This window comes from Neorhizobium sp. 05N33 (assembly GCF_056397445.1).
Genome location: NZ_JBFTNK010000004.1, coordinates 166798 through 224468 on the forward strand (window position 1 = coordinate 166798; position 57671 = coordinate 224468).

Below are 57671 nucleotides of genomic sequence, written 5' to 3' on the forward strand. Positions count from 1 at the left end.
CTTGAGACCGGCACGGTCGATGGGCAGGAAAATCCGTTCGCCAACATCATCAACGCCAAGTTCTACGAAGTGCAGAAGTACCTGACCGTCACCCGTCATCAGTACAATCCGCAGATCGTGCTGATCAGCAAGAAGTTCTGGGACGGCCTCAACGATGAGGAGAAGGGCATTCTGCAGTCGGCTGCGACGGAAGCACGCGATTTCCAACGCAAGGTTTCCCGCGAAGCGGATGCCAAAGCGCTCGACGAGATCAAGAAGACCGGCATGCAGGTCACCGAGCTCAATGCCGCTGAAACCCAGAAGATCCGCGATGCCGTGAAGCCGCTGATCGACAAGTTCAGCGCCGACGTGGGTGCCGATACCGTGTCGCTGCTCTTCAAGGAACTGGACGCCGCCCGCAAGAAGTAACATGCCTGCCGGTCCGTCTTTCAGGCGGACCGGCTTTTCCATCCAATGAGGCGCTACACCCATGGCCGAGACATTGCTGAAACCCTTGAAGGCCGGGCTGATCGGCGCCGGCATCCAGGCCTCGCTGACGCCGGCCATGCATATGAAGGAAGGTGCAGCTCAAGGCTTCCGCTACGAGTATGAGCTGATCGATCTCAATCTGCTCGGCCTGACGCCCAGCAGCCTGCCTGATCTCCTGGACGATGCGGAAGCGCGCGGGCTGATTGGTCTGAACATCACCCATCCCTGCAAGCAGGTGGTCATTCCCTATCTCGACGAACTCTCCGACGAGGCGCGGGCGCTCGGCGCCGTCAACACGGTGGTGCTGAAGGACGGCAAGCGTTTTGGCCACAATACCGACTGGTGGGGATTTGCGGAAAGTTTCCGGCGCGGCCTGCCGGGCGCCGATCTGAGTGCGGCGGTTCAGATCGGCGCCGGGGGCGCGGGCGTTGCGACGGCTTATGCGATCCTGTCGCTTGGCCTCACGGCGCTCACGGTGTTCGACCGCGAGCCCGATCGGGCGGAGCAGCTTGTGCAAACGATGTCGGTTCTTTTTCCGGAGGCATCCATAACGGCGTCACCGGATATTGCTTCGGCGATGCAGGACGTCTCGGGCATCATCCATGCGACGCCGACTGGAATGGCCAAATATCCAGGTGTGCCGCTGCCGCCGGAGCTTCTCCAGCCGCATCACTGGGTCGCGGAGATTGTCTATTTCCCGCTTGAGACCGAGCTTTTGAAAGCGGCCAGAGAGCGGGGCTGCCAGGTGCTGAACGGCGGCGGCATGGCCGTATTCCAGGCGGTCGGCGCTTTTCAGTTGTTCACCGGCCGGGAGCCGGATGCGGCCCGCATGCTCCAGCATTTCAAGGCGCTGACGGCCTAAGGGAAATCCTCGAAGCCTGCTCGTCACATAGTTGCGCACGACAATACGCCGTTCGGTCCCGGATTTGGGATCGAGGTGCCTCTTTTTAGGCGCCTGCGATTTTTGCCGGTTATCCCGGCAGCGGGTCTGGCGATCCTGGCTTGGCCGACTATAGTGGCCGGGCCGCACCTTCTGCGGCATCACCTCCGCCTGCCGAAGAACGCCCAAGGTAATTTCTCATGACGCATGCCATTTTCGCCAAAGACATCGACGACAAGGCTCTTACCGACGAGTTGAAGCAGTGGGTCGAGATCGAGACACCGACGCTCGAAGCGGTTGCGGTCAATGTATTGGCGGATCGGGTCGAGGCAATCGGCAAGGCGGCTGGTCTGGAGACGGAGCGGCTGCCGGGCACGCTCGGTTTCGGCGATATCCTCGCGGTCCGCACGCCACGTCCGGCCGGCAGCAACGAGAAGACCGTCCTGGTCCTGGCGCATCTCGACACCGTGCATGCGGTCGGGGTGATCAACAACCAGCTTCCGCTGCGGCAGGAAGGCGACAAGCTTTACGGCCCCGGCATCTACGACATGAAATCCGGAGCGCTGATGGCGCTCGAGGCGATGAAGCTTGCCGTCAGGCATGGCAGCAAGATGCCGATCGACCTGATCTTCGTGCCCGACGAAGAGATGGGAAGCCTGTCGTCGCGCGCGTTCATGGAAGAGGCGGCGAAAAGCGCCGGTTACACGCTGGTGGTCGAGCCCGCCCGCGACGGCGGCAAGATCGTCGTCGCCCGCAAAGGGGTCGCCATGTACGATGTCACCGTGCGGGGGCATGCCTCGCACGCCGGAACGAGGCCGCAGGATGGCCGCAGTGCCATTCGCGCCGCAGCCCGGCTGGTTCTGGAGCTTGAGGCGCTCAACGATACCGAACGCGGCGTCACCGTCACGGTCGGGACGATAGCGGGTGGAACAGGCCGCAACACGGTGCCGGCGGAATGCCGTCTGCAGGTTGACGTTCGTGTTCCCGACGATGCGATCGCTAGCGAGATCACCGGCAAGATCGAGGCGATGAAGCCTGTCGATCCGGATATCTCCTTCGAAATCGATGGCCAGATGAACCGTCCGCCCTTCGCGCAGTCGGATGAAAGCAGGCGCCTTTTCGATGTTGCCGCCGAGATCGCCGACGGCCTCGGCATCAAGCTCGAAGGAATGGCGACGGGCGGCGGCTCGGACGGCAATTTCACCGCAGCGCTCGGCGTGCCGACGCTCGACGGGCTCGGTGCAGACGGTGCCGGCGCCCATACGTTCAACGAGCATATCTTCGTCAGCAGCGTTGCGCCGCGCACCGCCCTGCTCGCCAACCTGATGATCTCGCTCGAAGCGAGATAACCTATCTCAGGCCGGCAAGGTCACTTCGAACGAGTTGGCGATGCGGACCTTGCCGACCTCGATGACGTGCCGCATGGCGGAGATCGCCCTGTCAGGATCACGCGAGGCGACCGCATGGGCGATCCGCAGGTGGTTGGTGGCGACCTCATCGATCTTTTCCGGCGAGGCGGCGGGCGAGGAGAGCTGGAAGGAGATGGCAAGCGCCGCCTCGATCAGCGCGCTTGCCGAGCGCATGAACGGATTGCCCGACATCCGGGCGATAGCAAGGTGGAATTCCAGGTCCACCTTGGCGATGGTTTCCGGCGTGTGGGACAGGTCGTCGAATTTCGCGGCGATCGCGTAGAGCGCAACGATATCATCGCTGGAGGCGCGTAACGCGGCCGCTGCCGCTGCTGCCGGTTCCAACGCCATGCGCATTTCCGCCAGATGCTCGATGAATTCGTAATCCAGCCCGGATTCGAAGCGCCAGCCGAGCACGTCCGAATCGAAGAAGTTCCAGCTGGCCTTGTCGAGCACGCGGGTGCCGACCTTGGCCTTGGCTTCGACCAGTCTCTTGGCCGAGAGCGTCTTCATGGATTCGCGCAACACCGTGCGGGAGACGCCGAAACGGGCGGAAAGCTCGGTATCGCCAGGCAGCAGGGAACCTTCCGGGATCTTGCCGGAAACGATCCCCCGGCCGAGCTCCGCCACCACATGCGCGTGGTTGCTGCGGCGCTTTCGCCCACTGATCGTCGTTTCCAGAAGTCCCACTCAGATCTCCTTCAGCCGGCTCTCGGCTAGTCGCCGGTTTGAATACCAGATGATTCCGCGCTGCAATACAATGAAGACGAAGAGCAGGATGCCGATGACGATTTTCGTCCACCAGGACGACAGCGTGCCGTCGAAGACGATGTAGGTCTGGATCAACCCCTGGATCAAAATGCCGATGAAAGTTCCCGCGACCAGGCCGACGCCGCCGGTGAGCAGCGTGCCGCCGATGACGACGGCTGCGATCGCATCGAGCTCGACGCCGACCGTCGCCAGCGAATAACCGGACGAAGTGTAGAGCGTGTAGGCGATGCCGGCGAGGCCCGAGAGGAAGCCGGACAGCGCATAGATGCCGACCGTCGTGGAGCCGACCGGAACCCCCATCAGCTCGGCTGATTGCTGGCTGCCGCCGATGGCATAGACATTGGCGCCGAAGCGGGTGCGGCCGGCGATGAAAGCTCCGACGATGAATACCAGCAGCATCAGCAGGGCAAGCGCGGTCAGCCTGCCGCCACCCGGGAAGCGGAAATAGAAGCCCTGGATCGCGTCGATCATCTCGTGGCTGATCGGCACGGATTCCGTCGAGATCAGGTAGGCAGCGCCTCGGGCCAGGAACATGCCGGCAAGCGTCACCACGAAGGGCGGTATGCCCAGATAGCGGATCATGGCGCCCATCAGACTACCGAACAATGTCGAGACGACCAGCACTGCAGCGAAGGCGACGAGCGGGTGGACACCGAGCGAGCCGACCAGGACGGCGACGAAGACGCTGGTAAAGGCGATCACCGAGCCGATCGACAGATCGATACCACCCGACAGGATGACGAAGGTCATGCCGACCGCGGCGATGCCGAGAAAGGCGTTGTCGGTCAAAAGGTTGCCGATCACCCGTGTCGACAGCATGTTCGGGAACTGCAGAACGCAGAGGGCATAGGCGATGACGAAGATGCCGAGCGTGGTGACGAAGGGCAGGTTGCGGGTGTGGATCACCGGACCGTTCCCTCCGCCTTGTGGGATGTCTCGCGGGATGCAGTTTCGGCGCGGCGCCGTGGAGCCTTGACGAAGCCGAGCAGCGCCATGATCGCCGGCGACTGCAGGGTCAGAACGATCATGATGATGCCGGCCTTGATGATCAGGTTGAATTCGGGCGGGAAGCCGGAAACGAGGATGCCGGTGTTGATCGACTGGATGATTAGCGCGCCGATCAGCGATGCGGTGATCGAGAAACGTCCGCCGTTCAGCGAGGTGCCGCCGATGACGACAGCGAGGATGGCGTCGAGTTCAAGCCAGAGGCCGGCATTGTTGGCATCTGCGCCGCGGATATCGGCGGTGACGATCAGGCCGGCGATGGCGGCGCAGAGGCCGGAGATCGCATAGACGAAGAACAGCAGGAAGCGGGCGCGCACGCCGGCAAGGGTCGCAGCGCGGCGGTTGATGCCGGTTGCCTCGATCAGGAAGCCGAGCGCCGAGCGGCGGACCAGCAGGCCGATGATCAGAGCGGCGCAGACCCAGATAAGGATCGGGATCGGAATGCCGCCCAGCGAACCGGAACCGAGCGCTGCAAAGCTGTCATTGTTGAAGGTGAGGATGACGCCTTCGGTGATCAGCTGGGCGATGCCGCGGCCGGCGACCATCAGGATCAGCGTGGCGATGATCGGCTGGATGTCGAGCAGGGCGACCAGCACGCCGTTCCAGAGGCCGCAGGCGAGGCCGACGCCGAGCGAGATCAGGATCACGACCGGCAGCGGATAATCGTGTGCGATCAGCGTCGCGGCGACTGCACCGCAGATGGCGATCACCGCACCGATCGAGAGATCGATGCCGCGAGTGGCGATAACCAGCGTCATGCCGATCGTCAGCAGCGCGACGGGGGCGGCGCGCACCAGGATATCGATCAAACTGCCGTAGAGCCGGCCGTTCTGGAACGAAACGTTGAGGAAGCCGGGCGCGACTGCCGTGATAAGGGCAAGGATGACTGCAAGCGCGACGATCTGGGGTGCCAGCCGTTTCAGCCGGCGGGTGAAGCGGTCCATCATGCGGCCTCCGTGTGGGCCGGCGCTGCGATCGCCTGCATAATGTTGTCGGCGGTCACCCGATCGCCCCTGAGTTCGGCAATATGCTTGCGGTCGGACAGCACGATGACGCGATGGGCGATGGCGGTCAGTTCCTCCAGTTCCGAGGAGATGACCACCAGCGACATGCCGTCGGCGCAGAGTTTTTCGATCATTTTCAGGATTTCCGCATGCGCGCCGATATCGATGCCGCGCGTCGGTTCGTCTAATATCAGCAGACGGGGTTCGGTCGCCAGCCAGCGGGCGAGAATCGCCTTCTGCTGATTGCCGCCGGAGAGGAATTTCATCTGCCTGTTGGGGTCGGCTGGCCGGATATCCAGCGACTTGATGAAGTTTTCCGCGAGCGCTGCCTTTTCCCGCGAGGAGATCGGCTTTGCCCAGCCCTGCCGGGCCTGGACGGCGAGCGCGATGTTATCGGCAACCGAAAAATCGCCGATAATGCCGTCGGTCTTGCGTTCTTCCGGGCAGAAGCCGAAGCCGCTGGCAATCGCCGCTTCCGGGGAGGAGAGGGCGACCTGCTGGTTGTCGACGGTCGCGGTGCCGCTGTCGGCACGGTCGATGCCGAAAAGCAGGAAGGCGGTCTCGGTGCGGCCGGAGCCGAGCAGGCCCGCGACGCCGACCACTTCGCCGGGTCGGATGTCCAGATCGAAAGGTGCGACGCTGCCGCGCTTGCCGTAGCCCGAGAAGCGGATCGGCGCTTCGGCCGTCGAGGCGACGGTTTCTTCCTGCGCCTGATGTTCGCGGGTGATGTGCTGCAACTCGCGGCCGAGCATCATCGAGATCAGCTCCAGCCGCGGCAATTCGTGGAGCTTACGGGTGCCGACGAGCCGGCCGTTGCGCAAGACCGTGACACGGTCGGCGACCGCATAAACCTGATTGAGAAAATGGGTGATGATGATGATGCCGAGGCCTTCCTCGCGCAGCCGGCGAAGGACGGTAAACAGCATCTCCACTTCGTGGCCATCGAGGCTGGCGGTCGGCTCATCGAGCACCAGAACCTTGCCGGACAGGTCGACGGCGCGGGCGATGGCGACCAGCTGGCGGATTGCTACGGAATAGGACGAGAGCAGGGCGTCGACATCGATGTCGAGGCCGTAACGCTCCAGAAGCGCCTTCGACCGGCGGCGCATTTCGCGGCGGTCGATCAGACCGAACCGGCGTGGCTGGCGGCCCAGGAAAAGGTTCTCCGCGACCGTCAGGTTTTCGAGGAGGTTGACCTCCTGATAAACGGTGCCGATACCGAGGCCTTGTGCTTCCGCGACGCTCGACGGGGTCACCTCGGCGCCATCGAGGCGCATGGTGCCGTGATCGCGGCTATAGACCCCGGTCAGGATCTTGATCAACGTCGATTTACCGGCGCCGTTTTCGCCGAGGAGAGCATGAATCTCGCCGCGTTCGAGGGTGAAATCCACGCCCTCGAGCGCCGTGATGCCGAGGAAGGCCTTGCCGATGCCCCGGGCTTCCAAAAGTGAATTCGTATCCGACATGCCTAAAGTCCCGCATCTATCGAAGAACCGGAGCGGCGAGGTGCACCGCTCCGGTTGCTGCAGTCGCCCGGCTCTAAGGGGTAAGGGTAGAGCCGGGCGGCGGGAGGTCAGTAACCGAGGCCCTTCTTGGCTTCGTAGACCTTCATCGGGTCATCCTTGGCGGTATAGAGTTTCGATTCCGTCTGAATCCACTTCGGCGGARCCTTCTTGTCCTTGAGATAGGCATTGAGGGCTTCGAAGGCGGGGCCGGCCATGTTCGGGGTCAGCTCGACCGTGGCATTGGCTTCGCCCTTGGCCATCGCCTGGAAGATGTCCGGCACGGCGTCGATCGAGACGACCTTGATGTCGGAACCGGGCTTCAAGCCGGCTTCCTTGATCGCCTGGATGGCGCCGACCGCCATGTCGTCGTTATGGGCATAGACCGCGCAGATATCCTTGCCGCCGCCCTCGGCCTTGATGAAGCTTTCCATGACTTCCTTGCCCTTGGTGCGGGTGAAGTCGCCGGTCTGCGAGCGGGCGATCTTGATGTTGGAATGTCCGGCGATCGCCTGTTCAAAACCCTTCTTGCGGTTGATGGCGGGCGAAGAGCCGGTCGTGCCCTGAAGTTCCACGACCTTGCAGTTCTTGGAACCGATTTCCTTGACCAGCCAATCGCCGGCGACCTTGCCTTCGAACACCTGGTCGGACGTGACGGCGGTCAGATAGAGATCCTTCGGCGATTCGATGTCGCGGTCGAGCAGGATGACCGGGATTTTCTCTTCCTTGGCTTCCTTGAGAACCGCATCCCAGCCGGTGGCGACCACCGGTGCGATGAAGATCGCGTCGACCTTTTGGGCGATGAAGCCACGGATCGCCTTGATCTGGTTTTCCTGCTTCTGCTGGGCGTCGGCGAATTTCAGGGTGACGCCGCGTTTTTCGGCTTCCTGCTTGGTGACCGTGGTTTCGGCGGCACGCCAGCCGGACTCCGAACCGATTTGCGAGAAACCGATCGTTAGAGACGCGGCGGAAACGCCGGATGCCAAAGACAGGGTGAGAGCGGCTGCAGCTGCCGCGAGAGCTCTTTTCATCTTAAATCCTCCCAGAGATGAGAAAGCGAACTGACGCTGCAAGGTTTGGCATATAATATTACTTTTTCAAGCGCTATTTTCGAACGAATTTTGAAAAGAGCGACGTCCCCTCTACCTTTGAGGGAAACAATCGTTTGAATCTGCAGGATAAATGGGGTTTCTGAAAAATATCGGAATTGGCGAAAGCGCTTTTTCTTATCCTTGACAAGCCCGCCGCCAATCCAATAGTCGTATTAATGACTACATCGGGCCAGACGGTTCTGATGGGAGGAGTGGCATGGCGACAGGAGACGCCATGTTGATATTGGAAGCATTTGGGTGATGAAATCGATGTTGCGGGTTCTTCAGGTCGTGAATGGCGCTGGTGCGTCTATTGTCGTCGCGTGGGATGGCGAAGGTGCTGCCCGTGCGGTCAACGGCGTTTCGTCAACCTATGACCTCGCCTCCCAGGCGATTGCCGCCGGCCAGACCTTGGCTCAGCGTATCGACGCAGCCGGTCTCGGCGATGTCGTCGACCTCGAAAAGGCTGCGGGCGAGGGTCGCCTTGGCCTGCCGATCACCCATCCGGACCCAGCGCATTTCATCGTTGCCGGCACCGGTTTGACCCATCTCGGCTCGGCTGATGGCCGTGACAAGATGCACAAGGCGGCGCAGTCGGCGGAAAAGCCGACTGACTCCATGCGCATGTTCCTGATGGGCGTCGAAGGCGGCAAGCCGAAACCCGGCGAGGCCGGCGTGCAGCCGGAATGGTTCTATAAGGGCAACGGCTCACAGCTTCGCGCCACCGGCAGCGATCTCGTGTCGCCGGCCTTCGCGCTCGACGGCGGCGAGGAGCCGGAACTGGCGGGCATCTATCTGATCGGCCCGGACGGCACGCCCTTCCGGCTGGGCTTCTGTCTCGCCAACGAATTTTCCGACCACGTGACGGAGAAGGGCAACTACCTCTGGCTCGCCCATTCGAAGCTGCGCCAGGCGGCCCTCGGCGCGGAACTTCTGGTCGGCGACCTGCCGGACCACGTGGAAGGCACATCACGCGTGCGGCGCGGCGACGAGGTAATCTTCGAAAAGCCGTTCCTGTCCGGCGAGGCGAACATGTCGCACACGATCGCCAACCTCGAACATCATAACTTCAAATACGACATCTTCCGTCAGCCCGGCGATCTGCATGTGCATTTCTTCGGCACGGCGACGCTGTCGTTCTCGGAAGGGATCAAGACGGAGCCCGGCGACGTTTTCGAGATTTCCGCTGCTCCCTTCAAGCTGCCGCTCGTCAACCGGCTGACCGTCGCGGTGGATGCGCCCGTGACGATCAAGAAGCTCTGAGGCGGTCATGGCTCCCATCCGCGTCGCCATTGTCGGGCTTGGAAAGATCGCAAGGGATCAGCATCTCGGCGCGATCGAAGCGACCGACGGCATCGAGCTCGTCGCCGTCGCCAGCCGTCACGCCAAGCTCGATGACATCGCCTGCTTCCACGAAATCGGCGACCTGCTCGCCTCGGACGTCGAGTTCGATGCCGTCTCTCTCTGTACGCCGCCCGTGGGCCGTTTCGAGCAGGCAAAGGCAGCACTCGATGCCGGCAAGCATGTGATGCTCGAAAAGCCGCCGGGTGCGACGCTTTCTGAGGTCTACGCGCTGGAAAAACTCGCTAAGGCGAAGGGCGTTTCGCTGTTCTCGACGTGGCATTCGCGCGCGGCCGCCGCTGTCGAGCCGGCACGGGCGCTGCTTGCCAAACGCAAGATTCGCAGCGTTGCGGTGGAATGGAAGGAAGATGTCCGCCACTGGCATCCGGGCCAGGCCTGGATCTGGGAGCCGGGTGGCCTCGGCGTCTTCGACCCCGGCATCAACGCGTTGTCGATCGTCACGCGCATCCTGCCGGAGAGCTTTCATCTCACCCGTTCCGAATTGACCTTCCCGGCCAACCGGGCGGCGCCGATTGCGGCAAGCCTGTCTTTCGAAACGGATGGCGGCGTGCCGGTTTCGGCTGAATTCGACTGGCGCCAGACCGGACCGCAGACCTGGGATATCCGTGCGGAGACCGACGAGGGTCCGATCGTTCTGACCCATGGCGGCAGTCGTCTTTTCGTCGATGGCAAAAGCGCGATCGTTGAAGAAGACCGTGAATACCGCAATCTCTATCGTGATTTCGTCGCGCTGGTGGCCGAAAGCCGCAGCGATGCCGATTTCTCGCCGCTGGTGCATGTCGCCGATGCCTTTATGCTGGGCCGGCGCATTGAAACAGACGTATTTGAGGACTGATGATGACCAATTCGGAAAACGTAACTTCGAACGAGATCGCCGAAACCGACAAGGGTCGCCAGGCGGCCAGAAAGCTCCGCTCCCGCGCGTGGTTCGACAACCCGTCGAATGTCGATATGACGGCGCTCTATCTCGAGCGCTACATGAATTTCGGTCTCAGCCAGGCGGAACTGCAGTCCGACCGGCCGATCATCGGTATCGCCCAGACGGGTTCCGATCTTTCGCCGTGCAATCGGCATCATCTGGAACTGGCGCATCGTCTGCGCGAGGGTATTCGCGAAGCAGGCGGGATTGCCATCGAATTCCCGGTCCATCCCATCCAGGAAACGGGCAAGCGCCCGACCGCCGGCCTTGACCGCAACCTTGCCTATCTTGGCCTCGTGGAAGTGCTTTACGGTTATCCGCTGGATGGCGTCGTGCTGACGATCGGCTGCGACAAGACCACGCCGGCCTGTCTCATGGCGGCGGCAACCGTCAACATTCCGGCGATCGCGCTCTCCGTCGGCCCGATGCTGAACGGCTGGTTCCGCGGTGAACGCACCGGCTCCGGTACCATCGTCTGGAAGGCACGCGAACTGCTGGCCAAGGGCGAGATCGATTATGCGGGCTTCGTGAAGCTCGTTGCCTCCTCGGCGCCGTCCACCGGCTATTGCAACACGATGGGCACGGCGACGACGATGAATTCGCTCGCCGAAGCGCTCGGCATGCAGCTTCCGGGCTCTGCCGCGATCCCGGCGCCTTATCGCGACCGGCAGGAAGTCTCCTATCTGACCGGGCTTCGCATCGTCGAGATGGTCAAGGAAGACCTGAAGCCTTCCGAAATCCTGACCAAGGAAGCCTTCATCAACGCCATTCGCGTCAATTCGGCGATCGGCGGTTCGACCAACGCGCCGATCCATCTGAACGCGCTCGCCCGGCATATTGGCGTGGAGCTCACCGTCGACGACTGGCAGACCTATGGCGAGGAAGTGCCGCTGCTCGTCAACCTGCAGCCGGCCGGCGAATATCTCGGCGAGGACTATTACCATGCAGGTGGCGTGCCGGCCGTTGTCAACCAGCTGATGACCCAGGGCCTCATCCATGAGGATGCCATGACGGTCAACGGCAAGACGATCGGCGAGAACTGCCGTGGCGCGATCATCGAGGACGAGAAGGTCATCCGCCGCTATGACGAGCCTTTGAAGCCCCATGCCGGTTTCCGGGTGCTGCGCGGCAATCTGTTCTCTTCGGCGATCATGAAGACCAGCGTCATCTCGCCGGAATTCCGTCAGCGTTATCTCTCCAACCCGAACGATCCGGAAGCCTTCGAAGGCAGGGCGGTCGTGTTCGACGGGCCGGAGGATTATCATCACCGGATCGACGATCCGTCCCTCAAAATCGACGCGCATACGGTCCTGTTCATGCGCGGCGCCGGCCCGATCGGGTATCCGGGTGCGGCGGAAGTCGTCAACATGCGCGCTCCGGATTATCTTCTGAAGCAGGGCATCTCGTCGCTTGCCTGCATCGGCGACGGCCGCCAGTCGGGAACCTCGGGCAGCCCGTCGATCCTCAATGCTTCGCCGGAAGCCGCCGCCGGTGGTGGTCTCGCGATCCTGCGGACCGGCGATCGGGTGCGCATCGACGTCGGTCGCGGCACCGCGGACATTCTGATCTCCGACGAGGAGATGGCAGAGCGCCGCAAAGCTTTGGAAGCCGACGGGGGATACCGTTATCCGGAGCATCAGACGCCCTGGCAGGAAATCCAGCGCCACTATGTCGGCCAGCTCGAAACCGGCGCAGTGCTGGAGCCGGCCGTCAAATACCAGCGGATTGCCCAGACCAATGGCATTCCGCGCGACAATCACTGACCGTTTCGGTTCTCAGGGCGGCGAGGGGTCGCCCTTCAACAAGATTGGCGGCTCGAAGGGAGCCGCTCCAAAGGAGGAGTAATCCATGCGAATGTTCAAATATCTCGCGACAGCGGCCATGTTGGCCGGTCTGGTCGTCGCGGCTCCGGCCAGCGCCCAGGAAAAGGGCCTCGTCGGCGTCGCCATGCCGACCAAGTCTTCCGCCCGCTGGATCGCCGACGGCGACAACATGGTCAAGGTTCTGAAAGAGCGCGGTTACAAGACCGATCTTCAGTACGCTGAAGACGATATCCCGAACCAGCTCTCGCAGATCGAGAACATGATCACCAAGGGCGCCAAGGTGCTGGTGATTGCCTCGATCGACGGCACGACGCTGACCGACGTGCTGCAGCAGGCTGCCGACAAGAAGATCAAGGTCATCGCCTATGACCGCCTGATCCGCAACAGCGCCAACGTCGACTACTACGCCACGTTCGACAACTTCCAGGTCGGCGTCCAGCAGGCTACCTCGCTGGTGAAGGGCCTCAAGGCAGACACCGAAAAGGGCCCGTTCAACATCGAGCTCTTCGGCGGCTCGCCGGACGACAACAACGCCTTCTTCTTCTACAACGGCGCGATGAGCGTTCTGCAGCCGCTGATCGACAAGGGCGTGCTGAAGGTCGGCAGCGGACAGGTCGGCATGGACAAGGTCGCAACGCTTCGCTGGGATGGCGCAACCGCCCAGGCCCGTATGGACGCGATCCTCTCCTCCACCTATTCCAACAAGAAGCTGGATGCAGTCCTGTCGCCTTATGACGGCATCTCGATCGGTATCCTTTCGTCCCTGAAGGGCGTCGGCTACGGAAGCGGCAACATGGCGATGCCGCTCGTGAGCGGCCAGGATGCCGAAGTGCCTTCGGTCAAGTCGATCCTTGCCGGCGAACAGTATTCCACCATCTTCAAGGATACTCGTGATCTTGCCAAGGTGACTGTCGATATGGTTGATGCGGCCATGAGCGGCAAGGAGCCGACCGTGAACGATACCAAGACCTATGATAACGGCAAGAAGGTCGTTCCTTCCTACCTGCTGAAGCCAGTCGTGGTTGACAAGTCCAACTGGAAACAGGTTCTGGTCGACAGCGGTTACTACAAGGAATCGCAGATCAAGTAAGTCTTTCCACCCGCGCGGCGGCAACCCCGCCGCGCGGTCCTGTTATCCGGAGTCATTATGCTCGATCCTGTCTCTCTTCCCGAAAAGCCGCCCATTCTAGAAATGCGGGGCATTTCGAAGAGCTTTGGCGCCATCAAGGCGCTTTCCGATGTCAGCTTCACCGTCAAGGAAGGTGAGATCCATGCGCTCGTCGGCGAAAACGGTGCCGGCAAGTCGACGCTGATGAAGGTCCTGTCGGGTGTGTATCCGCACGGCTCCTATGAAGGTTCGATCCTTTTCGCGGGTGAAGAACGCCACTTCCGCGACATCAACGGTTCCGAGAAGCTCGGCATCATCATCATCCATCAGGAACTGGCGCTCATTCCGCTGATGTCGATCGCGGAGAACATTTTCCTCACCAATCCGCCGGCGCGTTACGGCGTCATCGAGCGGCACGAGCGGCATGAGCGCACCAAGACGCTACTCGCGAAGGTGGGCCTTACCGAACGGCCAGATACGCTGATCACCAATATCGGCGTCGGCAAGCAGCAGCTCGTCGAGATCGCCAAGGCGCTTTCGAAGGATGTGCGGCTGCTCATTCTCGACGAGCCGACCGCGTCGCTCAACGAGACGGACAGTGCTGCGCTCCTCGAACTCCTGAAGGAGTTTCGTGCGCATGGCATCACGTCGATCCTGATTTCCCACAAGCTCAACGAAATCTCCGCCGTCGCCGACCGCATCACGGTGCTGCGCGACGGCCGTACGGTGGGCACCCTCGATTGCCATGCCGGGCCCGTCGAAGAAGACGAGATCATCCGCCGCATGGTCGATCGCGACCTTGAAAGCCGCTATCCGAAGCGCGAGCCGAAGATAGGCGAGGTGATTTTCGAGATCGACAACTGGTCGGTCTACCACCCGCTGCATTCGGATCGTCAGGTGGTCAAGAACGTGTCGCTGAAGGCCCGCGCTGGCGAGATCGTCGGCATTTCGGGCTTGATGGGCGCAGGCCGCACCGAGTTCGCGATGAGCGTTTTCGGCCGCTCCTGGGGCCGCGACATCACCGGCACCGCAAAACTGCACGGCAAGGAAGTGGACCTTTCCAACGTGCATCGCGCGATCAAGGCCAAACTTGCGTATGTCACCGAAGACCGCAAGCAGCTCGGCCTCATCCTGCCGGAGGACATCCGCAAGAACGTCTCGCTCGCCCATCTCGGCGGGGTTTCCTCGCGCGGGGTGATCGACGACATCGCCGAGATGAAGGTGGCTCAGGAATTCCGCACCCGCATGCGCATCCGCAGCCATAACGTCTATCAGGAAACCGGAAAGCTCTCGGGCGGCAACCAGCAGAAAGTGGTATTGTCGAAGTGGCTGTTCACCGAGCCTGACGTGCTGATCCTCGACGAACCGACGCGCGGCATCGATGTCGGCGCGAAATACGAAATCTATACGATCATCAACGAGCTCGCCAATGCGGGCAAGGCGGTGATCGTCATCTCGTCGGAAATGCCTGAGCTGATCGGCATTTGCGACCGTATCGTGGTCATGCACGAAGGTGCGTTCGTCGGCGAAGTCGCCGGCGAAGAGGCCACGCAGGAAAATATCATGCGCGCCATCATGCGGCGCAAAGGGAGAGAAGTATGAGCACCCCCCAGGAAACAATCGCGGTGCCGCAGAGCGCGGCCGGTTTTCTGAAGGACAACCTGCGCGATTTCGGCATGCTGATCTCGCTGGTCGTCATCGTCATCTTCTTTCAGGTCGCCACCGGCGGCGTTCTTCTGATGCCGCTCAACATCACCAACGTGGTGCTGCAGAACAGCTATATCGTCATCATGGCGCTTGGCATGCTGATGGTGATCGTCACCGGCCATATCGACCTGTCGGTCGGTTCGGTGGCCGGCTTCATCGGGGCAGTCGCCGCGGTGCTGATGGTTCAGTATGATGTCAACTTCATCGTCGCGACGATCCTGTGCCTGGCACTCGGCGGGTTGATCGGAGCCGTTCAGGGATATTGGGTCGCGTATTTCAAGATCCCGTCCTTCATCGTGACGCTTGCGGGCATGCTCGTGTTCAAGGGCCTGATGATTTCGGTGCTCGACGGGCGCTCGATCGGGCCGTTCCCGCCAATCTTCCAGAAGCTGTCGTCCGGCTATATCGTCGAGCTCATCTCTTCGGCCGGCGGTCTCTACATCACTTCGCTCCTGCTCGGCCTCGTTCTTGCAGTGATCCTCATCGTGCAGAATATTGCTAGCCGCAAGCGCCGCATTTCGCATGGTGTCGAGACGGAGCCGTTCGGCTTCTTCATCGCCAAGAACCTGCTGATCTTCGCCGGCGTCGGTTATGTCGCCTTCCTGATCTCCTCGCATCGCGGCATGCCGAATGTGCTGATCATCATGGCGGTGCTCATCGCGGCCTATGGCTTCCTGACCAACCGCACGATCATCGGCCGGCAGATCTATGCCGTCGGCGGCAATATCCGCGCCGCCGAACTTTCGGGCATCAAGACGACGCGGCTGACCTTCTGGACATTTGTCAACATGGGCGTTCTGGCGGCGCTGGGCGGTCTCATCGTCGCAGCCCGTCTCAACACGGCGCAGCCAAAGGCAGGCATCGGTTTCGAACTCGACGTCATCGCCGCATGCTTCATCGGCGGCGCATCCGCCTATGGCGGCGTCGGCAAGGTGACGGGTGCTGTCATCGGTGCTTTCATCATGGGCGTGATGAACAACGGCATGTCGATCCTCGGCATCGGCATCGACTACCAGCAGGTGATCAAGGGCCTGGTTCTGCTCGGCGCCGTCTGCGTCGACGTCTACAACCAGCGGCGCTGAGGCGCCGCTTTCCTCCAAGATTGCCTGATGAAACTTTGAAAGCCCGGAGGCGTCAGACGCCTCCGGGCTTTTTCGCGTTGACCCGGTTTAACCGCGTCGGCTTCAGGCGCGACGGGGTGAACGGGTCGAAACCGGCTTCAGGTCGCCTGCTCGGTCACCGCCTCTTCGATCACATCCTCGGGGATATCATCGAAGGACGAGTAGTTGAGGTTGTAGAGCTTCGAATAGAGCTTCTTGTTCTTCATCAGCTCGCGGTGATTGCCGCTCTCGATCAGCTCGCCGTTCTGCAGCACGATGATGCGGTCGGCCTCGCGGATGGTTGCCAGGCGATGGGCGATGACGAGGCCGGTGCGGCCTTCGAGCAGCTTGACCAGCGCCTTCTGGATCAGCATTTCGGTATAGCTGTCGATATTGGCGGTCGCTTCGTCGAGCACCAGGATTTTCGCGTCCGCCACAAGCGCGCGGGCAAAGCTCAGAAGCTGGCGCTGGCCGAGCGAGAGATTGCCGCCGCGCTGGCCAAGGATGCTTTCGTAACCATCCGGCATGCGCATGATGAACTCGTGGGCGCCGACCGCTTTGGCAGCCTCGACCACCTGTTCGCGGGTCGCGTCCGTCTTGTGGTAGCGGATGTTCTCGAACACCGTTCCGGTGAACAGGAACGGCTCCTGCAATACCATGGCGATCTGCCGGCCGAGCGATTCCTGGGTCAGGTCACGCACGTCGTGACCGCCGACCAGAACCTGGCCCTTCTGCACGTCGTAGAAACGATGGATCAGCGACATGCAGCTCGACTTGCCCGAGCCCGTCGGGCCGACCAGCGCGACCGTTTCGCCTGGGTTCACCTTGAAGCTCACATGTTTCAGCACAGGGTGCTTGGGATTGTAGCCGAACACCACGTCCTTGAATTCGACCGAGCCGTCCATGTCCGACGTGAGGACCTTGGCGTTCGGTGCATCCTGGACATCGACCGGCACGTCCAGCACTTCGGTCAGGCGCTGGCCGGATGCCATGGCGCGCTGCATAACCGAATATTGCAGCGTCAGCGACCGGATCGGGTCGAAGAAGCGCTGAATGTAGAACAGGAAGGCGACCATGACGCCGACGTCGAGCGCCTGGTTGAGCACGCGGGCGCCGCCGACCACGACGACCAGCGCCATCGCAAGGCCGGTCAGCGAGTCGACGATCGGCACCATGACCTGGGCGTATTTGGCCGCATTCAGATGAGTGTTGAGGTTGGCGCGGGCCTTGTCGTCATAGAGTGTGAAGTTGACGCTCTGGCGGTCCATGCTCTGGACGGCGCGCACGCCGTGGATGGCTTCGGCAAGCGCGCCGTTGGCGATCGAGTTGGTCTCATGCGCGGCCATGAACGATTTTCGCGCCCGTGGCAGCCAGAACAGGCGGACGACGAAGAGGACGGGCAGGGCGCAGAGCGTCAGCAGGCCGAGCTTGAAATCGAGCGTCAGCATGACGAACACGATGCCGAACAAAAGGGTGATATCGCCGACCGAGAGGACCGAGGTTTCGAGGAATTCCTGCATGGAATTGACGTCGCCTTGCAGGCGCGACATCAGGCGGCCAACCTCCGTCTTGTCCATCCAGGAGAGCGAGACGCGCTGCAGATGCGTGAACATCGCCTTGCGGATATCGAAGAGCACGTCTTCGGCGACACCGCCGACCAGCGTTTCCTGCGCATAGCTGGCCGCGAAATTGATGAGGATCGCCACAAGAAAGGCAACCATCGACCAGATCAAGATCGACTGGCTGTCGCTGCCCGCCTGCATGCCGTGGTCGATCGCGTAACGGATGATCAGCGGGATGAGGAGCTGCATCGCCGTGAAGGTCAGCACCGCAAGCACGGCCCAATAGATCTTGGTGCGATAAGGCCGCACGAAGCCCCAGATGCGCCTGACGATGTCGCTGTCGAAGACCTTGCCGAAGATTTCCTCTTCGATGCGATGCGAGCCGACCACCGCGCGGGGCGGGCGCCTGCCGTCGTCACGAACGTCGGAGCGTTCGGTTTCCAGTTCCTCGGCCATGTATCCTCCCTCAGGCGCTGAGCGCGTCGTCGCCCGGACGTACCTGCAGATCGTAAAGCGCCTTGTAGCGGCCGCCGAGCGCCAGCAGCTCGTCATGCGTTCCGCTTTCGACGATGCGGCCTTCTTCCATGAACAGGATCCGGTCGGCATGCATCAGCGAGCTCAGGCGATGGGCGACGATGATCGTCACCCGGTCGGCTGCATATCTGCGCATTGCAGTACGGATGCGCTGTTCGGTGCCGGCATCGATTGCCGCCGTCGAATCGTCGAACACCATCACCGCCGGGCGCAGCATCAGCGCGCGGGCGATCGACAGGCGCTGGCGTTGGCCGCCGGACAGCGAAACGCCGCGTTCGCCGACGACCGTGCCGTAACCGGTCGGCAGGCCGAGCACGTAGTTATGCAGCTGGGCGCTTTCGCTGGCGCGCTCGATGCGGCCTTCCTTGGCCCACGGATCGCCATAGGCGATGTTGTTTTCGATCGTCGTCGTGAACAGGAAACTGTCCTGCTGGACCACGGCCACCGACCGGCGCAGCGATTGCAGCGTGGCGCTGTGGATGTCCTGGCCGTCGATGGTGATCTTGCCGCCCGTCACATCGTAGAAACGCGGGATCAGGTGCGCCATGGTCGATTTGCCGCTGCCGGGCGGCCCGACGATGCCGATCGTCTCGCCGCGCTTCGCCTCGAAGGACACATTGGCCAGGACCTGATGTTTCTCAGCGCCAGGATAGGCGAAGTCGACATTCTCGAACCGCAGCGTGCCGTCCGTGACCTTCAGCTCCTTGGCGTCCTTCTCGTCCTTGATGGCGATATCGAGGTCGAGCAGTTCGAAGAGGCGCGCGCCGCAGGTGGAGGCGCGGGCAAAGGCGTTGACCATCAGGCCGAGCTGGCGAACCGGCATCTGCAGGATGGTCATGAAGGTGAGGAAGGAGGTGAGCGTGCCGACGGTCATCTCGCCGGCCATCACCTTGGTGCCGCCGACCCAGAGAACCAGGCCCATGGAGGCGAAGAAGGACAGCGTCATGGCGCTGGTATTGGCGACGCGGATGCCGACGCGCTGATGTGCCAGGGATACGGCGCTCTTCGACGCCACCTCGAACTTGTCGAGCTCGTGATCCTGCGCGGCAAAGGCGCGCACGACGCGGATGCCGCCGAGGTTTTCCTCCATCAGGCGGGTCAGCACCGAAAGCCGTTCCTGGAGGTCGAGCCAGGTGGCGCGCAGCCGGAGTTGGGTCACCGACGACCGCCAGCCGACGAAGGGCACGAAGCTCAGGGCCAGCAGGCCGAGCACCACGTCGGTCGACAGCAGAAGATAGGCACCGATACCGATCAGCACGGTCAGCAGAACCATGCGCACCAGAGCGGTCGAGAAATACATGCGCACGCCTTCGAGATCGAGAAGCCCGACGGTGATCAGGTCGCCCGAATGCATGCTGTCATGGAAACTGAAGGAAAGCCGCTGGATCTTCTCGTAACAGGCGAGCCTGAGGCGGTAGCCCATATGATGGCCGACCGCCTCGCTGAAATAGTTCTGGAACAGAGTAAAGATACCGCGCAGCACGCTGGCGCCGAGCAGGAGCAGTGCTGTCGTCAACAGCGCATCCTGTGCCGCCTGGCCGGCATCGCCGCCGGTCAGCGCCACCTGCGTGTGGTCCACCGCCTGACCGAGCAGCCGCGGGATCATTAGCTGGAAGCTGGAGGCGATCAGGGTCGCGCCGATCGCGAAGCTCGATTGCCACGGATGACGGAAGGCCATGACGGTAATGCGGGTCAATATGGAGAAGCCTTTGCCCCAACCTGCCGCATTCACCAGCGCCAACGAAGCCGACGGCTTCGCGACGCGAACTGTTGCATCGCTGCTCACGGGTTTATTCCAAAATGAATTACAGAGCCGGAAAAATATCCGGAAAGACGGCCATTATGAGATGAAGATTCGGGACCTTTATCTAGCCTGCATACTGACGCTGATCAGTCAACCGATTTGGACCGAAAACGGAGCCCTTGTGATGATTTTTTGACCTGTGTGTCGCCTGAATTTTCGGCAACGAGCCTGTCGGTATTCCAATGCCTGAGCATGCGGATGCGGGAGGGAGAATGCCCATCAGGATGTTGACCGCGCTTTCTTTTGTCTCCGTGCATATCGCAAGGTCAGTTCCTGCCTGATATCGTCGCGCCATAACTGACAAGAAAGGTTTGGCTTTCGCATGACCAGCGGCCTGCATCACATCACCGCCATCACCCGCAAGATCCAGGCGAATGTCGATTTCTACACGGGCTTTCTGGGCCTGCGGCTCGTCAAGCGGACGGCGGGTTTCGAGGACGCCCGCCAGCTTCACCTGTTCTACGGGGATGGTGCGGCGACACCCGGTTCGCTGGTGACCTTCCTCGCCTGGGAGGATGGCTCGCTTGGACGCGTCGGGCATGGTGCGCCGAGCGAGATCAGTTTTGCAATTGCGCCCGAGGCAATTGGTTTCTGGCTGACGCGCGCGCTGCAGTTCAACGTCAAGCTTTCCGGCCCGGCCCAGGAGTTTGGAGAACCGGTGCTGCGGCTGACCGACCCCGACGGCATCATCGTCAAGCTCGTCGGCGTCGAGGACACGACGCCCTGGGTCTGGTGGAGCGGCGGCAGTATAACCGAAGCGGATGCGATCCGAAAACTCCACGGCGCGACGATCCTTGCCGAGAAGCCGGAGCAGACGGCGGCGTTTCTGACGCGGCATATGGGCCTCGGGCTCGGGCCGAAAGAGGGCAATATCCAGCGGCTGGTGTCGGATGCGCGAGATATCGTCGATGTCCGCGATGCGGGCGGTTTCTGGACTGCCGCGCCCGGCACCGGCACGATCGACCATATCGCGTTTCGCGCCGTCGATCTGCCTCAGGTCGAGGCGGTGCATGCGAAATTGCTGGTGGAGGACGCCGGCGAGATGAACATGCATGACCGGCATTATTTCCACTCGCTTTACGTCCGCGAGCCGTCCGGCACGCTGATCGAACTGGCGACGGACGGGCCGGGTTTCATGGCGGACGAGCCGATTGAAACGCTGGGGTCCGAGTTGTTTATCCCGACGCATTTCAAGGAAGACCACGATGTCCTGCGGGTCATGCTGCCGCAATTCGGCCTGCCCGGGGAGGAGCGCATCATCTATCGCGATCTGCCTTTCGTGCACCGCATCCACATGCCGGAGAGTTGGGACGGTTCGACGCTAGTGCTGCTGCACGGCAGCGGCGGCAATGAGACGACCATGCTGCCCTTCGGACGCAAGGCCGCTCCGAACGCCATGCTGATCGGGGTGCGCGGGCGGTCCACGGACGAGGGGCATCCGCGATATTTTCGTCGTTTCACGGAGACGACGTTCGATCAGAAGGAGATCGTCTCGGAAGCGGAGGCTTTCGTCGCCTTCGTGGAGGAACTCGGTCCAGCCTATGGCGTCGATCCGGCGCGGGCGGCCTTTGCCGGCTGGTCCAACGGCGGCAACATGATCGGCGCGGTGATGCAGCTTCATCCGGACCTAATCCGCAAAGCCGTGCTGCTGCGGTCGATGAACTGCCTGGAAGCTCGGCCAGCCGTCCATCTTACGGGCGCCCAGGTCCTGTCGCTCAGCGCAACCGACGATTTTTACGGTTCGCTGGCCCAGGAACTCGAAGAGCGGCTTATCGCTGACGGAGCGGAACTTTCCGCCAGGACGCTCGATGCCAACCACGGGATCGGCACCGAGGACGAGATGATCGCCCGTGACTGGCTGATCGAAAATGGCTTCTAACTAGTCGCCGTAATGCAGAGCGATGGCATCAACCGCAGCGGATATGTCTGCCTTGAACCCACGCCTTCGAAGCGCCATGCCATAGGCCGTCAGGTTGCCGAGCACGATATCGAAACGGGCGCGCTGGCCGGTATGGTTGAGCCGGATCAGCCGTTCGGCGCCAGGGCCGACGCCGGCCGAAAGCTCGATGCCGCGCGGGGCGACGGAGAGAACGGCGGTTGGGTCGGCTGCGGCCGGAAGCCTGGCCGCCGTCACCAGGTTCGAACCATGCAAGGCATCGATCCAGAGTTCGCCGCCCATCGCGGCAAGTGCCGCGCGGGTCGCTCGGGCGGCGCGGACATGGCGGGCGACAATCGCATCGATGCCTTCCGTCTCGACGCGATTGAGGGCGGCTTCGAGCGCAAAGAATTCGAGGGGAGCGGTGGTGCCGGAAAGCGCACCGCGGCCAGTTTCGAGCCAGGCTTTCTGGTCGAGAAGCGAGAGAATAGAATCCCTTGGCGCCCCTTGTTCAGAAATCAGTTTCCAGGCAGCCGGGCTGACCGAGAGTGCCGAAACCCCGGCTGGTCCCGCCAGCGCCTTCTGCGGGCCGATGACGGCGATGTCGATGCCGAGTTCGTCGATGCCAAGTGCATGGCCGCCGATCGAAGCGACCGCATCCACCACCGTGATGATGCCGCGCGAGCGGGCGAGCGCTATGATCTCCTCCAGCGGGTTGCGGATGCCGCTTGCCGATTCCGCATGGACGAGGGCCAGGACCTTGATGTCCGGATGCGCATTCAGCGCCGCCTCGACCGCTTCCAGTCCGATCGGGCGGGCTGGCTCTGCGGCGAGATCGACAACCTCTGCACCGCCACGCCTGAGCCAGGTGCCGAACCAGCCGCCATACATGCTGGTGACGATGTTGATCGCCTTCAGGCCGGGTCGGGCGAGGCTGAGGGCGGCCGCTTCCAGCGCGACGACGGCCTCCGCCTGGATCAGCAGCACATCGTTGCGGGTCTTCATGATTTTGGCGATCCGGTCGGCGATAGCAGCGTAACGCGAAGTGGGAAAGGACGGCGCGTCGTTCAGCGGGTTCCAGCGGTCAAACGTCACGGGATGGTCCTTCCGTTGGTTCTGTCAAAAGTCGCGGTACAGCGTTGATCAGCGCCTTGGCTGCAGGCGATTGCGGGTTTTCGATCACCTGCCGCATCGGCCCGATCTCGGTGAGCCGCCCGGTTTCCATGACGGCGATCCGGTGCGAGACGGCGCGCAGGACGGCGAGATCGTGCGAGACAAAAAGATAGCTGATGCCGCGCTCTTCTTGTAGCTCGACCAGCAGTTCGAGGATCCTGCCGCGGATCGAGACGTCCAGCGCCGATACCGCCTCGTCGAGCACGATCAGCGATGGTTTTGTGGCGATGGCACGGGCAATGGCGATACGCTGTCGCTGGCCGCCGGAAACTTCGCGGATCGACCGTTCGCCATAACTTGCCGGCAGGCCGACGCGGTCGAGAAGTGCTGCTATCTCCCTCGTTCGCTCGGCTTTCGGCACGATGTTGTGGATGCGCAGCGGATCGTCGATCACGGAGGCGACGGTCGCGCGCGGATTGAAGGCGCCGAGCACGTCCTGAAACACCATCTGCATCCTGGCCCGGCGGCGGCGCAGGTCGGTGCCGGACAGCGAGAGCCAGTCCTCGTCCTCAAACCGGATGGCGCCGGCATCGGCCGGCAGCAGTCGCATCAGGATGCGGGCGAGGGTGGATTTTCCGCTGCCCGAGGCGCCGACGAGGCCCAGCGTCTCACCGGGTCCCAGCGTCAACGAAACATCGCTGACCGCCGCGACTTCACGGCCACCGGACGAAAAACGCTTCGAGAGGTTTTCGATCGTGAGCAGGGTCACGGCGTGGCTTCCCGGATGAGCGGAGGCGTCGTGAGATCGCGATGGCTGGCGATCAGGGTTTTCGTGTAGGCCTCTCTGGGGGACGAGAGGACAAGTCCGGTCGAGCCAGCTTCAACGAGCCTGCCGTCCTTTAAGATTGCCACCCGGTCCGCAAAACCTGAGGCCAGCGCGATATCATGGGTGATGAAGACGAGCGTCATGCCAGCTTCGCGGACCAGTTCGTCGAGCAGCGAGACGATCTCGGCCTGCACGACCATGTCGAGCGCGCTGGTGGCCTCGTCGGCAATCAGGATGCCGGGGCTCGCGGCAAGGGCGGCGGCAATCGCGACGCGCTGCCGCTGGCCGCCGGAAAGCTGGTGCGGGAAGGCTTTCATCGCCTTGTGCGGCTCGGGTATGCGGACCCGCTCAAGCATTCCTAGCGCGCGGGCGTAGGCGGCTTTCCACGGCATGCCGAGATGCCGGCGGGCGCCTTCGGCCACCTGTTCGCCGATCGTCAGGACCGGGTTGAGGCTGGAAGACGGGTCCTGGAAAACGAAGCCGAGATCGCGGCCGGGCAAAGGCGGCAGGCCCGACGACCATCGCATCTCGCCTGCAAGCCGGGCACCCGGCGGCAAGAGGCCGGCCAGGGCTCGCGCGAACGTGCTTTTACCGGAACCGCTTTCGCCGATGATCGCCAGCCGCTCCCCGGCGACGATAGCGAGGTCGATCTGGTTCAGCGCCGGTAGCGTCTGGCCACGATAGGTGACCGAGAGGTTTCTGATCTCGCACAGCGTGCTCATGGCTCCAGTCTCCGGCCGCCAAGTGCCTTAGCGAGGCCTTCGCTGAAGAGGTAGACGCCGACCACCGTGACCACCAGCGCGATGCCCGGGAAGATCGATAGCGACGGCGAGGAGCGCAGGATATTGCGGCCTTCGGCGATCATCGAGCCCCAGGTGACGACGTTCGGATCGCCGAGACCGAGGAAGGAAAGGGCGGCTTCGGTGAGGATCGCTGCGGCGACGATGATCGCTGACAGCGCCAGCACCGGTGGCAGGGCGTTGGGCAGGATTTCCCGGAAGGCGATTTCAGCCGGATGCATGCCGATCACCCGGGCGGAAGCCACGTAATCCCGCTCGCGGATGGAAAGCACCTGCGCCCGCGTCAGCCGCGCGGGGTCGGCCCAGGCGCCGAGCGCAATCGCCAGCACCACGACCGGCACCGAAGCACCGATGACGCTGACGAAGGCGAGCGCCAGCAGGAAGCTCGGGACGATCTGGAAGGCATCGACGACGCGCATCAACCCTTCATCGACAAGGCCGCCGGCAAAGCCGGCCGTCAGCCCGACGCAGAGGCCGATGGCAATCGCCGCCAGCGCCGCCGCAAGGCCGACCGCCAGCGACGTGCGGGTTCCGTGGAGTATGCCGGCCAGCACATCGCGGCCGAGACGGTCGGTGCCGAGCGGAAAGGCGGGGTCGGTGAAGGGCGGCAGCAGCGCCCGGCCGGCGATACGCAGCGGATCGCCGGCGGAGAGCATCGGCGCGAACAACGCCACGAGCACCAGAGCCGCCAGGATGCCGAGCCCGATCGCGCCTTCCGGCGTCCGGATGAGATCGCGAAGGAGGCTCATGAATTGGCCTCCGAGGCACCGACGCGGGGGTCGAGCGCCGCATAAACGAGATCGACGAGGAGATTGACGCAGATCACCAGCACGGCGCTGACGACGATGATGCCCATCAGCAGCGGCGCATCACGGCCGCTGACGGCCTCCTGCGCCAGCCGGCCGAAACCAGGTATGGCAAAGATGCTCTCGATGACGACGCTGCCGCCGAGCATGGCGGCCGATTGCAGGCCGAGCATGGTGACGAGCGGCAGAAGCGCATTGCGCGCTACATGGCGCAGCACGATGCGGCTGCGGGACAGCCCCTTGGAGCGGGCGAAAAGCACGAAATCCAGCGTCCATGCCTCCGCCATGCCGGAGCGCATCACCCGCAGGAACAGCGCCATGTAGATCAGCGCCAGAGCGCCGACCGGCAGGACGAGGTGCCGGGCGATATCCATGGCGCGGGCAAGGCCCACCTTGCCGGAGGCGATGGTCTCGATGCCCGAGGTCGGCAGCCAGCGGAGCTGCACCGCAAAGACGATGCTGAGCACCAGTCCGAGCCAGAAGCTCGGGATCGCGTAAAGAATGAGGGAAAAGGTAGAAAGCACTCTGTCCATTGCACTTTCAGGCTTTGCGCCGGCGATGATGCCGAACGCGGAACCGAGCCCGAAGGAAAGCGCCGTGGCGCTGCCCATCAGCAGCAGCGTGTTTGGCAGGCGCTCAAGAATGAGGTCGAGAACCGGCCGTCCGAAGGCGACCGACCAGCCGAGATCGAGCCTCGCCAGCGACGAAAAATAGAGCCACAGCCGGGCGAGCATCGACTGGTCTAGGCCATAGGACTGCCGCAGCGACTGGGCGACGGTGGCGTCGCCTCCGCCGATCGACAGGAGATAGGCATCCACCGCATCGCCGGAGGCGGATTCGAGCAGGAGGAAGGTCAGGACGACGACGATCAGCAGCACCGGAATGCTGCTGATCGCGCGACGTCGGATCAATCGAAGGGCTCGGTTCACGCCAAAAAGCGCCTCTTTATCGGATAGTTCGTCAAGCCTATCACGATTTCAGCGCGGTATCCGACCAGTTGGACACCGCCCAGCGCGGATTGTTCGAGACGTTCTGCACCGTATCGCGCGCCACCGTGATGAAGCCCCATTCGGCGACGTTGATCAGCGGCAGGTCGGTGGCGACAATCTTCTGGAACTGCTTGTAGAGTTCGGTGCGAGCCGCGGTATCGACCGTTTCCGCAGCCTTGGCGATGATGCCGTCGAGCTCCTTGTTCTCGTAGCCGCCCTGGTTGGAGAAGGGCACGCCGGCCGGGATGCCGGACCGGACGAGGATGGTCGTCGAGATCGCCGGGTCGCCACGGAAGACCGGCGGGCCGATGGCGAGATCGAAATCATGATCCGTGTAGACCGCCTTCTGGTGCGCCGCCGAATCCGCGTTGATGAGCTGTGCATCGATGCCGACTGCCGCGAGCGCCTGGCGCAGGTAGTCGCCGAACTGCTTGGTCTCGTTGAAATAGGGCGCCGGGCGCAGTTTCAGGGAGAAGCGTGTGCCATTGGCGCCCTTCTTGTAACCGGCTTCGTCGAGCAGAGCGTTCGCCTTGGCGGTGTCGAAAGCGTAGGTCGGCACGCTGGCATCATAGAATTCCGGCGCATTCTTCGGCACCGGGCCGGTGGAGGCAGCGGCGTAACCGAGGAAGATCGTGTCGACGACGAATTTCTTGTCGATCGCATGGGCGATCGCCTGGCGCACCTTGACGTCACCGAGCTCCTTGCGGCGGTGATTGATCTCGACCACGAGCTGGTAGGTTAGCGCCTCATAGCCCTTGGAGATGACCTTGATGCCCGGCACCTTGGAGATGCGGGCGAGATCGGTGAGCGGCACGGCCGAGAAGGCTGCAAGCTGGATTTCCTCCGCTTCCAGTGCGGCACCTGCGCCGGCGCGATCCGGCAGGACGCGGAAGATGATCTCGTCGAGCTTCGGCTCGCCCTTGCCCCAGTAGCCGGCATTCTTGGTCAGGCGGTAATATTCGCCCGGCTTGTATTCCGTAAGCTTGAACGGTCCGGTGCCGACCAGCTTCACATTGGCCGGGTTGGTGGCGATGTCGGTGCCTTCATAGAGATGTTTCGGGACGACGCTGCTGACCACGGGCAGGGCGTTGCGGATGAGCTGCAGCGGTGTCGGCTTGGAGAACTTGAAGACCGCGGTTGTCGCGTCCGGTGTCTCGACGGCTTCGAGATTGGCGAAGACGAGGCGGCCGAGGTTCTGCAGCGGCTTCCAGATGTTGAGAGCCGAGTAGGCGACGTCGGCCGAGGTGAACGGCTTGCCGTCATGCCATTTCACGCCCTCGCGCAGCTTGAAGGTGACCGACTTGCCGTCAGCCGAACCTTCCCAGGAGGTTGCGAGGCGCGGCGCCAAGCCGTCCTTGCCGTCGAAGGAGGCTTCGGCGAGCGGCTCGATCACCTTGCTCGCGATAAAGAACACGCCGTTGGAGGCGACGATCGACGGGTTGAGGTTTTTCGGTTCCGAGTCGGCTGCAACGACCAGCCGGCCGCCGGCGGCGGTGCCTTGAGCAAGCGCGAAAGTCGGAAGTGCCGTCGAGGCGAGCAATGCACCGCCTGCCTGCAAAAGGGTCCGTCGGGATAGGGTGGCGATCGTCATTGCTCTCTCCTGCATCCAGCCATTTTTCAGCATATTGCCAGCGAAATGAACTGTCGCACAGGCAGGAAATTCCTCTGCGGGGCATTCGGGAACAAATTCTTGGATGCGCAGGAATGGAAGGTGAATTTTCCATTGCGTCATAAAGGCTTAGTGCCGGGTCTCCAGCTTGTCGCGAAGGGCGGCGAGGATCTCCTCCGCGAGCGGCGTATCGCCGACCGCGCGGGCGAGCGTCATTCCTCCGACCATCTGGGACAGGACGACGATCGACTTGCGACGCCGATCCTCATCGCCATTGCCGTCGACGATCTCCTGCAGCAGCTGGAGGTGGTTTTCGATGCCTTCGGCGAACACGGATTGCACCGCTTCGCCCTGCCGGGAAGCGTCGGCGCAGAGAGAGGCGAGAGTGCAGCCCTTGGCCTTGAAGATCAGGTTCGGCCGGGACAGATACATGCTTGCGATCGCCTTCAGGGCCTTTTCACGGGTATGTCCGATCGTCTCCCGCCACGCGGCTGCGTTAAGCGCAAGCGCCTGGCGCGTCGCCTCGGCTGCCAGATCCACCTTGGATTTGAACTGGCCGTAAAATCCACCATGCGTCAGGCCCGCCGCCTTCATCAGGTCGGCGATGCCGATGCCGTCAAAGCCGTATTCGCGGAACAGTTCGCCCGCTTTCAACACCACGCGGGCGCGGTTTTCCTCGGCTTCCTGGCGGCTCACCTTCATCGTCTTCTCCTTCAAACACCTTGACACTTATATTCTGATCGTCATTTAAAGGAGATAAATGATGATCAAAATTTAAATCGAGGTGAAACATGCCGGCAAGACCGAGCGACAGAATAGTGATCACCGGCATGGGCATGGTATCGCCTCTCGCCAGCGGCGTGGAAGCTACCTGGAAACGCCTGATCGAAGGCCGTTCCGGCCTGCGCCGGCTGTCCGACGAGATGGTGCCGGATATCGATGCCAAGGTCGGCGGCGTGGTGCCCGGGATCGACGAGGACGAGTTCGGTTTCAATATCGACCTTGCGGTGCCGCACAAGGAGCGCAAGAAGATGGACCGCTTCATCGCATTTGCGCTCGAAGCCTCACGGCAGGCGCTGGAGCAGTCCGGCTGGGTCGCCGACACCGATGACAAGCAGGACCGTACCGCGACGATCATCGCTTCGGGCATCGGCGGGTTCCATTCGATCGCCGAGGCGGTGCGCACGGTGGACGCCCGCGGCGCCGGCCGGCTTTCGCCCTTCACGGTCCCGTCCTTCCTCGTCAATCTCGCGGCCGGCCATGTCTCCATTCGTTATGGCTTCAAAGGCCCGATCGGCGCGCCGGTGACGGCTTGCGCGGCAAGCGTCCAGGCGATCGGCGACGGCGTGCGGATGATCAGGAGCGGCGAAGTCGATGTGGCGCTCTGCGGCGGCACCGAAGCCTGCATCAACCGCGTCGCACTTGGCGGATTTGCGGCGGCGCGCGGTCTTTCCACCGCGTTCAACGATACGCCTGAAAAGGCGTCGCGGCCGTTCGATGCCGCGCGCGACGGTTTCGTCATGGGCGAGGGCGCCGGCATCGTCGTTATCGAGACGCTTGAACACGCGCTGGCGCGCGGCGCGACCCCGCTTGCCGAAGTGGTCGGTTACGGCACCAGCGCCGATGCCTATCACCTGACTGCGGGTCCGGCCGATGGTTCCGGGGCGAAAAGGGCGGTCCAGCGGGCACTGCAGATGGCAGGCCTTCAACCCGAGGCGATCGGTTATCTCAATGCGCATGCCACATCGACACCGGTGGGTGACGCGGGCGAGCTCGCGGCGATCAAATCCGTCTTCGGCACCAATAACGGCCCGGCGATCTCCTCGACCAAGTCTGCGACCGGACATCTGCTCGGTGCAGCGGGCGGCTTAGAAGCGATTATCACCGCACTTGCGCTGCGCGACGGTATCTTGCCGCCGACCCTCAATCTCGAAGATCCCGATCCGCTCGCCGAAGGGCTCGATCTTATCGGTCCGCAGGCCCGTCGCGCAGAGGTCGAATACGCGCTGTCCAACGGTTTCGGCTTCGGCGGCGTCAATGCCAGCGTCATCCTGCGCCGCTTCGATGAAAACGCAATTTAGGGAGAATCGCCATGTCTGAAGTCGTCATCGTCCAGCCGCTGCGAACCGCGATAGGCAAATATAAAGGCTCGCTCGCCGGCATACCGGCCGTCGATCTCGGCGCTGCGGTCATCCGCGAGACGATCGCGCGCTCCGGCCTCAGCGCCGCCGAAGTGGCCTCGGTCACCATGGGCAATGTCGTCCAGGCCGGCAACAAAATGAACCCGGCGCGGCAGGCGGCGATCCATGGCGGCCTGCCGGTCTCGGTGCCGGCTGTCACGGTCAACCGCGTCTGCGGCTCGGGCGTCGAGGCGATCGCCAGTGCGGCGAAGGATATCTGGCTGGGCCACGCAAAAGCCGCCATTGCCGGCGGCATGGAGAACATGGACCGTGCGCCCTACCTGATGAGCGGCGGCCGCTGGGGTTATCGCATGGGTCATGCGGAGATTTTCGACAGCATGCTGCTCGACGGCCTTCACGACGCGTTTTCAGACAGACATTCCGGCTGGCATACCGAAGACATGATCGCCTCGCATCAGATCAGCCGCACGGATCAGGATCGCTGGGCGGCGCGTTCGCAGCAGCGTTTCAGCGCCGCGCAAGTGGAAGGCAAGTTTGCAGCCGAGATCGTTGGCATCGATCTTCCGGTGAAGGGCGGGGTCAAAAGTTTTGCGGCCGACGAAACGCCAAGGCCTGATACGACGATAGAGGCGCTTGCCAAGCTGAAGCCCGCCTTCCGTGATGATGGCACGATCACCGCCGGCAATGCACCCGGCCTCAACAGCGGTGCGGCGGCGATGATCGTCGCGGATCGGGCCTTTGCCGAAGCCAAGGGCCTGCGCCCGATGGCGCGGCTGGTATCCTATGGCGTCGCCGCGGTCGAACCCGGCATGTTCGCGCTCGGGCCGATCCCGGCCGTCAACCAGGCGCTGGAGCGCGCTGGCTGGACGATCGGCGATATCGAGCGGATCGAGATCAACGAGGCCTATGCGGCGGTGCCGCTCGCAGTCCTCAAAGGGCTCGGCCTGCCGGAGGATATTGCCAATGTCGAAGGCGGGGCGGTGGCGCACGGCCATCCGATCGGCGCGACCGGCGCTATCCTGACGACGCGGCTTCTGCATTCGATGCAACGCGACGGCCTGAAGCGCGGTATCGTCACTCTCTGCATCGGCGGCGGCCAGGGCATCGCGCTGGCGCTGGAAATGCTGTGATTGGCGCAACGAAAAGCGCGGCAAGAGGGATTGCTGCGCTTTCCGTCTATCCAGGCAGAGAGGACCTTTTCGGATAGAGCTTTGGTTTTCAGATTTCCACCACGACGTAGTCCTCATCGATCGAGACCGGAAAGGTCTCGGCCTGATAAGGACCTTCCGTCAGCGCACCGCCCTTGGCGACGGAAACGTCGAAACTCTTGACGCGGGTGCGTGCCGGGTCGCACCAGGATTTGCCGGTGCGGATGTCGAATTCCCAGCCGTGCCAGGGGCAACGGACGAGCTCTCCGTGCCGCGTCATGCGGACCTTTCCGGGCTCGTCCGCTTCGGCCAGCCCCACGACCTGGCCGCGGCAGAGGTCGGCGCCTTCGTGCGGGCAGCGATTGGCAATGGCGAAGAACTCACCCTTGACGTTGAAGAGGGCAATGTCGCGGCCTGCGACCTTCACCAGCTTGGACTTGCCGATGTCGACTTCCTCGACCTTGGCGATGACATGACGGGCCATTCTCTATTTCAATCCATCGATACTGATTGCGGTTCCGGAAGAGCTGATCTTGTCTTCAATTCAGGGCAGCCGGTAGACGCGCTTGGCATTATCGCGAAAGATCTGCGCGCGTTCCGTCGGCGACAGCGGCACTTTGAAGGCGTAGCGCGGGTCGTCGAAATCCCAGTGCGGATAATCGGTCGAGAACATCAACCGGTCGGCGCCGACCCAGCGCAGCGTGTCGAGCAGGTGGCGGTTGTTTTCCGGCTCCTCGATCGGCTGGGTGGTGAACCAGACATTCTCGCGGATATATTCGGACGGCGGCCGTTTCACATGCGGCACCTCGGAGCGCATCCGCTCCCACTGCTTGTCGAGCCGCCACATCAGCGGTGCCGCCCAGGCGAAACCGCCTTCGACGACAATCAGCTTCAGTTTGGGGAAGCGTTCGAAGACGCCCTCGAAGACCATGCTGGTGACGACGCTCTGCAGGCTGTGCGAGAAGGCGTAGTGCTCCTCGATGTAGAAATCCAACCAGCCGGCGCCACTATTGGTGTGCTGCCCGTAGGCGGCGGAGTGCATGCCGATCGGCATGTCATAATGTTCGGCAGCCTCGTAGATCGGCCAGTAGCGACGGCGGCCCGCCGGCTCGATGGTGCGCGGCGGAATGGCGATCTGGGCGAAACTCCGGTCGCCGATGCGCGCCTCGATTTCGGCAAGAGCCGCCGGCACGTCTTCCTGGGTGACGCAGATCGAGGCTTTCAGCCGCGGATCCGGGCCGGTCCATTTGTCCAGCTGCCAGTCGTTGACGGCGGCGCACATGGCCGCGCCGAGTTCCTGGTTCAGTGTCGAGGAACCGGCGGCCAAAGGTTGCAGGATGCCGTATTCGATGCCGAGCGGGTCGAGCAGCTGTTCCTGCAGATAGGCAAGGTCCGAGGCCGGCGGTCCGCCATTCGGCGGCCATGCGTCGCGGCGCATGCCGTTGCCGGGCGTCATGCGCGGATAGGGCAGGGTGCCGACCACCGGGTTGGCGCTGCGCTGGCCGTAATCGGCCAGATGGTCGCGCCAGCGGACGGGCAGGAATTTCGCAAGTTCCGCAGGCGAGCCGAAGGCCGGGTGGACGTCGCAATCGACGATCCCGAGCTTGGCCTCGGTTTTGGTGTCCTTGTCCAGAACGGCCTGATCCATGGCTTAGTCCTCCAGTCGCGGATAGGTGGCGAGTGCGTTCTCCCGAACCAGCCGGTCGATCAGGCGTTCCGGGAAACCGGCGGGGACCGCCGCCTCGCCTTCGAATTGCGCATGCGGATAGTCGGTCGAGAACAGCAGCATGTCGTCGCAATCGAGATGTTCGATGATGCGTTCCAGCTCCGCCGGGTCGCGCGGCGCGTCGAAAGGCTGGGTGGTCATGCGGATCTGGCGTCGAACGAGGGCCGACGGTGGCTCCTTGACCCAGGGGATCTCGATGCGGGCGCCGCGCCAGTCCTTGCTCATCCGCCACATCTGGCCGGGCAGCCACGAGACGCCGGATTCGATCAGCACGATCTTCATGTCGGGGAACTTGCCGAGCACGCCTTCGGAAACGAAACTGCCGACCTGGGCTGCAAAACCCTGGACCTGATGGACGTAATCCTCGGCGAGATAGGAGAGGAAACCGCTCTGGCTCGGCGCATGCCGATAGGCGCTGCCGGCATGTACGCCGAGCGCAAAACCGTGGCGCTGTGCGGCCTCGTAGACCGGCCAGTAGATGCGGCGGCCGAGCGGCATCTCGCCCATGCAGAGGGTCAGCACCTGCACGAAACGCTTGTCATCGGCAAAACGCTCGATCTCCTCGACGGCTGCTTCCGGGTTCTGCATCGGCAGGACGAGCGAGGCGCGCAGGCGCGGGTCGCGGTCGAGCCATTCCGCCTTCAGCCAATCGTTGGTGGCGCGGCAGACGGCGGTGGCGAGATAGGGATCGTAGATCGCATGCACGGCGGTGACGCAGTTGAGGATCGCGTATTTGAGACCGTAGGGATCGAGCAGGTTTTTCCGCAGCTTTTCGACGCCCTTGCCCTCCGTCGCCTTCCAGTCCTCCCGGAAGAACGGCTTGGTGCGGGTCGGGAAATTGGTGAGCTCGAGACGGTCGACATCGCGCGTCGTGACGATCTCGCGCCAGTAGTCGTCGAAATAGGGAAGAAGATCCTCGCGCCCCGGCGCGTCCGGATGAACGTCACAATCGATCGCGCCCAATTGCGAAAGCATAGAGCGCTGCTGGGTCACAGCAGTATCCACCGCTTAAAACCTCCCTTGTCTGTCGGTCCGGCCGCTCGTTTCGCGGCGGACCTGAACCTCACTCCCAGGCGGCGCGTCGACAGGCGACAGCCACCCTCGCATCAGCGATGCGTTTCCTCGATTTGGGAGGGTAAGCGGCACGGGGAGCCAAGAGAATATGCTTTTTCATCGTAGCGGCTTTCTCGATTCGAGAAAGCCAAAGGCCTTCCAGCTTTTCTTCCCAGGCAAAAGTGGCGCGCTCAAGCGGCGCGGTCGCCGATCACCAGAGCCGTGTGCATATGGATACGCAGCCATTCCATCAGCGCGCGCACGGTCGGTTTGCGCGCCTGGGTCTGGGGGATGAGCGCCTTCAGCCAGAGCTCCGCTACGGGAAAGTCGGGCAGCAACTCGATCAGCTTGCCGCTCCGGATCGATTCCTCCGCCACGTAATTCGCCACCATGGCGACGCCACGGCCTCGCAGCGCCAGGTCGTGCAGGATTTGGGTATCGTTGGCGCTGAAGGCGGAGCGCACCTCGACATCGATCGGGCCGCCGGGGCTCAGGAACGACCAGGTCGAGCCGGTCGCGTGGAAGGTAAGGCAGATATGATCGACGAGGTCGCGCGGATGTTTCGGCAGGCCGCGGTTTTCGAGATAGTCGGGAGCCGCGCAGAGTTTTCGCGGGTAAGGACAGAGCGGCTCGTCGATGACATTCGAATAGGAGGCGGGCAGGGCACCGAGCGCGATATCGTATCCCTCTTCCGCGGGATTGACCGAACGGTCGACCAGGGCAAGGTCCATGGTGACGTTCGGATTTTCCTGCTGGAAATCGCTGAGGATGCGGGCGAGGAAGGCGATCGTCACCGTCGTCGGCGCCTTGATCCTCAAATGACCCTCGATCCGCTGGGCGACCGCGGCCGCTCCGCTGATGGCATCGTCGATCTCCTTGACCAGCGATTGGTAGCGGGGCAGGTAACGTTCGCCGACCTCCGTCAGGATAATCTGGCGGGTCGAGCGGATGAAGAGTTTGACCCGCATCTGGTCTTCCAGCCGGCTGACGCGTTTCGTCACGACCGAGGGTGCGACGCCGAGATGACGGCCCGCCGCCGAAAAACTGCCGGACCGGGCAACCGCCAGAAACGTGCGGATATTGATAAGCGTATCCAATGTCTTAGGTCTCCCATGCCGCTCTGCCGAACGGCCCTCCGCGTAAACGGTAGCACAATTCATCTTTCTATTTTCGAGAAAAGTGAATGTAAAAAAATGGTGCTTTTCCCCTGCACGGGAAAAGGTCAATCTAACAGAGAGGGAATTCCGATGCCGGCTGGCGTCGCCGCGACCGGCAGGGAGAGCCGGCGCAGATCGGAGTTCAAAAAGGGAGTTTGCAGTTGGCCAAGGCCAATCCTGTCCGAACCGAAGGCCTGAATGCTCCGCATCATGCGGTGCTTATCAGGGACCTTGTCAATTGCAGGGCCCGCGCCAGATCGTTTCCGGAACGCCGGTGAGCGGTCGGGACTGAGCAGCTGTTCGGGAAAGCGCCGCCGCTTGCGGTGAAAAGGGAGATCGCGGTCGGTGGCCGCAGAAATTTTGAGCGTCGAGTGCCGGGATCGGGTCCCGGGCGCGATGCTCGATCGTCGGTTCCAGGGAGGAGAGACACGTGACGATAAACACATCCATGACTTCGGCCATTCAGAAGGCCTCGGCCATTCAAAAATGGTCGCGCCGGGTTTTCATGGCGGCTGCGGGCAGCCTTGCCATCTCGGCAGCGGCCGGCCTGCCTGCCTTCGCGCAGGATGCCGAGTGGCAGAAGGTGATCGACGCGGGCAAGAAGGAGGGCTCGCTCGTCCTTTATACCGCGCTCGTCGGCCAGCCGAGCACCAAGCAGATCGCCGAGGCCTTCACCAAGCAATACGGAATTTCGGTTGAGGTGCTGGAAGCGCGCGCCTCCGAAATCCGCGAACGCGTCCGGGTCGAGCAGGCCGCGGGCCGCTTCGCCGCCGACGTGATGTTCACCAGCGAAGGGCAGACCTTGCTCTACGACAAGGAGGACAAGTCCGTCGATCCGCTGCCGGTGACCCCGAATTCGCAGAAGATCGGCGACAAGTTCAAGCTCAAGGTGCCGATGGCCTCGGTCATGACCATTCCCTACGGGATCATGATCAATACCGGCCTCGTGAAGCCTGCGGACGAGCCGAAGAGCTGGAAAGACGTTGCCGATCCCAAGTGGCAGGGCAAGATCCTGTCCGACGATCCGCGCGCGATCGGTGCCGGATACCTCTGGTTCTTCTCGACCTATGACAAGATCGGCGAAGACTATGTGAAGAAGGTCGCGAGCCAGAAGCTCGTCTTCACCCGCGACCAGCGCGAATCGCAGCGCCGTACCGCACGCGGCGAATATTCGATCTACATGCCGGTGATCATGACCGATTTCTCGGATCTGAAGGGGCTGCCGGTCAAGTTCATCATTCCGGAGGAGGGCGTTCCCTACGTTCTTTACGGCAACGTCATGCTCAAGAAGGCTCCGCACCCGAACGCCGCCAAACTCTATCTCGATTTCATGCAAGGCCCGGTCGTGCAGAAAATCTATGCGAGCCTCGGCTACGGTCCCGTCCTTCCCGGCATGACCGAAGGCCTGCCGGCAGACGTCAAGGCGATTTCCGAAGCCAAGCTCTACGGCACCACGGACACGACCCGCCAGAACGAGATGCTGGCCAAGTCCAAGGACATCTTCAAGTAAGCCTCCCAGGCCGCTGCCGGTCCGATGTTCGGGCCGGCGGTGCCGTTTTTCATACCCGGAGCCGCGAGGATCCCATGACGATTATCCACAATCGCCCCCTAGACGACATCGCCGAAACTGCGCCGACGATTGCCGGCAATGCTTTCACGCGCGCCTTTTCGGGCGGATCGCTGTGGCGTCTGATCGGCATGCTGGTGCTGATCCTGATCCTTGGCTTCCTGACGATCTATCCGCTCGCCATGCTGCTTTATGGCAGCCTGCATTCGACGCCGCCCGGTATGGCCGGCGAGTTCAATCTCAATGGCTACCGGTCGATCATGACCACCCAGAACCTCATCGTTCTGGCCAACACGATCGGCATTTCGCTTGCGAAAACCATACCGTCGCTGACGATCGCGGTGTTTCTCGCCTGGATCGTGGCGCGCACAGACACGCCGTTCCGCGGCACGCTGGAAGTGCTGATCACGCTGCCGTTCTTCATTCCGCCGATCCTGACCGCGATGGCCTGGGGCATGCTGGCCAACCCGCAGGTGGGCGTCATCAACATGGTCTGGCGCTGGGCAACCGGGGCGACCGATCCGCTCGTCAACATCTATTCCTATGGTGGCGTCATCTGGCACATGTGCCAGTATTCGATCCCGTTCCTGTTCCTGTTCATGGTCGATGCCTTCCGGGCAATGGACCCGTCGCTCGAGGAATCGAGCCGCATGTGCGGCGCCTCGCGCTGGACGACTTTTCGCAAGATCACGCTGCTCCTGATGCTGCCGGTGCTGACCAGCTCCTTCATGCTGAGCTTCATCAAGGGTATAGAGACCTTCGAGTCGGCGCTGTTCTTCGGCCTGCCCGCAGGCATCAAGGTGATCACCACCGACATCTACGAGTCGATCAACCACCGCGCGACGCCCGACTACCAGTACGCGACGTCGCTTTCCTTCGCGATCATGGGGCTGATGTTCCTGCTCGTCATCTGGCAGTGGTGGATGCTGCGCGGCAAGAGTTTCCAGACCGTCACGGGCAAGGGGTTTCGCCCGAGCGTCATGGAGCTCGGCCCCTGGCGCTGGGTCACCTTCGCCTTCTGCGTGCTGTTCTTCTTCATCACGGTCGTGCTGCCGATCGGGCAGCTGATGCTCGGCTCGTTCTTCCGCTTCTTTGGCTTCTACACTTACGACATGCTGACGCTGGAGCATTACAGGGCCGTCTTCGCCAACAGCGAATTCTGGCGGGCGGTCCGCAATACGATGGTGCTCGGCCTGCTCGGCGCCACCGCGACCATGGCGCTCGGCGCGACCGTCGCTTACATCTCGGTGCGCACCCGCTGGCGCGGCCGCAACCTGATCGACAGCATGGCCTGGCTTCCGTGGATGATGCCGGGCATGGTGCTCGGCGTCGGTTTCCTCTGGGCATTTGCGATGCTTCCGGGACCGATCCCGATCTATGGCACCATCTGGGCGCTGCTGCTTGCCTACATCGCGCTCGGCACGCCGGTTTCCGTGCGGGTGATGACCGGTGCTTATCACCAGCTTTCCTATGACTTGGAAGAATGTTCGCGGGTTCACGGCGCGAGCTGGTTCCAGACCATGTGGCGGATCATGGTGGCGCTTGCCTGGCCGGCCTTCGCCGTCGGCTGGGTGCTGACCTTCTTCGGCATCATGCGCGAACTGTCGGCGTCGATCCTTCTCTATTCGGTGGGATCGGAAACGCTGGCGGTCGTGCTGATGAAGCTCTGGGCCAACGGCAATGCCGAACAGGTGAGCGTCATCGGCCTGATGATGATGCTTCTGGTCATCGTGTTCCGCTGGGTGCAGCTCAGTTTCATCAAATCACGCATCAGCAAGCTTTAGGCTTCACGCCCGGCGGCTGCGGCCGCCGGGCGATTTTTGGTTGTCGTTTAAGCGGATTCTGGCATCCGCTCCGAAAGGAAGAGAAATATGGCTTCGGTGACGCTCGAAAACGTGAGCCGCATGTATGGCGCGATAACGGCCGTGGACAACGTGAACCTGAAGATCAAGAGCGGCGAATTCGTCACGCTGCTCGGGCCGTCGGGCTGCGGCAAGACGACGACGCTGCGCATGGTGGCTGGGCTCGAAAAGAATACCGGCGGCCGCATCGCGATCGGCGACAATGTCGTGTCGGATTCGGAGAAGGGCTATTTTGTGCCCTCCGAACGCCGCCGTCTCGGCATGGTCTTCCAGTCCTATGCGATCTGGCCGCATATGACGGTGTTCGACAACGTCGCCTACCCCTTGCGCATCCGTCGCCGCCCGGACAAGGAAATCAACGATCGCGTCATGAACGCGCTGCGCCTCGTCGAGATGGAGCAATATGCCGAACGTCCGTCGCCGGCACTGTCCGGCGGCCAGCAGCAGCGCGTGGCGATCGCCCGTGCGCTGGTGTTCGAGCCGGAAGTGCTGCTGCTCGACGAGCCGCTTTCCAACCTCGACGCGCGCCTGCGCACCCAGATGGGCGACGATTTCCGGGCCCTCCAGCAGCGTCTGAAGATTACCGCGCTCTACGTCACCCACGACCAGGCGGAAGCCATGGCATTGTCCGACCGGGTCGTCGTCATGCATGGCGGCAAGATCCTGCAGGTCGGGGCGCCCGAAGAGATCTACCGCCGGCCGGAAAACCGGCAGGTGGCCGCCTTCTTCGGAACGCCCAATCTCCTGAACGCGACGGTCAAGGACTGCCGCCCGAACGGCGGGCAATATTACAAGCTCTCGGTCGAAGGCCAGGGCTGGTCCGGCGACTGTCATGCGGCAACCGAAATGCCGAAGGGCGCAGACGTCACGGTGATGGTTCGCCCGGAAAACCTGCATGTCCGGGATGCGGGCCAGGTGAACGGCGACCTGTCGTGGGCGGGCGAGGTTTCGCAGGCGATCTTCCGCGGCTCGCACCGCTCGATCATGGTCAAGACCCCGGCGCAGACCCTGCATGTCGAGGCCTCGTCGCTTTCCCATGTCGATATCGGCCGCCCGGTCACTGTCGCCGCACCCGTGGAGGCTGCCTGGGCGGTGCGGAACTGATCGTTCCGGGAGCAGGCCGAAATATGGAAAACTTGCGTTTTGTCGCAGATATTCAATATTGAAGCGATGTTCCGGTCGTCCTCTTCTCGTCCGGCGCGATCCGCATTTCGATATGGCGCAGGTGAGGTCCAAGCATGACCACAGGCATCCGAACTCAGAATCCTCCTGGGCCTGAGAAGCAGGAGACCCGCCAGCAGCACGTGATCGACAAGCTGAGGACCTGGGCGAGCGACGGCACGATCGATCCGCGCAAGAAACTCTCCGAATCCGGGCTTGCCGAGGCGCTCGGCGTGTCGCGAACGCCGATCCGGCATGCGCTGGCCGTGCTCGTCGAAGAGGGCGTGCTGCAGCGGGTCGGCGCCCGTGGCTACCGTGTCCGGGCCTACAAGGTTGCCGACGTGATCGAGGCGATCGAGCTGCGATCGATGATCGAAGGTTATGCGGCCAAGAAGATCGCCAGCGAAGGCCCGTCGCCGACGCTGGTGGCCGAACTCAAGGATTGCCTGCGGGAAGGTGACGATATCTTCGAGAATGGCGGCATCGACGATCCGGTCAACGAGGAACGTTATGCGGCGATGAACCTGCGTTTCCACACGCTGATCATCGAAGCCGGAGGCGGAAACCTGCTGCACCAACTCACCAGCCTTTTCGACCGGGTGCCGTTCGGCGCACCGGATTCGATCCGCTTCGACAACATCACCCGCAAGGAGCGGGCGCAGCATCTTCACTACGCGCACTGGCAGCACCATCACATGGTCTCGGCGCTGATCGCCCGCGACGGCGCCCGCGCCGAAAGCCTTTTTCGCGAGCATGGAGAAGGCGTGAAAATCAGCCTCGGCATCAGCAAGGGGCTTTTTGCGATCGACGGTTCGCGCATCCTGCCGATCTTCGACCTCGACAGTCCGGCGGGCCATATCAACGGCCTGATCCAAGACGAAAGCGAAGGCTAGGAACGCTTGCGGGCGCCGAAATAATTCCGCTTGGGATCCCAAAATGCCGATTTTGTTCGCGGATGGCGGCAATCCGGATCAAGTTTGTTTTTCTGCGCTGCACCAAATATCACCATATATTATGCAAACAGCGTAATTCTAATGGGCTGCCACGGCACTTTTGGCGACGAGGCTGAAATCTGGTATTGTATCCCAAAAATGATTGCTCTATGAATTGCTTCGACCGGGAGGAGGCCTCGATTTCCGCCGAGCCGTCGAGGCGAGGTTCGAGAACCGGGCTGTTGGGAGGAGATGGCGGGAGGAGACCGCTGACCCTCAATTGCATGAGACATCTTGAGACGATGCATATCGTATCCCGAACCGGCTTGGCTGGCGGGCGGCATGCAGGAGAGCAACCGAGGGAAGGTTAAGAAAATGCCGAAGAATCTGACCCAGATCCTGAAAGAGAAGGGCAATACTGTCGAGATGCTGCGCAATTCGCGCATCGGCATGTATATCTATCCGGTCGTCGCACCGGAGTTTTCGAACTGGCGCACCGAGCAGATGGCCTGGCGCCATTCGGCGGTCCTGTTCGACCAGTCCCACCACATGGACGAACTGATCGTCGAAGGCCCGGACGCGTCCAGGTTCCTGGAAAGCCTGGCGATCAACAGCTTTGCCAATTTCGGCGTCGACCGCGCCAAGCACTATGTTCCGGTGACGCCTGCCGGACACGTCATTGGCGACATGATCATCTTCCGCGAACGTGATGACAAGTTCGTGCTCGTCGGCCGTGCGCCGACCGCCAACTGGCTGCGCTACAACGCTTCGCTCGGCAAGCATGACGTCAAGCTTACCCACGACCCGCGTTCGCCTTCGCGCCCGGACGGCAAGGAAGTCAATCGCGTTCACTACCGCTTCCAGATCCAGGGCCCGGACGCTCCGAAGATCTTTGAAAAGATGAATGGCGGCCCGATCCCCGACATCAAGTTCTTCCATGTCGACTGGATCAATATCGGCTCCAAGAAGGTCCAGGCCCTGCGCCACGGCATGGCCGGTGCGCCCGGCCTTGAAGTCTGGGGACCTTATGCCGAAAAGGACGAAGTCCGCGAGATCATCGTCAAGGCCGCAAAGGATGCCGGCGTCGACCTCTATCTCGTCGGTGCGCGCGCCTATTCGACCAACACGCTGGAATCCGGCTGGATTCCGTCGCCGCTGCCGGGCATCTACACCGGCGCCGAACTGCAGGGCTATCGCGACTGGCTGACGGAAGACAGCTATGAAGCGACCGGTTCGATCGGCGGCAGCCTCGTCTCCGACAACATCGAAGACTACTACGTCAATCCGTACGAGCTCGGTTACGGCATCTACATCAAGTTTGACCACGACTTCGTCGGCCGCGAGGCGCTGGAAAAGATGAAGGGTCAGCCGCAGCGCAAGAAGGTCACCTTCGAGTGGAACGCGGAAGACGTGATGAAGGTCATCGCCTCGAACTTCGTCCCCGGCGGTGAGGCCTACAAGTGGATCGACCTGCCGCAGCCGAACTACGCATCTTCGAGCGCCGACAGGATCATGCATGGCGACAAGGTCGTCGGCATGTCGATGTTCAACGGCTACAGCTACAACGAACGCTGCATGCTGTCGCTCGGCATCGTCGATGCGGATGTCCAGGAAGGCGATGTCCTGACGCTGGTCTGGGGCGAACCGAACGGCGGCACGGGCAAGACCTCGATCGAAAAGGGCCACAAACAGGCCGAGATCCGCGTCCGCGTCTCGCCGACCCCCTATGCGGCCGAAGCCCGCGAAAACTATGCCGAAAGCTGGCGCACCAAGAAGGTCTGATATCCTCCCAGGATGTTGCATGAGAACGGCGCTTTCGGGCGCCGTTTTTCGTTTGGGGGGTCGCTTAGGATGCGCCGCCGCTGTGATGCTGACGGGGAGAACTTAGAACTCCCTCATTCCTGTGCTTGTCACAGGAATCCAGCCACCGCGCGTCTGCGCGGTGAAGAGAGTCCTTTGCGCTCAAAGACTTGAGCGCGCTGGATCCCTGTGACAAGCACAGGGATGAGGAGAGCAACGGCATCGTCTCTCACCCCTGATCCCCCATCTTCCCCGGATTCATGATCCCTAGCGGATCGAGCGCGGCCTTGATCTTCTTCATCACATCCACCGCCTTGCCGTGTTCCTTGCGCATGAATTTCAGCTTGGCAATGCCGATACCGTGTTCGCCGCTCGCCGTGCCGCCGACGGCGAGCGCCCGTTCGACGACGCGGTCGGCCATCTCGTCGGCCTCCTTGAGATGCTCCGGATTGTTTGGATCGATCAGGTAGGCGGTGTGGAAATTGCCGTCGCCGACATGGCCGATGATCTGGCCCTTGAGCGACGAGGCGTCGATGTCGGCGCGGGCGGCCACGATGCTTTCGGCAAGCCGCGAGATCGGCACGCAGATATCGCCGGTATAAAGATCGTAGCCCGGAATGATCGCCTTGGTCGCCCAGTAGAGATCGTGGCGGGCCTGCCAGAGTTTGGCGCGCTCGTCGGCATCCGCGGTCCAGCGGAAGGAGATCGCGTCATGGCCCTTGGTGATCTCCTCGACCAGCTGCGCCTGTTCCTTCACCCAGGCCTCGGTGCCGTGGAACTCGAAAAACAGGGTGGGGGCGACCGGCAGGCCGAGCTTCGAATAACTGTTGGTCGAGGCGATCGCCACCTCGTCCAGGAATTCGACGCGGGCGACCGGGATGCCGTATTGCACCGCCTCGATCACCGCCTCGACGGCATTGGCGACCGTCGGGAAGGCGCAGATGGCGGACGAAACGGCCTCCGGGATCGGATGCAGGCGGACGGTGAGTTCGGTGATGACGCCGAGCGTGCCTTCCGAGCCGACGAAGAGATGCGTCAGGTCGTAGCCCGACGAGGATTTTCTGGCCCGCGAGCCGGTCTGGATCGCTTCGCCGTCGGGTGTCACCACCCGGAGAGCCAGCACGTTTTCGCGCATCGTGCCGTAGCGGACCGAAGTGGTGCCACTGCCGCGGGTCGACGCCATGCCGCCGATCGAGGCGTCCGCGCCCGGATCGACCGAGAACATCAGACCGGTTTCGCGCAAGTCGACATTGAGCTGCTTGCGGGTGACGCCGGGCTGGACGACGGCCAGCAGGTCTTCCGGCCGGATCTCGAGGATCCTGTTCATCTCGCGGGTATCGAGTGAAATGCCGCCGCGGATCGGGATCGTATGGCCTTCCATCGAGGACCCCGCGCCGAAGGGCACGACCGGTACGCCATGCGCAGCACAGGCAGAAACGATCGCCCGGACCTCTTCTTCGGTGCGCGGAAATACGACAGCATCGGGCAGGTGAGGGGCAAGCCGCGACGTATCGTGGCTGTGATGTTCGCGAACGGAGGTCGATGTTACCAGCCTGTCGCCAAGCAAGCCCTTGAGTTGCGCAATCGCCTTGCTGACCGGCGTAACGAGATCATCCATGTGTTTTTCCTCCCCAATGTCCTGATGATGATTTGGATATCCGTGTCCCGGCTCAATCCGGGCGTGCCGACCAAGAGCGATCGGGTCGAGCTTCCGAGAAGAGCCGGCGTTCCGCTACACGGGTTTGAACGCCTACGCCGCATCCCAATCGATCGGCCGACGGATCCTCGCGGCCGAACGTTTTCTCCCGTAGACCCGATCTCCCGGTTCCACTCCGCCGCCGCATTCCATCCTCCATGTATGCATGGCAGGCGCGTCGCGACATTCTAGACGGTTTGAAGCCGGGTTAAAGAGCCTGCGGGAAAAATCTCAGGCAGCCTGAGTTTTTGTATCCCAAAAGGAAATGGATGCTTGTCGTTCCGGCCCGGATGTGTTGAAATTCGGATGCTCGGGTAGGGGATGTCAGGAGGAGGACGTCACCTTGGGAGACCGGGCGTGGGAGAAAATCAGTGTATACACGACTGTTCAGCACAGTTGCGGCTGCCGTGGACACGGCAGGTTTGGTTTCGGCCGCGGAGATGGCGCAGCCTGATCTCCGCAGGTCCTTTGACGCATCGCTGGCAGGCGGGCTTTCCGCATCCGGCAGTTGCGTCCCTTCACGGAATTTCCGACGACCTCGTCAGTCCGCCAGCGAGCTAAGTCTCCACGCGGATTGACAGCGATATTCGCCGGCCGGAACGGGAAGGGAGCCCTCCGGTCTCTGATCTCAAAGGGAGGAGAAATACATGAAACTGAAGGCATTGCTCGCTTCGGCCTGCCTCGCGGCACTGGCCGCGTCCGCGCCGACCACTGCTGCTCAGGCCGCTGACGTCGAATTGACGCTGTCGCACTGGGTGCCCGCCACTCATGCGCTGCAGCCGGGTGGCATGGAAATCTGGGCGAAATCGATCAGCGACGCATCCAACGGCCGCATCAAGATCACCATCTATCCGGCCTCGCAGCTCGGAGCGGCTGCGGACCATTACGACATGGCGCGAGACGGCATCGTCGACATCGGTTTCATCAATCCGGGCTATCAGCCGGGCCGTTTCCCGATCATCGCGGCGGGCGAAATCCCGTTCCTGATCTCGAACGCCAAGGGCGGTTCGCGGGCGTTCGACGAGTGGTACACGCAATATGCCGCCAAGGAGATGAAGGACGTCCAGTTCTGCATGGCGATCGTCCATGATCCGGGCACGCTGCATGGGACCAAGGGGCCGATCGAGGTTCCGACCGATCTCAAGGGCAAGAACATCCGCCCCGCGCATGCCACCATGGCGCGGCTGGTCAATTCGCTGGGCGCGGCCTCCGTTCAGGTGCCGGCCGGCGACATGCGCGAACTGATCTCCAAGGGCGCCGCCGACATGACGGCGTCGCCGTGGAACTCGATCTACACCTTCGGCCTGCAGGACGTCACCAAGCATCACCTCGATCTGCCCTTCTATGTGACGACCTTCGCCTTCGTGATGAACAAGGCCAAGATCGACAGCCTGTCGCCTGCCGATCGCAAGGTGATCAACGACCACTGCACGCCGGATTGGGCGGAGAAGATGGCGTCCAAATGGGCGGATGCGGAAGCCGCCGGCCGCCAGAAGATGATCGATGCCGGCGGCCACACCATGTACAAGCCGACGCCTGACGAGGTCGGCCTCTGGAAGAAGGCGACAGCCTCGCTGCAGGGCGAATGGGAAGCCTCCGCGACCAAGGCCGGTGTCGACGCCAAGGCTGCCTGGGCAGGCCTCGGCGAGACGCTGAAGAAGTACAATGCCGACGTGAAGTGAGGATTTCTTAAGCGTCGAACCGGGCGGGCGCTTCGGCGTCTGCCCTTCCTGCCATCCGAATTTCGAGCTCAGACATGACCCGATATCTCGAGCGCTTCACCGAAGCAGTCGATATGATCGCCGGCCTTCTCTTAGGCCTGTGCACGATCCTGATCGTCGTCTCCACCATCGGCCGCTATATCTTTTCCTGGGCGGTCCCCGACAGTTTCGACCTGTCCCGTTACCTGATCGGCGCCTGCATGATGTGGGGTTTTGCCTCGATCGGTTATCGCGGCGGCCATATCGCCGTCGATCTGCTCTATGAGCCGCTCGGGTCGAAGGGGCGCCGGGTCCTCGATTTTATCGCCTGGAGCACGCTGCTCGCCTTCACGGCCATGCTCGCGTATATGATGTTTTTCCGCCTGACGAGCGCCTATAACAGCCAGGAAACGACCTTCGACCTGCGCATTCCAGTCTGGCCGCTGATCGGCCTGATCTGGCTCGGCTGCGCCTCGGCCGTCATCACTACCGCCGTCGTGCCCTTCCTGCGGCGCGAGGCCGAGGAACCCAATCCGCTCGAGGGGCATGGCGTATGAACACCGCTGATCTCGTTGCTATTGGCGGCTTCGTCGCCATGTTCGTCTTGATGGGGCTGCGCGTGCCGCTCGGTGTGTCGATGGGCCTCGTCGGCGTCTTCGGCTTTGCGGCGATGCGCGGCCTCTCGCCGGCGCTCAATCTTTTAACCACCTCGCCGATCCGGGTCATTACCGACTTCAACCTGACGCTGGTGCCGTTCTTCATCCTGATGGGTGTGTTCGCCACCAATTCCGGCATGTCCCGGGAATTGTTCAGGACCGGCAATGCCTGGCTCGGACAGTTCCGCGGCGGGCTGGCGCTCTCGACGATCGCGGCCTGTGCCGGATTTGCCGCGATCTGCGGCAGTTCGATCGCGACTGCCGCCACTATGACCCGCGTGGCGCTTCCGGAAATGCGCAAGGCCGGTTATGCCGATGCCACCTCCACCGGCGTCATCGCCGCCGGCGGCACGCTCGGCATTCTTATCCCGCCCTCGGTGATGATGGTCGTCTATGCATTCCTCACCGAGACGGATGTCGGCCAGTTGCTGATGGCCGGCGTCGTGCCCGGCATTCTGGCGACGCTGATGTACATGGCGACCGTGCTGATCGCCCATGGTAAGCGCCTGCCGCCCGGCACCAAGTTCGATCTGAGGGAAGCTCTGACCTCCCTTCGGGACGTCTGGGCGGTGCTGGTCCTGTTCCTCGCCGTCATCGGCGTCATCTATCTGGGCGTCGCGACGGCCACGGAAGCAGCGGCGGTCGGGGCGATGCTGACGATGATCATCGGCATCCTGCGCGGACGGCTGGGTTTGAAGCTGATCATGCAGAGCCTCGTCGAGTCGCTCCGCACCTCCGTGTCGCTGTTCAGCGTGCTGATCGGCGCCATCCTGTTCGGTTATTTCCTGGCGATCACCCAGTCGCCGCAGAAGCTGACGGCCTTCCTGGTCGGCATGGATCTCGGCCCCTACGGCACGCTGACGCTGATCCTGGTGATCTTTTTCATCGCCGGCGCTCTCATGGACGAGATGGCGATGATCATCCTGCTTGTACCGATCGTCTTTCCGGTCATCACCCATCTCGGTTTCGACCCGATCTGGTTCGGCGTCATCATCGTGGTCTCCTGCGAACTCGGGATGATCACCCCGCCGGTCGGGATCAACGTCTTCGTCATCAACTCGATCGCCAAGGACGTGAAGATCACCACGATCTATGGAGGGGTGATGCCGTTCATCCTGACGGACATCATTCGACTCATCCTGCTCGTTCTCTTCCCGGCGATCGCGCTGTGGCTGCCGACGACGATGCGATAGGAGGATAGGATGAAGGCTCCGGGTCTGAGACGACTTTGCGAAATCCGCGCCGAGCTCGGCGCACCGATCGAGAAGGGAGGCGGTCCGGGCGGCCGCTGGCGGATCATCCCGATCATCGGCGGCGTGGTCGAGGGGGAGCGCCTTTCCCGGCGCGTCCTCAATCTCGGCGCGGACTGGCAGAGCGTCTATGACGCCGGTTATGCGGAACTCGACACGCGCTACGTGATCGAGACCCATGACGGAGCGATGATCGACATCCGCAATTTCGGTTTCCGGCATGGACCGCCGGAGGTGCTGGCGAAGCTTGCGGCGGGCGAGACGGTCGATCCGGCGCTCTATTACATGCGCACCAGCCCGCGCCTGCAGACCGGCGATCCAAGATACGCCTGGCTCAACCACACCATGTTCATCGGCACCGGCGAGCGTTTGGCAAACGCGGTCAGGATCGGGGTTTTCGAAGTGCTCTGATCCACCAGACATTTCGAAACAAGAAGGCCGCCGGATCATGAACCCGGCGGCCTTTCTGTTTGGCTTTTTGGCATCAGGCCATGTGGATCGTCTTGACCTCGAAGTAGTTTTCGAGGCCTTCCGGACCGCCTTCGCGGCCGATGCCCGACTGCTTGAAGCCGCCGAACGGGTGATGGATGTCGACGATCATGCCGTTGACGGTGACGCTGCCGGTGCGCATGCGGCGGGCAAAGGCATAGCCACGCTCCGGATCGGAGGTGAACACCGCGCCGGACAGGCCGTAGGTGCTGTCGTTGGCAATCTTTGCCGCTTCGTCATCGTCCTTGTAGCTGATGATCGACACGACCGGTCCGAAGATTTCCTCCTGGGCGATCTTCATGTCCATCGTCACGTCGGTGAAGACGGTCGGCTCGATGAAGTAACCGCGGTCGAGACCGGCCGGACGGCCGCCGCCGCAGGCAACCGTCGCACCGCCTGCGCGGCCGGCAGCGATATACCCTTCGACGCGGGCAAGCTGGCGGGCCATGGTGAGCGGGCCCATCTGGGTGGTTGGATCAGATGGATCGCCGACCTTGATGCTCTTCACCGCGCCGACATAGAGGTCGATGAATTCCTGCTTGCGGGATTCCGGCACCAGAATGCGGGTCAGCGAGAAGCAGACCTGACCGGTGATCGGCATGGAATAGACCATCAGCGCCGGCAGCGCCTTTGCGAAGTCGGCGTCGTCGAGAAGCACGGCTGCGGACTTGCCGCCGAGTTCGAGGCTGACGCGGGTCAGGCGGTCGGCGCAGGCGGCAGCGATCGTCTTGCCGGCAATCGTCGAACCGGTAAACGACACCTTGTCGATGCCCTTGTGGCGCACGAGATAATCGCCGCCTTCGCGGCCGGCCGGCACCAGGTTGAAGACGCCCTTCGGAATGCCTGCCTGCTCGATGCATTCGGCGAGCAGATAGGCGTCCAGCGGAGTTTCCGGTGAGGGCTTGGCGACAATCGTGCAGCCGGCGGCAAGCGCTGCCGAGACCTTGTAGTTCAAGAGCACCATCGGCGCGTTCCACGGGGTGATCGCCGCGCAGACGCCGACTGGCTCGCGCACCACGCGGACTTCGCCGCCATCGGCACGCTTGCGCTGATCGACGAACTCGTCGTTCTCGATCAGGCCGGCATAATAGTTGTAGAGGCCCGGGTTCTGGCCGACCAGCTTCTTGGTCAGGAAGATCGGCGCGCCGACCTGGGTCGTCCAGGCATTGGCGATCTCGTCGAGGCGGGCGGTCAGGAGGTCGGCGACCTTGCGCAGGTAACCGGCGCGTTCCTTGAAGGTCATGCGCGGCCAGGGGCCATTGTCGAAGGCGTCGCGGGCGGCTACTACGGCCTTGTCGATATCGGCATTGCTGGCTTCCGGGTAGCTCATCAGCACTTCCTCGGTCACCGGCGAGATGACGTCGAGCTTGTTGGTGCCGAGCGGGGCTACCCATTCACCGCCGATGAAGAACTTTTCGGGGGTTTTCAGAACCTGTTCGTTTCTGACAGCGACATTCATTTCAGTCTCCTCCTCTGATAGAATGATTTCCAAAAGCCGCGGCCCCTTCATCTTGAGAAGATCCCGCAGGCATGACGACAATTCCTCGCCCTTTTCGCAGCGGACAGCCTTGCAGCCCTGCGCCTCGGCGATCTGCACAAAATCCATGTGGCGGATATCGACGCCGTCGATGCGGCCGGAGCCGCTCCGCTCGGCAATCGCCTTCAGGACCTTGTAGCCGCCATTGTTGAGGATGACGATCATCAGATCGGCATCGTATTCGACGGCAGACCAGATCGACTGGATGGAATAGAGGCTCGATCCGTCGCCGATGACGGCGATGACCGGCTGTTCCGGCTTGGTGAGGGCAGCGCCGACCGAGCCGGGCAGGGCATAACCAAGGCCGCCGCTGGCCGTCGCGAAAAAGCCGCCGGGCCGCTCGATGGGCAAGAAATCGTGCAGCGCGTCGCGAGCGCCTGGGGCTTCCTCGAAGACGATGCTCTCAGGCGAACGGACGCCTGCCAGTGTCTGGTAGAAAAATTCCTGGGTGATGCCCTTCGGTGTTTTCAGGCGCGGAATGGTGCGGGCCGGGCCGTCGGTACGCGGCGCACGGCAGCGCAGGCGGTAGACGAGGCTTTCGGTCGCGGCGCGCAGGTTCGAGACCATGGCGTTGCCGACGATAGCGCTCGCCGCCTGGGCGGGATCGTCGGTGATCAGCCATAATTCGGCACCTGCCGGGATATCCGGGCCGGAGCCGGCGAAATGGTAGGTGAAGGCCGGCGCGCCAAGCACCAGCACAAGATCGGCGCCATGCAGGCAATTGGCGAGCTTCGGCTGGAAAGCCGGCAGGAAACCGGCAAACAGCGGATGGCGCTCCGGAAAACTGCAGCGCGAAGACAGCGGGCTCACCCAGACCTTCGCCTGCAGGATTTCCGCAAGCCGCACCGTGGCGTCCCAGGCATTGTCGAGATCGACGCCGGGGCCGACGACGAGCACCGGCTCGCGGGCTTCGTTCAGCCGGCGGGCGAGATCGTCAATTGCGGAGGCGGGCGCGCTGATCACCGTTTCCACATCGCGAATGGCGATCGGGGCTGCCTGTGCCTGCCAGTCGCTCAACGGAACCGATACCATGACCGGGCCGCGCGGCGCCTGCATCGCCATGTAATAAGCACGTGCGATTGCCGCCGGCACGTCTTCGGCGCGGGCAGGCTCACAGGCCCATTTCACATAGGGTTTGGGAAACTCCGTCGGGCTTTCCGCAAACAGGAACGGATCATTCGGCAGCAGTTCGCGGCTCTGCTGGCCGGTGGTGATGATAAGAGGCGCGCGGTTGCGATAGGCCGTGTAGATATTGCCGAGCGCATGGCCGAGGCCGGCGGCCGAATGCAGGTTTACGAATGCCGGCTTGCGGCTCACCTGCGCATAGGCGTCCGCCATCGCGACGACGATCGATTCCTGCAGGCCGAGCACATAAGAGAAATCTTCCGGCACGTTGACGAACATCGGCAGTTCGGTCGATCCCGGATTGCCGAAAATCCGATTGATGCCCTTCTGTCTCAGAAAATCGAAAACTGCCTCGCTTACTGTCTGTCCACGCAGCTTGGTGCTGCCGGATAGGAAATCCAGCGACATCTTGTTCATAGCTTCGAGGCCTCCTCCCGGCCTTCGGGGTTCACACCCCGAGCGCGTATGTTAGCGAGCGGAAGTGTTGCAGATAGCGCCCTGTCTTGGAATTGAAGAATTTCCAATAATCCATTACATCAAGGCATGACTTTGGATGTGCGGTCGGCTCAAATCGTTCTCGAATGCGCGCGGCGCGGCAGCCTCGGCGCGGCGGCGACCGCGTTGAACATGACCCAGCCCGCGATCACCCGCATGCTGAAGCGGCTGGAGGACAGCTACGGCGTGCCCCTGTTCGAGCGGACGACCCGCGGCGTGGTGCCGACCGTATTCGGCGATGCGCTGCTGCCCTATGCCAAGCTGGTCGTTTCCGAGATCGGCAATGCGACCGACGTCATCCAGCAGATGCGGGGCGCCAGCCGCGGCGTGGTGCGGATCGGTGGCGTGGCGAGCGTCGTCGGCGGTTTCATCATCGCCGTCATCGGCGAGATGCGCAAACAGCATCCCGAGGTGCAGTACCAGGTCATCGAGGACCTGGAGGACCGGGTGCTGGAAGGGCTGAAGGGCGGCACGATCGACATCGCGATTTCACCGGAGCCCTATCTCGACGACGACATCATCATGGCGACGCCTGATATCATGCATGATACGGTCTCGGTCTTTGCGAGGTCCGATCATCCGATCATCAAACGGGAGCACGTGACGCTCGCGGAAGCGGCCGGGTTCGACTGGGCGATGCCGCCGCCCGGGACGCCGACGGTCAGGGAATGGCAAAGGCGGTTCCACGACAACGCGCTGGAACCGAACGCGCCGTCGATCATCTCTCGCTCGGTGCCGGTCCTGAAGGCGGCGGTGCTTTCGGAAATGCTCTGCTGCTGGATGCCGCTGCCCCTGGTGCGCGAGGAAGTGGAACGGGGAAATATGGCGCGCGTCAACGTGCCCGAACTCGACTGGCAGCGGACGTTTCGCGTCTACCGCCGCAAGAAGGGCCTGATGACGCCGCCGACGGTCAACCTGCTCCAATGCATCCGCCGCATCAGCGAGACCTGGACGATGTAACGCAGAATGGCTGGGGCTATTTCTGCTTGGGGAAGGCGTTCCCAGATCAAGCTGTCTTGCCGACCCGCGGCAGCGATGCGAACTCCTTGAGATAGGCCCGCCAGCCGCCGAAGGCGGTGATGTCGAGTGCGCCCTGAAGCGCGAACGGTTCGGCCAGAAACCCCTTGGCCGAGGTGCCGTCCGACAGGGTAACGGTGCCGATGCCGAGCGGCGGTGGGATCGCCGCGACGAACAGGCCGAAGGCTGCCGGCGTCAGTTTCCAAACTTCGACCTCAATTTCTCCACCTTCGCCTTCGGCGACGCGCACCATGCCGGGTTTCGGCGGTACTGTTCCGGCAAGCGCGTAAAGCCTGTAGGCGGCGGAGGTTTTCGCGACGCGGGAGAAGGTGCCGTCGAGATCGGTCAGCTGATGGTTGAGCGGCATGCCGGAAAGGTGCGCACCGACCACGATGACGTCGATCAGGTCGTCGCTTGCGACGACTGCGGGCGTTTCGGATGGCGCGGGAAGCGGCCAGCCAGTGGCGCCGAGGGTGAGCCCGCTCGCCTGGTGGAGGTCACGGGCCAGTGACGCGGTGAGTCCGTCGCGGCCGAAGGGGGCGAGCAGCGTGACGCTTGCCGGCAAGCCATCGGCACGGGTGCCGGTCGGCACGGCGATGCCGCACATGTCGAGCAGATTGACGAAGTTGGTATAGGTGCCGAGCCGCGAGTTTTCCCGGATCGGCTCCGCTTCCAGATCGGTAACCGTGTAGTGGGTCGGCGCGGTCGGCACGCAGAAGACATCGACGGAGGCGATCAGCGGCGCCAGTGTCTTCTTGAGCGCCTGCAGCGCATAAAAGCCCTTGAAGGCGTCGGCTGCGGAGAGCGATTTGGCGCCGCCATAGATTTTTCGCGTTACCGGGTGGAAACTTGCTTCCATCGTGTCGAAGAAGGGTTTCACAGCGGCGTAACGCTCCGCCACCCAAGCACCTTCATAGAGAAGATTGGCGACCTTGTAGAACTCGCCGAACGGCACTTCGACGATGCGGTGTCCGAGCCTTGCCAGCATCGCCAAGGCGTCGCCATAGGCGGCCTCCATCACGGTATCGCCGAAGAACTGCAGGTCTGCTTTGGCCGGCACGCCGATCGTCAGCACAGGCGCCGCAGAACCGAACCCGGTTGCCGGCACGACTTTCGAATAGGCGTCCGCCTCGTCGTATTTGGCAGCGACAGAGAAGACCTTCCAGGCGTCGTCCGCAGTCAGCGCGAAGATCGAGACGCAGTCGAGCGTGCGGCAGGCGGGAATGACGCCTGTGGTCGACAGTGCGCCGACGCTCGGCTTCAGTCCGACGATATTGTTGAGGCCGGCCGGGATGCGCCCCGAACCGGCGGTATCGGTGCCAAGCGCGAAGCTGACAATGCCTTGCGCGGTGGCGACCGCAGAGCCGGATGAGGATCCGCCCGGTACCAGCTTCGAGTCGATGGCGTTCCTCGGGATCGGATAGGGCGAGCGGACGCCGACAAGGCCGGTCGCGAACTGGTCGAGATTGGTCTTGCCGATGACAAAAGCGCCGGCTGCCTTGAGCAGGCCGACCACGGTCGCGTCTCTTTCGGGCAGATAGGCATAGTCGGGGCAGGCGGCGGTGGTCGGCATGCCGGCGACGTCGATATTGTCCTTCACCGCGAAGGGAATGCCGAACAGCGGTTTTTCGGGATCGAAGGCGCCGAGTTTGTCGGCTTCCGCAAGGACGGCGTTTTTGTCGGCCAGATGGATGAAGATGCCGGGATCATCGACCTCGGCGATCCGCGCAAAAACGGCTTCGACGACTTCCGCGACACTGCCGCCATTCTGGTAGAATGCGTGAAGCGAGGCGATGTCGAAGGCTGGTGTCTTTTCCGGCAAGCTCATGCCATTTCCTCTTCCAATATTGTCACCGGCCGGTCCCACTGGATCAGCACGACGCAGCCGGTATCGCTCCAGACGGAGTGTTCGGTGCCTGGCGCATTGACGATATAGCTGCCGCGGCCGTAATCCCCGGCCTCGTCGGATTGCACGCCCTCGAGCACCAGGATGGTTTCGAGGCCCTCATGGCGGTGGCGGGGAACGCCGGCGCCGGCCTCGTATTTCAGCAGCGCCACACCCGGCTGGTCGCCCTCGAAGGGGCGGATCCAGTGGATGGTGACCTCGTCGCGGAAGGGCTCGAATTGCAAGTCTTTCCAGCCGCCTAACGTCAATAGCTCGCGAGTTGATTCAGGCATTGTTTTCCCCTCTGGCGCGATCCCGTCCAGAATGTCGTCGACATGAGCGGTCCAGCCGACGATCGCGCCCTGAGCGCGGATCATGGCGATGGCCGCCGCCTTGAATTCCGGAAAATAGCTCTCTGTCGCCTCTTCGGCGAGCAGGCATTCGTAACCGCGATCGTTCGCCTCGCGCATCGTCGTCTGGACGCAGACTTCCGTCGTCACGCCGGCGAAGACGAGCTGAGTGATGCCCTTCTCCTTCAGCACGTCACCCAAGTCAGTGGCGTAGAAGGCGCCCTTGCCGGGTTTTTCGATCACCACTTCGCCGTCGATCGGCGCGAGTTCGGAAATGATCGCCGTGCCGGGTTCTCCGGAAATCAGCACACGACCCATAGGGCCGACATCGCCAATCCTCAAGGACGGGTTGCCGCGGTCGCGCTTGGCGGGCGGGAGATCGGAAAGATCCGGCTTGTGGCATTCCATCGTATGGATGACCGGCAGGCCGGCATCGCGAAAACCCTGGATGAGGCGTTTGACGTCCGGCACGATCCTGGTGATGCGCCCGACATCGTTGCCGAGGCTGGCGCCAAAACCGCCAGGCTCGGCGAAATCGCGCTGCATGTCGATGACGATGAGCGCCAGTTCCTTGGGTTTCGCCGGGAAGGCAAAGGGTTCTGCCTTGATCTCCATCAGTGATGCCCCGCCATATGGGCGCCGATGACGCCGATATCGGCGGCGCGGATCGGTGTTTCGTAGACCAGCTTGCCTTCCGAGATCACCATGATGCGGTCCGACATTTCCAGCAGCTCGTCGAGATCTTCGGAAAGCAGCAGCACAGCGGTGCCTGAGTTGCGGGCGCGCATGATGCGGGCGCGGATTTCCGCGACGGCTGAGAAATCCAGGCCGAAGCACGGATTGGAGACAATCAGCAGGTCGACATCGCCAGTCAGCTCGCGCGCGAGCACCGCGCGCTGCACGTTGCCGCCGGACAGCGCCGCGATCGGCGATGAGGACGAGGCGGTCTTGACCTTGAAATCCGAGATCAGCGACGAGGCGCGTTTCTTCATCTCGCCCTTGTTCAGCCAGATCGCATCCTTGCCGTCGCCCTTCAGGTCGAAGGTGCGGAAGGCGAGATTTTCGCTGACCGTCATTTTTGGCGCACAGGCGTTCTGTAGCGGCTCTTCGGGGATGAAGCGGACATTGTTCTTGCGGGTCTCGGGCCGGGTGGCGCCATAGGTCTCGCCGTTGACTGTCACGGTGCCCCTGTCGGTCGGGCGCTGGCCGGCGAGGATTTCGGTGAGTTCCTTCTGGCCATTGCCGGAAATGCCGGCGATGCCGACGATCTCGCCGGATCGGACCGTCAGGTTGTCGATCTCGATCGTCTTCAGCCCGGAGCGGTCCGGTGCCTTGACCTGTTCGACCTTCAATACCGATTTCGCAGCCTCGGGCACCGGCAGGCGGCTGTCGAGTTCTGCAAGCTTGACGTCGCCGATCATCATTCCCGCCATGTCGGAGGTGGAGAGTTCGCTGACCTTGCCGGTGCCGACCAGCTTGCCGCGACGCAGGATCGACACCGCATCGGCAAACTTCGTCACCTCGTGGAATTTGTGGCTGATCATCAGCACCGTCAGTTCGCCGCGCTCGGTCATGCCGCGCACGATGCCAAGCATCTCGTCGGCTTCGGCCGGCGTCAGCACCGAGGTCGGTTCGTCGAGCACGAGGAAGGAACGGCCGAGATAGAGCTGCTTGACGATCTCCAGCTTCTGCTTTTCGCCGGCCGCGAGCTCGCTCACCGGCCGTTCGAGCGGGATCTGGAACGGCATGCGCTCCATGAAGGCGGCAAGATCCTTGCGCTCCTTCGCCCAGTTGATCACCGAGGGCACGGAGGTGCGGCTGATCACCAGGTTTTCGGCGCCGGTCAGCGAGGGGACGAGCGTAAAATGCTGGTAGACCATGCCGAGCCCGTAGGTCGCGGCATCCTTGGGCGAGGCGACCGAGACTTCACGGCTGTCGACCGAGAGCGAGCCCGATGTCGCGTGGTAGAAGCCCATGATGCATTTGACGAGCGTCGACTTGCCGGCGCCGTTTTCGCCGAGCAGAGCATGGAACGAACCGGCGGGCACGCTGATCGAGACGTTGTCGAGCGCGGTGAACGAGCCGAAGCGCATGGTCATGCCGAGCGTTTCGATGCCGACGGCCTTGCCTGTCTGCGGGAGCGGGGTATCGCGAACGATGCTCACTTCAAGTCTCCTTTTCGACGATGATAGCGACGGGGCCGCCGCCGGGTGGTCCCTGGTGCTCGGCGCCGCCCGAGACGTAGAGGTCGGTGATGCCGAAAACGCCGGCGAGAACGCCGCCGACGAAAGCGCGGGCGTGGCGCGTGCCGGAAATGTCGGAATCGTCCAGCATCGTATGGCGTTTGCCGCCGACCCTGCCGGAAGGGTCCGGCTCGGCCTTGGCGAGAACCGCTGCAAGCCGGCTGTTTTCCGGCAGGCGTTCACGCGCCCGGCGGACTGAACGTGCGTCGATCGCGTTTTCCATGACCGCATGATCGATCGCGAACGGGCCGGACCACCGGGAGCTCATGCCGAGGACGATGATCTCGTGGTCGGTCAGCTCGACACCGGCCGATGTCGAGGCGCAGTTCGAGAAGAGGTCAAAACGGATACCGATATCGGCATCGGCGATTTCCGCTTCGTCGACTTCGCCGAGCGCCACCGCGACGCCGAGCGCGGAGGCGCCGCGCGACAGGCCCATCGACTTCAGCGTGTCGCGGGTCGCGACGGTGGCGCCCGCAGCCTCCGCCTCGGAGATCCGGCGCGACGTCAGCAGCGGGCATTTGATCTGGACGAAATGCACATCCGCCGGGTCGTCGATACCGGCATCCCGCATCGCCGCCCTGACCCCGTCGGCGACGAGCAGAACCTGTTG

46 protein-coding genes and 1 pseudogene (2 of these 47 only partly in view) are annotated in these 57671 nt (G+C 62.6%); 22 read left to right on the forward strand and 25 right to left on the reverse strand.

The annotated features are described in order from the left end of the window. The 3 genes from AC1DLT_RS13285 to AC1DLT_RS13295 all read left to right on the forward strand — a co-directional run. Positions 1-408 carry the final stretch of a TRAP transporter substrate-binding protein gene (locus AC1DLT_RS13285; RefSeq protein ID WP_477482811.1) on the forward strand. 606 nt of this gene lie to the left of the window's left edge, so only the last 408 of its 1014 coding nucleotides appear in the window; its start codon lies beyond the left edge, outside the window; its stop codon occupies positions 406-408. 61 nt (positions 409-469) lie between these two features. Then, positions 470-1330 carry a shikimate dehydrogenase gene (locus AC1DLT_RS13290; RefSeq protein ID WP_477487023.1) on the forward strand — a complete coding sequence of 287 codons (861 nt, stop codon included), beginning with the start codon at positions 470-472 and terminating at the stop codon, positions 1328-1330. Positions 1331-1548: 218 nt separating this feature from the next. Continuing rightward, positions 1549-2697 (forward strand): M20 family metallopeptidase, encoded by a 1149-nt coding sequence (locus AC1DLT_RS13295; protein ID WP_477487024.1) that lies wholly within the window; start codon positions 1549-1551, stop codon positions 2695-2697. A gap of 6 nt (positions 2698-2703) precedes the next feature. Here AC1DLT_RS13295 and AC1DLT_RS13300 read toward each other — a convergent pair whose 3' ends face one another. From AC1DLT_RS13300 to ytfQ, 5 genes are all read right to left on the reverse strand, one after another. Next, the gene (locus AC1DLT_RS13300; RefSeq protein WP_038543725.1) at positions 2704-3447 is read right to left on the reverse strand and encodes a FadR/GntR family transcriptional regulator; all 744 of its coding nucleotides are present in this window, start codon (positions 3445-3447) and stop codon (positions 2704-2706) included. After that, positions 3448-4431: a galactofuranose ABC transporter, permease protein YjfF gene (yjfF, locus tag AC1DLT_RS13305; protein WP_038593577.1), complete on the reverse strand. Its 984-nt coding sequence runs from the start codon at positions 4429-4431 to the stop codon at positions 3448-3450. Next, positions 4431-5480 (reverse strand): ABC transporter permease, encoded by a 1050-nt coding sequence (locus AC1DLT_RS13310; RefSeq protein WP_477487025.1) that lies wholly within the window; start codon positions 5478-5480, stop codon positions 4431-4433. Before AC1DLT_RS13310 ends, yjfF begins: the two co-directional genes overlap by 1 nt. Continuing rightward, positions 5477-7003 (reverse strand): sugar ABC transporter ATP-binding protein, encoded by a 1527-nt coding sequence (locus AC1DLT_RS13315; RefSeq protein WP_477487026.1) that lies wholly within the window; start codon positions 7001-7003, stop codon positions 5477-5479. The genes AC1DLT_RS13310 and AC1DLT_RS13315 overlap by 4 nt, the downstream gene beginning before the upstream one ends. 107 nt (positions 7004-7110) lie before the next feature. After that, the gene (gene ytfQ, locus AC1DLT_RS13320) at positions 7111-8070 is read right to left on the reverse strand and encodes a galactofuranose ABC transporter, galactofuranose-binding protein YtfQ (RefSeq protein WP_477487027.1); all 960 of its coding nucleotides are present in this window, start codon (positions 8068-8070) and stop codon (positions 7111-7113) included. Between the two features lie 330 nt (positions 8071-8400). Between ytfQ and araD1 the strand changes: the two genes are divergently transcribed. The 6 genes from araD1 (at position 8401) to mmsB (ending at position 16131) form a co-directional block, all read left to right on the forward strand. Then, the gene (araD1, locus tag AC1DLT_RS13325; RefSeq protein ID WP_477487241.1) at positions 8401-9393 is read left to right on the forward strand and encodes an AraD1 family protein; all 993 of its coding nucleotides are present in this window, start codon (positions 8401-8403) and stop codon (positions 9391-9393) included. A 7-nt stretch (positions 9394-9400) separates the two neighbouring features. Beyond that, positions 9401-10327 carry a Gfo/Idh/MocA family protein gene (locus AC1DLT_RS13330; RefSeq protein ID WP_477487028.1) on the forward strand — a complete coding sequence of 309 codons (927 nt, stop codon included), beginning with the start codon at positions 9401-9403 and terminating at the stop codon, positions 10325-10327. Between the two features lie 2 nt (positions 10328-10329). Continuing rightward, positions 10330-12174, forward strand: a complete 1845-nt coding sequence (locus AC1DLT_RS13335; RefSeq protein WP_477487242.1) for an IlvD/Edd family dehydratase — start codon at positions 10330-10332, stop codon at positions 12172-12174. Positions 12175-12292: 118 nt separating this feature from the next. Then, entirely contained in the window at positions 12293-13324 is a 1032-nt protein-coding gene (chvE, locus tag AC1DLT_RS13340) for a multiple monosaccharide ABC transporter substrate-binding protein (protein WP_244446674.1), read from the forward strand. 57 nt (positions 13325-13381) lie between these two features. Continuing rightward, a complete protein-coding gene (gene mmsA, locus AC1DLT_RS13345; protein ID WP_038543711.1) occupies positions 13382-14944 on the forward strand; it encodes a multiple monosaccharide ABC transporter ATP-binding protein in 1563 nt (520 codons plus the stop codon). Further along, the gene (mmsB, locus tag AC1DLT_RS13350) at positions 14941-16131 is read left to right on the forward strand and encodes a multiple monosaccharide ABC transporter permease (RefSeq protein WP_038543709.1); all 1191 of its coding nucleotides are present in this window, start codon (positions 14941-14943) and stop codon (positions 16129-16131) included. Before mmsA ends, mmsB begins: the two co-directional genes overlap by 4 nt. A 137-nt stretch (positions 16132-16268) precedes the next feature. On the opposite strand, the gene AC1DLT_RS13355 is transcribed toward mmsB, so the two are convergent. Then, positions 16269-18167, reverse strand: coding sequence for an ABC transporter ATP-binding protein (locus tag AC1DLT_RS13355; protein ID WP_477487029.1), 1899 nt, complete (start codon positions 18165-18167; stop codon positions 16269-16271). 10 nt (positions 18168-18177) lie between these two features. Beyond that, entirely contained in the window at positions 18178-20031 is a 1854-nt protein-coding gene (locus AC1DLT_RS13360; RefSeq protein WP_477487030.1) for an ABC transporter ATP-binding protein, read from the reverse strand. Positions 20032-20371: 340 nt separating this feature from the next. On the opposite strand from AC1DLT_RS13360, the gene AC1DLT_RS13365 reads away from it, so the two are divergent. Continuing rightward, complete coding sequence (locus tag AC1DLT_RS13365; protein WP_477487031.1) at positions 20372-21928, forward strand: VOC family protein; 1557 nt, start codon at positions 20372-20374, stop codon at positions 21926-21928. On the opposite strand, the gene AC1DLT_RS13370 is transcribed toward AC1DLT_RS13365, so the two are convergent. From AC1DLT_RS13370 to AC1DLT_RS13400, 7 genes are all read right to left on the reverse strand, one after another. After that, complete coding sequence (locus tag AC1DLT_RS13370; protein WP_477487032.1) at positions 21929-23020, reverse strand: pyridoxal-phosphate-dependent aminotransferase family protein; 1092 nt, start codon at positions 23018-23020, stop codon at positions 21929-21931. It lies immediately after the preceding gene. Then, on the reverse strand, positions 23010-23807 hold the full coding sequence (locus AC1DLT_RS13375; protein WP_477487033.1) for an ABC transporter ATP-binding protein: 798 nt from the start codon (positions 23805-23807) through the stop codon (positions 23010-23012). The genes AC1DLT_RS13370 and AC1DLT_RS13375 overlap by 11 nt, the downstream gene beginning before the upstream one ends. Then, positions 23804-24586 carry an ABC transporter ATP-binding protein gene (locus AC1DLT_RS13380; RefSeq protein ID WP_477487034.1) on the reverse strand — a complete coding sequence of 261 codons (783 nt, stop codon included), beginning with the start codon at positions 24584-24586 and terminating at the stop codon, positions 23804-23806. Before AC1DLT_RS13380 ends, AC1DLT_RS13375 begins: the two co-directional genes overlap by 4 nt. Beyond that, positions 24583-25413 (reverse strand): ABC transporter permease, encoded by an 831-nt coding sequence (locus tag AC1DLT_RS13385; RefSeq protein WP_477487035.1) that lies wholly within the window; start codon positions 25411-25413, stop codon positions 24583-24585. The genes AC1DLT_RS13380 and AC1DLT_RS13385 overlap by 4 nt, the downstream gene beginning before the upstream one ends. Continuing rightward, positions 25410-26399 (reverse strand): ABC transporter permease, encoded by a 990-nt coding sequence (locus AC1DLT_RS13390; RefSeq protein ID WP_477487036.1) that lies wholly within the window; start codon positions 26397-26399, stop codon positions 25410-25412. The genes AC1DLT_RS13385 and AC1DLT_RS13390 overlap by 4 nt, the downstream gene beginning before the upstream one ends. A gap of 40 nt (positions 26400-26439) precedes the next feature. After that, positions 26440-28050, reverse strand: coding sequence for an ABC transporter substrate-binding protein (locus AC1DLT_RS13395; protein ID WP_477487037.1), 1611 nt, complete (start codon positions 28048-28050; stop codon positions 26440-26442). Positions 28051-28197: 147 nt separating this feature from the next. Then, on the reverse strand, positions 28198-28770 hold the full coding sequence (locus AC1DLT_RS13400; protein ID WP_477487038.1) for a TetR/AcrR family transcriptional regulator: 573 nt from the start codon (positions 28768-28770) through the stop codon (positions 28198-28200). Between the two features lie 89 nt (positions 28771-28859). On the opposite strand from AC1DLT_RS13400, the gene fabF reads away from it, so the two are divergent. Beyond that, the gene (fabF, locus tag AC1DLT_RS13405) at positions 28860-30149 is read left to right on the forward strand and encodes a beta-ketoacyl-ACP synthase II (protein WP_477487039.1); all 1290 of its coding nucleotides are present in this window, start codon (positions 28860-28862) and stop codon (positions 30147-30149) included. A gap of 11 nt (positions 30150-30160) precedes the next feature. After that, positions 30161-31339 (forward strand): thiolase family protein, encoded by a 1179-nt coding sequence (locus AC1DLT_RS13410; protein ID WP_477487040.1) that lies wholly within the window; start codon positions 30161-30163, stop codon positions 31337-31339. 88 nt (positions 31340-31427) lie between these two features. On the opposite strand, the gene AC1DLT_RS13415 is transcribed toward AC1DLT_RS13410, so the two are convergent. The 4 genes from AC1DLT_RS13415 to AC1DLT_RS13430 all read right to left on the reverse strand — a co-directional run bounded on the left by AC1DLT_RS13415 (position 31428) and on the right by AC1DLT_RS13430 (position 35233). Then, a complete protein-coding gene (locus AC1DLT_RS13415; protein WP_046604066.1) occupies positions 31428-31841 on the reverse strand; it encodes a Rieske (2Fe-2S) protein in 414 nt (137 codons plus the stop codon). Between the two features lie 60 nt (positions 31842-31901). Then, on the reverse strand, positions 31902-33005 hold the full coding sequence (locus AC1DLT_RS13420; RefSeq protein ID WP_477487041.1) for an amidohydrolase family protein: 1104 nt from the start codon (positions 33003-33005) through the stop codon (positions 31902-31904). Between the two features lie 3 nt (positions 33006-33008). Beyond that, the gene (locus AC1DLT_RS13425; RefSeq protein WP_477487042.1) at positions 33009-34088 is read right to left on the reverse strand and encodes an amidohydrolase family protein; all 1080 of its coding nucleotides are present in this window, start codon (positions 34086-34088) and stop codon (positions 33009-33011) included. Positions 34089-34327: 239 nt separating this feature from the next. Continuing rightward, on the reverse strand, positions 34328-35233 hold the full coding sequence (locus tag AC1DLT_RS13430; protein WP_038543676.1) for a LysR family transcriptional regulator: 906 nt from the start codon (positions 35231-35233) through the stop codon (positions 34328-34330). A gap of 490 nt (positions 35234-35723) precedes the next feature. Here AC1DLT_RS13430 and AC1DLT_RS13435 point away from each other — a divergent pair, with 490 nt between their 5' ends. The 5 genes from AC1DLT_RS13435 (at position 35724) to ligM (ending at position 42597) form a co-directional block, all read left to right on the forward strand. Further along, on the forward strand, positions 35724-36803 hold the full coding sequence (locus AC1DLT_RS13435) for an ABC transporter substrate-binding protein (RefSeq protein ID WP_477487043.1): 1080 nt from the start codon (positions 35724-35726) through the stop codon (positions 36801-36803). Positions 36804-36877: 74 nt separating this feature from the next. Continuing rightward, positions 36878-38644 carry an ABC transporter permease gene (locus tag AC1DLT_RS13440; protein ID WP_477487044.1) on the forward strand — a complete coding sequence of 589 codons (1767 nt, stop codon included), beginning with the start codon at positions 36878-36880 and terminating at the stop codon, positions 38642-38644. Positions 38645-38731: 87 nt separating this feature from the next. Next, on the forward strand, positions 38732-39826 hold the full coding sequence (locus AC1DLT_RS13445; protein WP_477487045.1) for an ABC transporter ATP-binding protein: 1095 nt from the start codon (positions 38732-38734) through the stop codon (positions 39824-39826). Positions 39827-39960: 134 nt separating this feature from the next. After that, a complete protein-coding gene (locus AC1DLT_RS13450) occupies positions 39961-40776 on the forward strand; it encodes a GntR family transcriptional regulator (protein WP_477487046.1) in 816 nt (271 codons plus the stop codon). A gap of 414 nt (positions 40777-41190) precedes the next feature. Beyond that, positions 41191-42597 (forward strand): vanillate/3-O-methylgallate O-demethylase, encoded by a 1407-nt coding sequence (gene ligM, locus AC1DLT_RS13455; RefSeq protein ID WP_477487047.1) that lies wholly within the window; start codon positions 41191-41193, stop codon positions 42595-42597. A gap of 247 nt (positions 42598-42844) precedes the next feature. Here the strand turns inward: ligM and AC1DLT_RS13460 are convergent, their stop codons facing one another. Then, positions 42845-44233, reverse strand: coding sequence for an FAD-binding oxidoreductase (locus tag AC1DLT_RS13460; RefSeq protein WP_477487048.1), 1389 nt, complete (start codon positions 44231-44233; stop codon positions 42845-42847). 725 nt (positions 44234-44958) lie between these two features. Between AC1DLT_RS13460 and AC1DLT_RS13465 the strand changes: the two genes are divergently transcribed. From AC1DLT_RS13465 to AC1DLT_RS13480, 4 genes are all read left to right on the forward strand, one after another. Beyond that, positions 44959-45993, forward strand: coding sequence for a TRAP transporter substrate-binding protein (locus tag AC1DLT_RS13465; RefSeq protein ID WP_477487049.1), 1035 nt, complete (start codon positions 44959-44961; stop codon positions 45991-45993). Between the two features lie 74 nt (positions 45994-46067). Then, on the forward strand, positions 46068-46568 hold the full coding sequence (locus AC1DLT_RS13470) for a TRAP transporter small permease (protein WP_477487050.1): 501 nt from the start codon (positions 46068-46070) through the stop codon (positions 46566-46568). Next, positions 46565-47860 (forward strand): TRAP transporter large permease, encoded by a 1296-nt coding sequence (locus AC1DLT_RS13475; protein WP_477487051.1) that lies wholly within the window; start codon positions 46565-46567, stop codon positions 47858-47860. The genes AC1DLT_RS13470 and AC1DLT_RS13475 overlap by 4 nt, the downstream gene beginning before the upstream one ends. A 9-nt stretch (positions 47861-47869) precedes the next feature. Further along, entirely contained in the window at positions 47870-48328 is a 459-nt protein-coding gene (locus AC1DLT_RS13480) for a DUF3237 domain-containing protein (RefSeq protein ID WP_477487052.1), read from the forward strand. Positions 48329-48401: 73 nt separating this feature from the next. On the opposite strand, the gene mdlC is transcribed toward AC1DLT_RS13480, so the two are convergent. Then, positions 48402-51485, reverse strand: a complete 3084-nt coding sequence (gene mdlC / locus AC1DLT_RS13485) for a benzoylformate decarboxylase (RefSeq protein WP_477487053.1) — start codon at positions 51483-51485, stop codon at positions 48402-48404. 138 nt (positions 51486-51623) lie between these two features. On the opposite strand from mdlC, the gene AC1DLT_RS13490 reads away from it, so the two are divergent. Beyond that, positions 51624-52523 carry a LysR family transcriptional regulator gene (locus AC1DLT_RS13490; protein ID WP_477487054.1) on the forward strand — a complete coding sequence of 300 codons (900 nt, stop codon included), beginning with the start codon at positions 51624-51626 and terminating at the stop codon, positions 52521-52523. A gap of 46 nt (positions 52524-52569) precedes the next feature. On the opposite strand, the gene atzF is transcribed toward AC1DLT_RS13490, so the two are convergent. The 5 genes and pseudogenes from atzF to atzD all read right to left on the reverse strand — a co-directional run. After that, entirely contained in the window at positions 52570-54408 is a 1839-nt protein-coding gene (gene atzF / locus AC1DLT_RS13495) for an allophanate hydrolase (protein ID WP_477487055.1), read from the reverse strand. Further along, a complete protein-coding gene (locus AC1DLT_RS13500; protein WP_037083300.1) occupies positions 54405-54758 on the reverse strand; it encodes a cupin domain-containing protein in 354 nt (117 codons plus the stop codon). Before AC1DLT_RS13500 ends, atzF begins: the two co-directional genes overlap by 4 nt. 15 nt (positions 54759-54773) lie before the next feature. Then, positions 54774-55433: pseudogene (locus AC1DLT_RS13505) on the reverse strand (cysteine hydrolase family protein); the annotation flags it as partial. Further along, positions 55430-56980, reverse strand: coding sequence for an ABC transporter ATP-binding protein (locus AC1DLT_RS13510; RefSeq protein ID WP_477487056.1), 1551 nt, complete (start codon positions 56978-56980; stop codon positions 55430-55432). The gene AC1DLT_RS13510 and the pseudogene AC1DLT_RS13505, both read right to left, overlap by 4 nt. Before the next feature lies 1 nt (position 56981). Continuing rightward, on the reverse strand, positions 56982-57671 hold the 3' portion of the coding sequence (gene atzD, locus AC1DLT_RS13515) for a cyanuric acid amidohydrolase (RefSeq protein ID WP_477487057.1). 366 nt of this gene lie beyond the right edge of the window; only the last 690 of its 1056 coding nucleotides appear in the window; the start codon falls outside the window, past its right edge; the stop codon is at positions 56982-56984.

Coding starts and splice junctions, on each gene's coding strand:
- AC1DLT_RS13290 (WP_477487023.1), top strand. CDS start 470: ATGGCCGAGACATTGCTGAAACCCTTGAAGGCCGGGCTGATCGGCGCC.
- AC1DLT_RS13295 (WP_477487024.1), top strand. CDS start 1,549: ATGACGCATGCCATTTTCGCCAAAGACATCGACGACAAGGCTCTTACC.
- AC1DLT_RS13310 (WP_477487025.1), bottom strand. CDS start 5,480: ATGATGGACCGCTTCACCCGCCGGCTGAAACGGCTGGCACCCCAGATC.
- AC1DLT_RS13315 (WP_477487026.1), bottom strand. CDS start 7,003: ATGTCGGATACGAATTCACTTTTGGAAGCCCGGGGCATCGGCAAGGCC.
- araD1 (WP_477487241.1), top strand. CDS start 8,401: ATGTTGCGGGTTCTTCAGGTCGTGAATGGCGCTGGTGCGTCTATTGTC.
- AC1DLT_RS13330 (WP_477487028.1), top strand. CDS start 9,401: ATGGCTCCCATCCGCGTCGCCATTGTCGGGCTTGGAAAGATCGCAAGG.
- AC1DLT_RS13335 (WP_477487242.1), top strand. CDS start 10,330: ATGACCAATTCGGAAAACGTAACTTCGAACGAGATCGCCGAAACCGAC.
- chvE (WP_244446674.1), top strand. CDS start 12,293: ATGTTGGCCGGTCTGGTCGTCGCGGCTCCGGCCAGCGCCCAGGAAAAG.
- mmsA (WP_038543711.1), top strand. CDS start 13,382: ATGCTCGATCCTGTCTCTCTTCCCGAAAAGCCGCCCATTCTAGAAATG.
- mmsB (WP_038543709.1), top strand. CDS start 14,941: ATGAGCACCCCCCAGGAAACAATCGCGGTGCCGCAGAGCGCGGCCGGT.
- AC1DLT_RS13355 (WP_477487029.1), bottom strand. CDS start 18,167: ATGGCCGAGGAACTGGAAACCGAACGCTCCGACGTTCGTGACGACGGC.
- AC1DLT_RS13365 (WP_477487031.1), top strand. CDS start 20,372: ATGACCAGCGGCCTGCATCACATCACCGCCATCACCCGCAAGATCCAG.
- AC1DLT_RS13380 (WP_477487034.1), bottom strand. CDS start 24,586: ATGAGCACGCTGTGCGAGATCAGAAACCTCTCGGTCACCTATCGTGGC.
- AC1DLT_RS13385 (WP_477487035.1), bottom strand. CDS start 25,413: ATGAGCCTCCTTCGCGATCTCATCCGGACGCCGGAAGGCGCGATCGGG.
- AC1DLT_RS13395 (WP_477487037.1), bottom strand. CDS start 28,050: ATGACGATCGCCACCCTATCCCGACGGACCCTTTTGCAGGCAGGCGGT.
- AC1DLT_RS13400 (WP_477487038.1), bottom strand. CDS start 28,770: ATGAAGGTGAGCCGCCAGGAAGCCGAGGAAAACCGCGCCCGCGTGGTG.
- fabF (WP_477487039.1), top strand. CDS start 28,860: ATGCCGGCAAGACCGAGCGACAGAATAGTGATCACCGGCATGGGCATG.
- AC1DLT_RS13410 (WP_477487040.1), top strand. CDS start 30,161: ATGTCTGAAGTCGTCATCGTCCAGCCGCTGCGAACCGCGATAGGCAAA.
- AC1DLT_RS13415 (WP_046604066.1), bottom strand. CDS start 31,841: ATGGCCCGTCATGTCATCGCCAAGGTCGAGGAAGTCGACATCGGCAAG.
- AC1DLT_RS13420 (WP_477487041.1), bottom strand. CDS start 33,005: ATGGATCAGGCCGTTCTGGACAAGGACACCAAAACCGAGGCCAAGCTC.
- AC1DLT_RS13440 (WP_477487044.1), top strand. CDS start 36,878: ATGACGATTATCCACAATCGCCCCCTAGACGACATCGCCGAAACTGCG.
- AC1DLT_RS13445 (WP_477487045.1), top strand. CDS start 38,732: ATGGCTTCGGTGACGCTCGAAAACGTGAGCCGCATGTATGGCGCGATA.
- AC1DLT_RS13450 (WP_477487046.1), top strand. CDS start 39,961: ATGACCACAGGCATCCGAACTCAGAATCCTCCTGGGCCTGAGAAGCAG.
- ligM (WP_477487047.1), top strand. CDS start 41,191: ATGCCGAAGAATCTGACCCAGATCCTGAAAGAGAAGGGCAATACTGTC.
- AC1DLT_RS13460 (WP_477487048.1), bottom strand. CDS start 44,233: ATGGATGATCTCGTTACGCCGGTCAGCAAGGCGATTGCGCAACTCAAG.
- AC1DLT_RS13465 (WP_477487049.1), top strand. CDS start 44,959: ATGAAACTGAAGGCATTGCTCGCTTCGGCCTGCCTCGCGGCACTGGCC.
- AC1DLT_RS13470 (WP_477487050.1), top strand. CDS start 46,068: ATGACCCGATATCTCGAGCGCTTCACCGAAGCAGTCGATATGATCGCC.
- AC1DLT_RS13475 (WP_477487051.1), top strand. CDS start 46,565: ATGAACACCGCTGATCTCGTTGCTATTGGCGGCTTCGTCGCCATGTTC.
- AC1DLT_RS13480 (WP_477487052.1), top strand. CDS start 47,870: ATGAAGGCTCCGGGTCTGAGACGACTTTGCGAAATCCGCGCCGAGCTC.
- mdlC (WP_477487053.1), bottom strand. CDS start 51,485: ATGAACAAGATGTCGCTGGATTTCCTATCCGGCAGCACCAAGCTGCGT.
- atzF (WP_477487055.1), bottom strand. CDS start 54,408: ATGAGCTTGCCGGAAAAGACACCAGCCTTCGACATCGCCTCGCTTCAC.
- AC1DLT_RS13500 (WP_037083300.1), bottom strand. CDS start 54,758: ATGCCTGAATCAACTCGCGAGCTATTGACGTTAGGCGGCTGGAAAGAC.